The 57671-nt window shown below is 56.9% G+C and carries 38 protein-coding genes and 9 pseudogenes (1 of these 47 running past the window's edge); 22 read left to right on the top strand and 25 right to left on the bottom strand.

The annotated features are described in order from the left end of the window. Window positions 1–112: 112 nt before the first annotated feature. The 4 genes and pseudogenes from GGD63_RS35030 to GGD63_RS41040 form a co-directional block, all read right to left on the bottom strand. Window positions 113–355 (bottom strand): hypothetical protein, encoded by a 243-nt coding sequence (locus GGD63_RS35030; RefSeq protein ID WP_312013474.1) that lies wholly within the window; start codon window positions 353–355, stop codon window positions 113–115. A 164-nt stretch (window positions 356–519) separates the two neighbouring features. Then, window positions 520–824: pseudogene (locus GGD63_RS35035) on the bottom strand (Dabb family protein). Window positions 825–982: 158 nt separating this feature from the next. Continuing rightward, entirely contained in the window at window positions 983–1258 is a 276-nt protein-coding gene (locus GGD63_RS41035; RefSeq protein ID WP_409334112.1) for a hypothetical protein, read from the bottom strand. Window positions 1259–1299: 41 nt separating this feature from the next. Beyond that, window positions 1300–1590, bottom strand: coding sequence for a GntR family transcriptional regulator (locus GGD63_RS41040; RefSeq protein WP_409334113.1), 291 nt, complete (start codon window positions 1588–1590; stop codon window positions 1300–1302). A gap of 199 nt (window positions 1591–1789) precedes the next feature. Between GGD63_RS41040 and GGD63_RS35045 the strand changes: the two genes are divergently transcribed. From GGD63_RS35045 to GGD63_RS35065, 6 genes are all read left to right on the top strand, one after another. Continuing rightward, window positions 1790–2047 carry a hypothetical protein gene (locus tag GGD63_RS35045; RefSeq protein WP_183249118.1) on the top strand — a complete coding sequence of 86 codons (258 nt, stop codon included), beginning with the start codon at window positions 1790–1792 and terminating at the stop codon, window positions 2045–2047. Between the two features lie 149 nt (window positions 2048–2196). Further along, window positions 2197–2610: an aspartate 1-decarboxylase gene (gene panD / locus GGD63_RS35050; RefSeq protein WP_183249199.1), complete on the top strand. Its 414-nt coding sequence runs from the start codon at window positions 2197–2199 to the stop codon at window positions 2608–2610. Between the two features lie 23 nt (window positions 2611–2633). Continuing rightward, the gene (locus GGD63_RS35055) at window positions 2634–3788 is read left to right on the top strand and encodes an 8-amino-7-oxononanoate synthase (protein ID WP_183249121.1); all 1155 of its coding nucleotides are present in this window, start codon (window positions 2634–2636) and stop codon (window positions 3786–3788) included. Beyond that, window positions 3785–4417 (top strand): dethiobiotin synthase, encoded by a 633-nt coding sequence (gene bioD / locus GGD63_RS35060; RefSeq protein WP_183249122.1) that lies wholly within the window; start codon window positions 3785–3787, stop codon window positions 4415–4417. The genes GGD63_RS35055 and bioD overlap by 4 nt, the downstream gene beginning before the upstream one ends. Before the next feature lie 839 nt (window positions 4418–5256). Continuing rightward, window positions 5257–5382 carry a hypothetical protein gene (locus tag GGD63_RS40680; RefSeq protein ID WP_283812018.1) on the top strand — a complete coding sequence of 42 codons (126 nt, stop codon included), beginning with the start codon at window positions 5257–5259 and terminating at the stop codon, window positions 5380–5382. Window positions 5383–6348: 966 nt separating this feature from the next. Continuing rightward, on the top strand, window positions 6349–7221 hold the full coding sequence (locus tag GGD63_RS35065; RefSeq protein WP_183249124.1) for a CmcJ/NvfI family oxidoreductase: 873 nt from the start codon (window positions 6349–6351) through the stop codon (window positions 7219–7221). 848 nt (window positions 7222–8069) lie between these two features. Here the strand turns inward: GGD63_RS35065 and GGD63_RS35070 are convergent. Then, window positions 8070–8209 (bottom strand): annotated as a pseudogene (locus tag GGD63_RS35070) (transposase); the annotation flags it as partial. A 1742-nt stretch (window positions 8210–9951) separates the two neighbouring features. Then, a pseudogene (locus tag GGD63_RS35075) lies at window positions 9952–10230 on the bottom strand (IS3 family transposase); the annotation flags it as partial. A 241-nt stretch (window positions 10231–10471) separates the two neighbouring features. On the opposite strand from GGD63_RS35075, the pseudogene GGD63_RS35080 reads away from it, so the two are divergent. After that, a pseudogene (locus GGD63_RS35080) lies at window positions 10472–11656 on the top strand (IS30 family transposase). 7 nt (window positions 11657–11663) lie between these two features. On the opposite strand, the pseudogene GGD63_RS35085 reads toward GGD63_RS35080, so the two are convergent. The 3 pseudogenes from GGD63_RS35085 to GGD63_RS35095 form a co-directional block, all read right to left on the bottom strand. Then, window positions 11664–12275, bottom strand: a pseudogene (locus tag GGD63_RS35085) (IS3 family transposase); the annotation flags it as partial. Between the two features lie 28 nt (window positions 12276–12303). Next, window positions 12304–12608, bottom strand: a pseudogene (locus tag GGD63_RS35090) (IS110 family transposase); the annotation flags it as partial. A 7-nt stretch (window positions 12609–12615) separates the two neighbouring features. Continuing rightward, window positions 12616–12741: pseudogene (locus GGD63_RS35095) on the bottom strand (transposase); the annotation flags it as partial. A 428-nt stretch (window positions 12742–13169) separates the two neighbouring features. On the opposite strand from GGD63_RS35095, the gene GGD63_RS35100 reads away from it, so the two are divergent. The 4 genes from GGD63_RS35100 to GGD63_RS40405 all read left to right on the top strand — a co-directional run bounded on the left by GGD63_RS35100 (window position 13170) and on the right by GGD63_RS40405 (window position 15818). Next, the gene (locus tag GGD63_RS35100; RefSeq protein ID WP_312013475.1) at window positions 13170–14135 is read left to right on the top strand and encodes a nitronate monooxygenase; all 966 of its coding nucleotides are present in this window, start codon (window positions 13170–13172) and stop codon (window positions 14133–14135) included. Window positions 14136–14431: 296 nt separating this feature from the next. Next, on the top strand, window positions 14432–14812 hold the full coding sequence (locus GGD63_RS40395; protein ID WP_246785782.1) for a transposase DNA-binding-containing protein: 381 nt from the start codon (window positions 14432–14434) through the stop codon (window positions 14810–14812). Then, window positions 14740–15228 carry a hypothetical protein gene (locus GGD63_RS40400; RefSeq protein ID WP_246785795.1) on the top strand — a complete coding sequence of 163 codons (489 nt, stop codon included), beginning with the start codon at window positions 14740–14742 and terminating at the stop codon, window positions 15226–15228. Before GGD63_RS40395 ends, GGD63_RS40400 begins: the two co-directional genes overlap by 73 nt. A 326-nt stretch (window positions 15229–15554) precedes the next feature. Further along, entirely contained in the window at window positions 15555–15818 is a 264-nt protein-coding gene (locus tag GGD63_RS40405; protein WP_246785783.1) for a hypothetical protein, read from the top strand. 1216 nt (window positions 15819–17034) lie between these two features. On the opposite strand, the pseudogene GGD63_RS35110 reads toward GGD63_RS40405, so the two are convergent. Both GGD63_RS35110 and GGD63_RS35115 read right to left on the bottom strand, forming a co-directional pair. Continuing rightward, window positions 17035–17124, bottom strand: a pseudogene (locus GGD63_RS35110) (IS5/IS1182 family transposase); the annotation flags it as partial. Between the two features lie 226 nt (window positions 17125–17350). Then, window positions 17351–18523, bottom strand: a complete 1173-nt coding sequence (locus GGD63_RS35115) for an acyl-CoA dehydrogenase family protein (RefSeq protein ID WP_183249128.1) — start codon at window positions 18521–18523, stop codon at window positions 17351–17353. A 1757-nt stretch (window positions 18524–20280) separates the two neighbouring features. Here GGD63_RS35115 and GGD63_RS35120 point away from each other — a divergent pair. The 4 genes from GGD63_RS35120 to GGD63_RS35135 all read left to right on the top strand — a co-directional run bounded on the left by GGD63_RS35120 (window position 20281) and on the right by GGD63_RS35135 (window position 25347). After that, window positions 20281–21159 carry a CoA ester lyase gene (locus GGD63_RS35120; RefSeq protein WP_183249130.1) on the top strand — a complete coding sequence of 293 codons (879 nt, stop codon included), beginning with the start codon at window positions 20281–20283 and terminating at the stop codon, window positions 21157–21159. A gap of 1009 nt (window positions 21160–22168) precedes the next feature. Next, window positions 22169–23062 (top strand): 3-keto-5-aminohexanoate cleavage protein, encoded by an 894-nt coding sequence (locus GGD63_RS35125; protein ID WP_183249133.1) that lies wholly within the window; start codon window positions 22169–22171, stop codon window positions 23060–23062. Between the two features lie 25 nt (window positions 23063–23087). After that, the gene (locus GGD63_RS35130; RefSeq protein ID WP_246785792.1) at window positions 23088–24080 is read left to right on the top strand and encodes a 3-hydroxyacyl-CoA dehydrogenase NAD-binding domain-containing protein; all 993 of its coding nucleotides are present in this window, start codon (window positions 23088–23090) and stop codon (window positions 24078–24080) included. A 481-nt stretch (window positions 24081–24561) separates the two neighbouring features. Beyond that, window positions 24562–25347, top strand: coding sequence for an SDR family NAD(P)-dependent oxidoreductase (locus GGD63_RS35135; protein WP_183249135.1), 786 nt, complete (start codon window positions 24562–24564; stop codon window positions 25345–25347). Window positions 25348–25752: 405 nt separating this feature from the next. Here the strand turns inward: GGD63_RS35135 and GGD63_RS35140 are convergent. The 3 genes and pseudogenes from GGD63_RS35140 to GGD63_RS35150 form a co-directional block, all read right to left on the bottom strand. Further along, a pseudogene (locus GGD63_RS35140) lies at window positions 25753–25896 on the bottom strand (transposase domain-containing protein); the annotation flags it as partial. Between the two features lie 1495 nt (window positions 25897–27391). Continuing rightward, complete coding sequence (locus GGD63_RS35145) at window positions 27392–28897, bottom strand: CoA-binding protein (protein WP_246785784.1); 1506 nt, start codon at window positions 28895–28897, stop codon at window positions 27392–27394. A 1399-nt stretch (window positions 28898–30296) separates the two neighbouring features. Next, a complete protein-coding gene (locus GGD63_RS35150) occupies window positions 30297–31916 on the bottom strand; it encodes a class I adenylate-forming enzyme family protein (protein ID WP_246785785.1) in 1620 nt (539 codons plus the stop codon). 1872 nt (window positions 31917–33788) lie between these two features. Between GGD63_RS35150 and ectB the strand changes: the two genes are divergently transcribed. Next, window positions 33789–35108: a diaminobutyrate--2-oxoglutarate transaminase gene (gene ectB, locus GGD63_RS35155; protein ID WP_246785786.1), complete on the top strand. Its 1320-nt coding sequence runs from the start codon at window positions 33789–33791 to the stop codon at window positions 35106–35108. Window positions 35109–36135: 1027 nt separating this feature from the next. Beyond that, window positions 36136–36867 (top strand): hypothetical protein, encoded by a 732-nt coding sequence (locus GGD63_RS35160; protein WP_183249139.1) that lies wholly within the window; start codon window positions 36136–36138, stop codon window positions 36865–36867. 811 nt (window positions 36868–37678) lie between these two features. Here GGD63_RS35160 and GGD63_RS35165 read toward each other — a convergent pair. Continuing rightward, on the bottom strand, window positions 37679–38866 hold the full coding sequence (locus GGD63_RS35165; protein ID WP_183249142.1) for a pyridoxal phosphate-dependent aminotransferase: 1188 nt from the start codon (window positions 38864–38866) through the stop codon (window positions 37679–37681). A 1789-nt stretch (window positions 38867–40655) separates the two neighbouring features. On the opposite strand from GGD63_RS35165, the gene GGD63_RS35170 reads away from it, so the two are divergent. Further along, window positions 40656–41711 (top strand): KamA family radical SAM protein, encoded by a 1056-nt coding sequence (locus tag GGD63_RS35170; protein ID WP_183249206.1) that lies wholly within the window; start codon window positions 40656–40658, stop codon window positions 41709–41711. Window positions 41712–42775: 1064 nt separating this feature from the next. Here GGD63_RS35170 and GGD63_RS40875 read toward each other — a convergent pair. From GGD63_RS40875 to aepX, 4 genes are all read right to left on the bottom strand, one after another. Beyond that, on the bottom strand, window positions 42776–43117 hold the full coding sequence (locus tag GGD63_RS40875; protein ID WP_312013477.1) for a hypothetical protein: 342 nt from the start codon (window positions 43115–43117) through the stop codon (window positions 42776–42778). Window positions 43118–43163: 46 nt separating this feature from the next. Next, the gene (locus tag GGD63_RS40880) at window positions 43164–43289 is read right to left on the bottom strand and encodes a LysR family transcriptional regulator (protein ID WP_312013480.1); all 126 of its coding nucleotides are present in this window, start codon (window positions 43287–43289) and stop codon (window positions 43164–43166) included. A 496-nt stretch (window positions 43290–43785) separates the two neighbouring features. Continuing rightward, on the bottom strand, window positions 43786–44019 hold the full coding sequence (locus GGD63_RS35180; protein WP_183249144.1) for a hypothetical protein: 234 nt from the start codon (window positions 44017–44019) through the stop codon (window positions 43786–43788). 514 nt (window positions 44020–44533) lie between these two features. After that, entirely contained in the window at window positions 44534–45460 is a 927-nt protein-coding gene (gene aepX / locus GGD63_RS35185) for a phosphoenolpyruvate mutase (RefSeq protein WP_183249152.1), read from the bottom strand. Window positions 45461–45870: 410 nt separating this feature from the next. On the opposite strand from aepX, the gene GGD63_RS35190 reads away from it, so the two are divergent. Both GGD63_RS35190 and GGD63_RS35195 read left to right on the top strand, forming a co-directional pair. Beyond that, window positions 45871–46122 (top strand): helix-turn-helix transcriptional regulator, encoded by a 252-nt coding sequence (locus tag GGD63_RS35190; protein WP_246785788.1) that lies wholly within the window; start codon window positions 45871–45873, stop codon window positions 46120–46122. A gap of 781 nt (window positions 46123–46903) precedes the next feature. Beyond that, window positions 46904–47110 carry a cold-shock protein gene (locus tag GGD63_RS35195; RefSeq protein ID WP_312013478.1) on the top strand — a complete coding sequence of 69 codons (207 nt, stop codon included), beginning with the start codon at window positions 46904–46906 and terminating at the stop codon, window positions 47108–47110. A gap of 680 nt (window positions 47111–47790) precedes the next feature. Here GGD63_RS35195 and GGD63_RS35200 read toward each other — a convergent pair. From GGD63_RS35200 to GGD63_RS35225, 6 genes are all read right to left on the bottom strand, one after another. Continuing rightward, on the bottom strand, window positions 47791–47967 hold the full coding sequence (locus GGD63_RS35200; RefSeq protein ID WP_183249154.1) for a hypothetical protein: 177 nt from the start codon (window positions 47965–47967) through the stop codon (window positions 47791–47793). A gap of 264 nt (window positions 47968–48231) precedes the next feature. Next, window positions 48232–49725, bottom strand: coding sequence for an RNA polymerase factor sigma-54 (rpoN, locus tag GGD63_RS35205; RefSeq protein WP_246785789.1), 1494 nt, complete (start codon window positions 49723–49725; stop codon window positions 48232–48234). Window positions 49726–49766: 41 nt separating this feature from the next. Beyond that, on the bottom strand, window positions 49767–50006 hold the full coding sequence (locus GGD63_RS35210) for a hypothetical protein (protein ID WP_183249156.1): 240 nt from the start codon (window positions 50004–50006) through the stop codon (window positions 49767–49769). A 137-nt stretch (window positions 50007–50143) separates the two neighbouring features. Then, on the bottom strand, window positions 50144–51586 hold the full coding sequence (gene phnY, locus GGD63_RS35215; protein ID WP_183249157.1) for a phosphonoacetaldehyde dehydrogenase: 1443 nt from the start codon (window positions 51584–51586) through the stop codon (window positions 50144–50146). Window positions 51587–51785: 199 nt separating this feature from the next. Further along, the gene (aepY, locus tag GGD63_RS35220; protein WP_183249159.1) at window positions 51786–52928 is read right to left on the bottom strand and encodes a phosphonopyruvate decarboxylase; all 1143 of its coding nucleotides are present in this window, start codon (window positions 52926–52928) and stop codon (window positions 51786–51788) included. Window positions 52929–52992: 64 nt separating this feature from the next. Continuing rightward, complete coding sequence (locus GGD63_RS35225) at window positions 52993–54081, bottom strand: methyltransferase (protein WP_183249161.1); 1089 nt, start codon at window positions 54079–54081, stop codon at window positions 52993–52995. A 911-nt stretch (window positions 54082–54992) separates the two neighbouring features. Between GGD63_RS35225 and GGD63_RS35230 the strand changes: the two genes are divergently transcribed. Together GGD63_RS35230 and GGD63_RS35235 are read left to right on the top strand one after the other, a co-directional pair. Continuing rightward, on the top strand, window positions 54993–57440 hold the full coding sequence (locus GGD63_RS35230; protein WP_183249163.1) for a CaiB/BaiF CoA-transferase family protein: 2448 nt from the start codon (window positions 54993–54995) through the stop codon (window positions 57438–57440). Between the two features lie 229 nt (window positions 57441–57669). Beyond that, window positions 57670–57671, top strand: a 2-nt sliver of a protein-coding gene (locus GGD63_RS35235) for an alkaline phosphatase family protein (RefSeq protein ID WP_183249164.1). Its footprint extends 1492 nt past the window's final position; just 2 of its 1494 coding nucleotides fall inside the window; the start codon is cut by the window's right edge — 2 of its three bases fall inside, at window positions 57670–57671; the stop codon falls past the right edge of the window.

The raw sequence follows: 57671 nt of genomic DNA on the forward strand, positions 1-57671 counted from the left end.
GCCCTCGAAATCGTCATAGCGCTTCTCCTAGGATTACCCCTAGGACCTGCAGCGATTGCGTTCGTCAGACAAGGCGGCCTTTGGCGGAGGGATACCCCGAAACGGCCGAGGATCAGGATGATCCTCTTGCGGATTTTGGCGAGAAGGCTGCGAAGTGCTTCCCACGGATCACCCTCAAAGGCTCCCGGCTGGTCTTTGCTAGTCCGTCCGCGACCAAATAGGTGCTGAGTGGGTCGCAAGCCAGATATGAATAGCGTCCGAGTGAATCGTGCCTTGCCGAACTATCAAGGAGCGTGAGTTGCGGCCGATGCGCGAGACATTGCATTGCTGCGACGGGCTCAATGCGGAAGTACATTGCAATCAGTGACCAACGGCTCGCATGCTGGGAGTGGCGCTCCTATTGTGATTCCCACGCCAAGGGCAGCAATGCGTGTTTAGCGCCCGCAAGTTCTCGAGTCCGGTTGCGATATTGACCCGGAAGGACCGGGTACGCCGGCAAGTCGGCCTATCATTGTCGTTTTAAGCAAAGCGTGCATCCATTGCTATGTCGTAGTCAGCTGCGAAACGCAGTTCGCGGAACGGGCGTACTCGCTTGATCGAGTCCTGATATAGAGATGCGCCTTGTAAGCGGCGAACCCCGCCTCGTTTTCGAACTCACCGTAAACCACAATGTCGATATCGTTTCCAAACTGGTCGTCCTTGCGGTTGCGAGCAACCTCGAGCCGGCGCGCATGTGGAATTGTGGTGAGAACCGTAAGGCCCGCGATTATTTGATTGATATGGATCTTGTTCTTGGCAGTGAAGAAGACGATGTGACGAATAATGTATAAGCCTAGATTGATGTCGGAAGTAATCGTGCCCTATCGTGGGGATGCGTCTGCTACAAGCTCTACAGTCTCTTTCCTCGTCGCGCGGGGAGGTGATCTGCCGATCTCGCGATATCCGACGCTCTGGAACGGAACTCGCTAGAGCTCATTTCTAGTCAGTATGCTAAAAGCGCAACGCGCTCGATGCTTTGAATATGGCGCGTGAGCAGTTGGCAGGCTTGATCGATGTTGCGCGCTCGCAGCGCTTGTAGAATGAGGCGGTCGTCCAGATTGAAGTGTGTCGTCAGCCGGCCCTCCGCGCCATCGCGAACATCAAACGAGAAGTTGCGAACTCTAGTGGCGAGCAGGCGAGACATCGCGCAGGGCACATGGTGAAACGCGCGGTTGCCTAGGTCAAACTCCGCGAGTTTTTGGGCTTTGTCTCCCTCCATCCGGGCAAGCTCGATTTTTGCTAGATCGGCCGGTGTGAGCTTTAGCGCCGCAAGCGTAACGCGATCACTTCGAGAGCGGCGCGCATCTCGGCGATCTCCTTCACTGTTTTGGTATCGAGTGGAGCAACCCGCACGCCACGACGAGGCGAAGCAACGACAAGATGTTGGGCCTCCAGGTATCGAAAAGCCTCGCGTACGGGAACGTGGCTAGAATTGAACTCCCGGGCCACGGGATCCTGCCGGAGTGGGACATCCGGCTGCAGTGCAGCCGCTGACAATTCGCTCAGCCATTGTTTCTGCAATGCGCCCGCAATCGTCCTACTCTCGCTCATCAGATTATCTATACAAGCTGTGCGCGTGATTATAACAGGAAGGGCCCTCATCGCGCAGTATTTCCCCGAACTCAGGCCGATTTCGCCCCCTTCAGTCGTCGGTCGGCTTCTACATTGGCTCGGAGCAACGGCAGGGTGACAGCAGGGCTGCAAGCCGCTCGATCATAGATATTTTGCGAAACTTATGTATGATCAGGCCATGGACAAGAAAAAAGACATAGGGTGGCGACAGGCGAGGGCCGGGTCAGTTTGCATGGTTCTGATCGCGCCCAGGCACGAGGTTTTAATTTGCCATATTGCTGTGCTGATGTGCCAGGCGCAAGGCGCGCGTCTCGATAGCATCGATCCAGGGCGCTTTGAAATCGCAGGCCTGCTTAGCATCGCATCCGCAACGATTGTGGGGCTGCTTGCAGAGTGCGTGGAGCTGCTAGTGTGGTTTTCGGCCAGCACGGAGTGAATCTTCATTGGTGGCGCGCTATTGACCGCAAGGAGCCCGGAGCGAGACGCCAGCACGGATTGGCTCGACCGGCTTGGCATTAAATCCGGGCGAGCCTCCTGTAAGTAGAGCGGCGAGTTCGCCTTGCATAACCAGACCTCCAGTTGACAATGCAGATTACGTTGATGAAGGGCAAAATACATCGCGCCTCGGTGACCGAGGCTGATCTGCACTATGAGAGCGCGATCTGGATTGATGGCGCATTGTTGGACGCGACGGGTTTCCTTGTCCATGAGCGCGTCGAGATCTTCAATACTGACACGGGAGCGGACTCTGCCACCTACGTGGTCGAGGCGCCCCGGGGATCGGGCACTATAGACCTGAACGGTGCGGCTGCGCGCCGCGCGCTGCCCGGGGATAGAATCATGGTCGTTGCCTACGCCTCCTTGGAGGCGGCAGAAGCTAAAACCTTCAGGCCGCGGATCGTGGTTGTTGACCGACAAAGCCGCATCTTGCGGGTTGAGGGCCGAGAGGCCGGTGCTCCAGCAAATGCGTCTAGCGCGCCGGAGTTCTGTCGCACCTGATGGGTGCTTCTGCGAGGGACACAATGAATTCTATGCGTCAAGCCGAGGGTTCTCGCTATGTCGAAGATTTGCAAGCTCTAGAAAGAGATGGCCGACTGCGCGGCCTCAAGCCTCGCGCGGGAATCGACTTCGTGTCGAACGATTATTTGGGGCTCGCAAGCGCGCCGCGAATAAAGAATGCCGTCTGGGACGCGATTGATGCCGGTACGCCAATAGGAGCTGGTGGTTCGCGGCTCCTACGTGGCAACTGCGAGGAGCACGAACGGCTTGAAGCTGAAGCCGCTCAGTTTTTCGGGGCTGAGAAGGCGCTTTTCTTCAGCAGCGGTTATGTCGCAAATTTCTCTGTTCTGACGACGCTGCCACAGCGAGGTGACCTACTTGTTCTCGATTCCCTAGTGCACGCCAGCATCCATGAAGGCGCGCGGGCTGGCCGAGCCGATTTCCGGATAAGTGCGCATAACGATCCCCAGTCTGTCGAAAGTACAATCCGTGATTGGCGCGCCCAGGGCGGAATGGGGCGCATCTGGATAGTGGTCGAAAGCATCTACAGTATGGATGGCGATTTGGCGCCGCTGCAAGAGCTCAGCTTGATCGCGGCCAAGCACGATGCGTTTCTTTTTGTGGACGAGGCGCATGCCACCGGGGTTTATGGCGAGCAGGGACGAGGGCTCTCCGCTTGCTTGGAAGGACACGAAAATCTGGTGGTCGTTCATACCTGCGGCAAAGCGCTGGGCTCCGCTGGAGCACTGGTTACAGCCTCTACCGCGGTACGCGACTTCATGGTCAATCGATGCCGGCCGTTCATCTTTGCCACCGCGGCCTCGCCATTGATTGCGGTTGCCGTCCGGGAGGCGCTGTTGATCCTGCAGGAGGAACCCGAGCGTCAGCAGCGTCTAGCGAGCCTCGTCGCCCTCACGCATCGGGAGATGAAGATGCGCGGTCTGCGATGTCCGTCCAAATCGCAGATCGTACCGTACATCGTAGGTGACAATTCGGATACGATGCGGCTTGCGGCTGCCCTGCAGGCGCGGGGCTTCGATATTCGCGGGATCCGGCCGCCAACCGTGCCGGCGGGAACGGCTCGCCTCCGCGTATCGCTGACGCTCAACGTGAGTGAGGATGACGTATGCGCGATGCTGGATGCCCTCGCTGACGAGACGAGAGGCCGGTCGCGATGACGCTGCGTATCGTGGTGACCGGGACAGGTACCGGAGTCGGGAAAACTGTGTTTTCTGCCGGACTTGCCGCTCTCCTCGGTGCGAATTACTGGAAACCGATCCAGGCCGGACTTGAAGGTGAGAGTGATACCGAGACCGCAGCACGGCTGGGAAGTCTCCCGCGCGATCGGACCTTGCCGGAGCGTTACCGCCTTCGAACAGCCGCTTCGCCCCATCAATCCGCTGAGATTGACGGTGTTCGCATTGATGCGGCTTCAATCGATGTGCCAGATACGGCGGAGCGGCCGCTTGTGATCGAGGGCGCCGGCGGGCTGATGGTGCCGCTGGGGGGGGATGCACTCTACATCGATGTTTTCGAAAGGTGGCGGCTTCCGGTCGTGCTTTGCGCAACGACGGCGCTAGGTACCATCAATCACTCGCTTCTCTCGATAGAGGCGCTCCGAAGGCGTCGGATTGACATTCTCGGGATTGCATTCATCGGCGAGCGAAACTCTGCGAGCCAAAGTGCGATTCGCGAAATCGGACGCGTGCGTTGGCTGGGGCGATTGCCTTGGCTTTCTCCTCTTACAGCAGGCACGCTGCAGTCAGCGTTCGAAGCGTCTTTCCATGCTGATGATTTCAGACGTTGATGCCAAACTCAAATTTCCCATCGGTTCAGGCAGCGCGCGGTTCAGGATGAGATAACGAAGATCCTAGGTGGGGATGCTGCCTGTCTCTGCAGCGCGGATAACCGACGGATCAAAGATGCGATTTCGTCCTGGTCAGTTGGGACCCGCGGTCATTGCCATCCAGATACTGAGCATCATTCGGGATCAAGCCGGATCTCGATCAGGCCATCTTATGCCGGGAATGCCGCAATCCAGGTACGGAGCTTGGACAGACGCTTGCAACTCCTGCCCATGCTTTCGATTAGGTGTTATTTTCTGGCGCTTGCGGGCGATCACGCCGTCAAACACGATCCGCAGGTCCTCAAAATCAAATCCAGTGAAATGCCTCACCATGAAGCAGGATTGTCACAAGTGCGCAATCTTAGTGTCGCATTAGATTCTATTCGCTGTGCCAGAGATGGCGGCTGCAACAGCGACGGAGGATCTGATGGCGGCCCGCGCACTTGCAGCCTTGATAGGATGATGTTAGTGCCGAACTACCGTCGCTGACTGCGCGGAAGGCGGTCAGCGCCTGCGCCGTCTTTGGCATCGTCAGCGACTGAAGTTCGGTTAGCTCATCATCGCTCAATATCAGGGGCGCAAGTCGCTGGGCTGACATCAGATCCTCCGTCGCTGTTGCAGCCGCCATCTCTGGCGCGGCGACGCGAATCTTCTGCGGATCTACGATTGCGAACTTGTGACTCAGGACCCTAGAAAAGGCACGGCATCACATCGCTGTTCGCCGCCCTCAACATCGCGACCGGACGGGTCGTTGCAAATGCTACGGACGGCACAGTGCCGCCAAGTTTCGCAAGTTCCTCGTGATCGAGACCGCCATGCCGCGTGAACTCGTCGCCGCTGAGGGCGGCAACACTGCGATAGCCACAGCGTCTACTCTTCCTATTGGTGAGGAGCGCGATGAAGCGCTCGACCTGATTGAGCCATGACGAGCTGGTCGGATCAGACGCACATGCTAACGCGGCGTTCGAGCCAGCCATCGCCAGATCAGCGGGGTCTTATGCGTGTCGTAGTTATCCATGACGAGTGGACGACACCACCAGTTCAACGGCTTGGCGCTTGTAGTCTTCCGTGAACGACCGACGTTGACGCACTTCCACTCGACACCTCCGGGCTCTCGGAGCCTACTACAGGTGTCCATTCATTGGGAGGAGGTTCACTCGATCGGGAAGACACTCTGTGTCGCTTCTCAAGAAGGTAACGTTACAAGTGTACCGAAATTCCCAAAGCTGCTAGGAGCGCTGCATGAAGAACGCTTCATCTACTCGTTGGTCCAGGCTTCAACAACCTTTCAAGTGACATCTGCGCCAGTTATGTAACGAGAAGCGACTCGTGATGGCGATCTGTTGCGGGACATTAGCGGCGTTGCCGCGGGCCGGGCGAGGTAATAGTGCCGTAACGGCGACAGCCGTGCGGCGGCTGGGCTGTACATCCCAAAGCCGACGGCGGTAAGCGACTTCTCGGTGCGCCGGTATCAGAGGGCGGATCGTCCGAAGCGCATTGTCGCGGTGTTGAACGCTCCTTCTTTCCAGTCGGGGCAATTTTTATATGGCACTAAATTGGCGGACTGCTAGAGCGTGGGAGATGCCGGCTGCCATGCCCATTCCCTTGATGTGTCGTTTCATCGCGCTCAGCGAAAACGAGATCAATTTCGTGGCATCAAGCGACAGGAAGCGCTCTCATAAAAATGCCCTTCTCATGGTGTCGGCGATGAATGATCGAGCAAACGTAAAGCGACAGAAATCTTACGCTTCCCACCAGAATCGGCAGGAAGAGTCGCTTTCTTTTTTGTTGTACTCTTCAGCGGCCGTCGGCTCTTGAGCGTAGCCCCGAAAGTTATACGTGACGACGAACCCGATTGGCGAGACACCTAATAGCCTCCAGAAAGACCAGCCATGGAAACTCCGAAACAAGCATTATCGACAGCGAATGTGAACCGTGATCACTTGGACCATGTGCAAAGTCAAATTGTCTTTGCCCGACGCACATCCGACGAACGAGCTCCCGAAGTTGTTTTGTCGGGACTTGACATGGCTGCCAATCCGGTGAGGCATTGCGTCCTGCCGCCCATGGTGCGCCACAACGTTACTATTCGTAACGCGCGGCCGATCACGCACGAGCTATCACTAGATCGAGAAGGCTTTACGCTAATTCAGCGCAAAGTATCTTGTGTAAGCGAGCGTGATCCAAATGTTTTGCAAGACAGATACCTGAAAGAAATGGTTCCGTTCATCCAGAGTTACTTCAACGCGTCGTGGGTTGTGGCACGCCGGAAATCGATCCTTGTTCGTGGTGCCAGCGGGCGGTCAAGGTCGGACGGCGAACCGATTGTATGGGCTCATCTTGATTTCACGCCGGTTGCTGGCCCTATGCTGGCCGCCCTTGTGGACCAATCGGAGGGCGTTCCGACAAGACCCTATTCTCGATTGATAATCGCTCAAACGTGGCATGCTCTCTCGCCGCCTCCGCAAGATTTCCCCTTAGCGTTCTGCGACGGCGCCTCCGTTCGTGATACCGATAGCGTTGTCGTAAACTACCGTTTCTTTGATACCACAACTAAGCTGTCGGTCATGCATTTCAATCCAGCGCAGCGTTGGTATTACTTTCCAGACATGGCCGCGGACGAGTTCATTCTATTCAAGGGATATGATTCCGAGGTGTCTTGCAACGCAAAGGCAGCTCACGCGGCGTTCGACAATCGTCGCGCCTATCCCAATGCGAAGCCTCGAGAGAGTATCGAGGGTCGCTTCTTCGTGTACTACGCCTGAGCGGTCGAGATCGTTTCTGCCTTTCGATCGCTCTCCAAGCCCGTGTTAGCTGTCGCGGGTGATGGTACAGCTGCTTGTGTGCATCTGTCGATGAAGGAGTCTCGCCGTGTACCGCGTTGCAGGCCTTGCTGGCCGACCTTCACTACACGAAGACAATCCGGGACGGATTTTATAGCGAAGCAATTTTCATCCACTTACTGTGTCCTTCCAGGTCCGGACATTTTAGGTGGTTTGCGAGCGGAGTATAGACGGTGTTGTCCGGCAGGACCGTTCCCTCACAGGCACAGTGCGCTGCCACTCGGCAACACTGGAGAACGCAGTTCGGACCTAAGTAGGGTCCTGTTCAGCAGCAAAAACGGCTCCCGGGGCAAGATCGGCATGCTCGCGTTTGCGGGCGCTCAGTGCTAGAAATGCGGTTGAGGCATCGCGGTCAGAATGCGTGCGGCATCCGAAACTGTTCCGGTTTGGAAGTTGGATCAACCAATCGTCCGCAGCTTATCAGCTCGTAAACGAGGACGGTCACCGTGGGGGCAAGCTGAGCCGGAATTGTTTCTTGGGATCGTGCCGTACCATGCAAAAGAGCAGCGGAGGCGGCAAGGGGTCTTCGCGCCACGCGTAAGCAGTAGATCACAGGAGGCGCCTACTTTGCGGAGTGTTCTACTGTCGCGGGCTTTTCAAGTTTTATAAGTGTACGGCCCTTGTCGATCACGCGAAGAACTCGCACAGCAATCTAATTCTGCGTCGGTAGAAGGCTCTGTCACGGCGAAACCAGTGTTCGGCGCGCGCTTCAGGGTATAGAGTGATCCAAAAAATCTCCATTTTCCCTTTATTGGTCGAAGAGTCCGAACTCCGGTCGATCGCTCCCAGGCGCCAAGCCGAAGCAGAGCTGGCGGGGACTCTCGAAGCGGTTCACGTCACGAACGTCGACGGCGAATGTTGCCGCGGCGATCAGATCGATTCCTCGCAACGTCTCGAGGGCACGTACGAGAGCGGGGTAAAACACCCCGCCAACTCGGTTACGCCCTGGGACGGCTGCCCCATGCAGGCGCCGCAGTTCTTGACGGCCGAGATTGCCGACGAGCACAGTTCAGACTCGGCAGTGTCGATTCGAGGATCGGAAATGACGTTGGTGCGCAGCCAGCCGGAATGATCTTGCCATTTCGGAATGGAGTGAGGTGATCGCGGCCGTAGACTGTATTTGGTCAGCTGTCTTCAGAATGCATAACAAAAATTCGTGGCTACCTTGAGTGATGAGCTCGCAAATCCTCCCTACCTAGCCCGATCGGATAAGGCATTTACGTCGTGATGTCCGGCGAGATGATAGCAATGAATGCTGTAATACATCTTGAACTAGGGACCGCTCCTGCGACATCGAATAGGTTGGGGCGTAATCAGTCGGCTCAAGCGAACCGTGAGTGAACCCGATTTGTCACGCGTGGAGTTTGGCCCTTGTGATCTGGCTTACGGCGTCGCCGGCCCCGCCAGTGCTACAGTCGGCGTTAGCGTCCAGCGGATCAACGCCGCCCGAGGGTAAACACCATCTGCGAGAGTTGGGCGAAGCGCTTGCGGGCAAACTCGAAGGGAGCGAAGCTCGCCTGCAATAGCGGATTCAGCGGATGTTGGGACGCCAGACGTTGAGCCGAGATCTCGATAACCAGATCGGCGCAGTCGCGCTTAGCAATGATCGGCTCTAATACAATGCGCCTTGCTCATAAGAGAACGACGCGACGCCCAGGCCACTCGGTTTCGCCAAATCCGTAAATCTGTGGCGGTTGAACAGTACGAAATGACGTGGCGTGTGGTAGCCGATCCAAGAACAATGCCGAGCCGCGCATCAAGCGCGTCGAAGTGTGGCGCTCTGGATCAGCACGCGGCCGTGACCTGTAAGGAGTCCTTCGATATGGCGCAACATGAGCGCACCGACGAGTACATGCTCAATCAGACCGAGCGCTAGGACCAAATCAAAGCGTCGATCGGTTTCGAACTGCTCGGTCCGACCGAGATGACAGGCATGTCCGCGTGCGACCGCCTGAGCTTGTGCGCCCTCGTCAAGGTCGAGACATTGCGTGAGGCTCACACTTGGTGAACAGGACTGGGCCTGGTCGAGCACCCAACCGCCGCCCCGCCGATATCTTGAACGCTAAGTCGGATCGCCGGGGATGGAAGCCAGCAGTTTCAATAGACGCCGATTGAGCGATCGAGATCGCTGGCGCGATACGACATCCGTTTTTGTCGGAGCGTAGGCAAATAATTCTTCGGATAGATCTCTCCGAGATGATCCCACATCGTCGGGACGATGAACCACATTGCACCTCTGGCATTTGTAGAAAGAGTAGGTGCGGTCGGACGTATAGTACTCGACGTCGTTGGCATTCGCGTACCAGCTTGCGTCGGTGCAGCCTTTGATCGGGCACGCCTGTGACGGGCTGTCCTTCGTGATCAGCGTCCGCGACCGGTCATCGTCGATTTTAGCCCCCAGCCTGGCAAGCCTCCAGCTCAAAGTCTTCGTGCACGATCCAAAAAAATGTGCAGCGATTTTCTAGAGCTTCGAACTGATGCAAGCCCTATGATCTCCTAAGCACTGGTAGAGTCCATTACTCGAGGAGCGCAATGGAACTTTGTGCTACCTAGGATGACTTTGTACCCTGATGGTGCATTCTTTATCGTACGATTAAGCATGCAGTTTGGGGCAAGTTTACCTGAGCTGCTACCGGTTTGATGGACAGCGAGTTAAGCTAATCCCATCTTGCGCTCGAACTCAACCAGGCTGAGACAGCCGATGTTGGAGCGCCTGCGGATCGTATTGTAGAATCGTTCGATGTAGTCGAACACATCGGCTCGCGCTTGGTCTCTGGGCCTGTAGGTTTTGCCTTCCGTCCGTTCGGTCTTGAGCGAGGAGAAGAAGCTTTCCATCGCCGCGTTGTCCCAGACATTGCCGGAACCGCCCATGCTGCAGACAATGCCGTGGTCGGCCATTAAACGCTGGAACTGCTCGCTGGTGTACTGGGCGGATTCAAACGGTCGTCGCAACATCCTGAAGTTGGAGGTTGCGATGAAAGTTGTAATTCGACGTTCGGCGCGGTCAGGATGAGCGCCATTGCCATCGCAAGGCCGGCCGTCTGTGGCCGGAGGCGATGAACAGAATAGATTTTGGAAGGCGATTGCCACGGGGCAGGGCAGCGAAGATGCTGCGTTTGAGGTCGGCGTATCGCTACCTGTCGGAAGCAGATTGTTCCGAAAGGCTGGCGGCATGCCACCAGCGATTTTCAGATCTTCGGTCAAGCTTCTCTCCGGGCGCTACCTTTCATTGGCTGAACGCGAGGAAATCGCGCTTCTAAAGGTGCAGGGCCATTCCATACGGGAGATTGGGTGCCGCTTAGGACGGGCTGCTTCGACGGTCTCCCGTGAATTGCGGCGGAACACGGCCACCCGCGGCGGCGGGTTGGATTATCGGGCCACGACTGCCCAATGGCATGCAGACCGATCTGCCCGCCGGCCCAAGCCGACTAAGCTTGCGCCCAACGCAGCCTTGCGCACTTATGTGGAGGAGAGACTTGCCGGCAGTGTTGTAGTGCCGAGCGGAGCTTGTATTGCTGGCCCCACCGTTCGGTGGAACGGCCGCCGGCATGGCCGACGAAAGGATCGACGATGGATCAAGGCATGGAGCGCCGAGCAGGTTGCCCGACGCTTGCCGATCGCCTTCCTGGGCGACAAGACAATGCGCATCAGCCACGAAGCCATCTATCAGGCTCTCTTCGTTCGGGGCCGCGGTGTACTACGCAGCGAACTGACGGCCTGCTCGCGAGCCGGACGCGTGTTGCGCACACCCAGGGGGCGCGTACGTAGGCGGGGCAAGGGCTTTGTCTCGCCGGAGCTCATGACCCGCTGAAGCGGCCGATCGAGCCGTGTCGGGCCGTTACCTCATCCTCGCTCGTGGCAGCTCGGGCGATCGGCACGTTGGTCGAACGCACGACGCGCTTCAAATGCTATTGCACTTCCCCGATTAGAGGGGCATGGCGAAGCTCCGCGCAAGAAGAGCGGACCTGCGCTTGCGGGACACGGGGCGGAACCCGTGCGTGACGCGATCTCGCGCACCATCATCACTTTGCCCGAAGAACTACGTCGCACGCTGACTTGGGATCAAGGAGCCGAAATGGCTCAGCACGACCGCCTCAAGATCGACGCGGGCGTCCAAGTCTTCTGCGACCCGCAAAGCCCTTGGCAGCGCGGCACTAACGAGAACGCCAATGGGTTGCTGCGGCAGTACTTTCCGAAAGGCACAGACTTGGGCATCCAAGGCACCGACGAGATATCCGCTGTAGCAGCGGCCCTCAACGCCCGACCGAGAAAGACACTGGGCTGGAAAACGCCGGCAGAAGCGCTTGACGAGTTACTGTCATCAGTGAAAACAATTGCTGTTGCGACGACCGTTTGAATCCGTCCTGACTGTCCTGATCGGAGTGGTGCAACAGCGCGTCCGGCTTGCCGCGTCGCCAGACTGCCATCAGCAGGTCATTGGTCAGCAACTGAGCTGTCATGGCGGCGCTCATCGACCAGCCCACCACCCGGCGTGAAAACAGGTGCGATACTGCTGCGACATAGAGCCAGCCCTCGGCCGTCCAGAGATACGTAAAATCGGCAATCCACTTCTGGTTCGGCCGCTCTGCGGCGAACTGCCGACCAAGGAGACTCGCCGGCACGATCTCGAGCTGCAGATCGCCGCTGTCCTTCGGCAAGCGACGGCTTCGCGGCCGTGCCCGCAAGCCTTGCAGCCGCATCAGCCGTTCGATTTGATGGAGGCCACAGTCCGCCCCATCGAAGAGCAGATCACGCCACACCCAGCGCGCACAATAGGTGCGATCACTCGCCATGAAGCTGGCCTTCACCTTGCCGCCGAGCTCTTCGTCGCTGCGGCATCTGGCGCTAGGTGAGCGATTCAGCCAGGCATGGAAGCCCGACCGCGACACCCCCAGCGCATCGCATAGCCATGCCACCGGCCAGATCGGCAGGTGCTTCGCGATGAAGACGAGCTTCATGTCGCTTCCTTCGCGTAGGCGACCTTCCTAAGAAACAGCCACTTGGCCCGAGTGACTTGGCACGTCGCCTCAGATTGGCGACGACACGGCTGCGATATTGTTCCTCGTAGCAATCAGCACCCGGATCTTTTTAGGTCATGCCGTGCCTCAGCGTATTGTAGAACAGGACCGCTATTTTGCGAGCGGTTGCCGTCACCGCCTTTGCGTTACCGGCGCGCAAAGCCGTCGATAGAATGCACCAAGCGCCGTATCGCTCCGCCCAACCGTCGTGGCTGCAAGCCGCAGCAGTGCCGCTGCTCGACTGGACGATCGTCGCGTGCGCGAAGACAGTATCTTGCCACCGGAGATCTTCTTTCACCCATTTGCGCAGGACGTTCTCATGGACATCCAGGTCGCGCCCGGCCTGCGCCACCGACATCCTACGCTCCCTAACGAGCTTGATCGCCTCGATCTTGAGCTCGCGACGGAACTTCCGTCTCTTCATCGCCCACCTCCGGATTCATCAATCACCTAATCTCGGTATACATCAAACCGGCGGAGCTGGCGAGTGACTTACAGTCTACTGTCCAGTCAACCCCCAGCATTAATAGTTGAGCTGATGACAACAGCATGCCACGGATTGGCTAGTAACCGTCAAGTTGATCAAAACTTCCTCCGAGTATGCGATGCAAATCGATAATCTAGCCTTTCCAGCGGCTAGGAACAAAGTCGTTTTTCGTCGGCTAGCGTTGCGCGGCGATCGCTCTGAAGCCGTTTGCGTCGAACTCGTCGTATTGCTTACGCGTTCGACGCGTAGCGAGCCTACATCTGCTGGATCAACGTGGCAAATGTCGTCATTGTCGATTCCAACTTAATGCAGCGGCTTGAATGACGTTTGCTGCAAACCAAGATCTAGCTAAAAGGAGCATAGCCGTGGCTGCGATTTCCGAGACCAGCAGGTTGCCGGATGCCCTTTCTTCCAGGCTCGCGTTACCCCTCATCATCGCGCCAATGGGCGATGTCTCTGGTGTGGAACTAGTTACTACCGTTTGCAAATCAGGAGTTATTGGCGCGTTTCCCACAACCAACGCCCGATCGGTCCAGGAACTTGATCATTGGCTAATCCGGATTGAGCAAGATCTCGCTAACCAGGATCAGCCAGTTGCGCCGCATTGCCCAACGCTTATGATGCGTCATCCGCGCTTCAAAGAGGACCTTGCCTGTCTCGTGCACCACAAGGCGGAGCTGGTTATCACTAGCGTCGGATCGCCGGCTCTTGCAATCGAATCCCTGCACAGAACTGGTTGCCTTGTATTGGCGGATGTCGCCTCGCTGCACCATGCGGAAAGAGCCATTGAAGCCGGTGCGGACGGGTTGATATTGCTCGCCGCTGGCGCCGGAGGCCACACCGGTTGGGCCAATCCATTCGCTTTTGTTCGCTCGGTCCGCAACATATTCGATGGTCCAATCATAATTGCGGGCGGTATCACAGACGGCATTTCGCTCGCGGCAGCGCGCGTCCTTGGATGCGATCTCGCTTGCATGGGGACTCGCTTCATCGCCACGTGGGAGAGTATGGCAAGTGAGACCTATCGTCGGATGCTGGTCGATAGCACGCTCGATGACATCGTCTTGACCAGTGCATTTTGGGGCCTCAATGCAAATGTGCTGCGGAGCTCAATCGTTGCGGCCGGTCTCGACCTCTCCCGGCTTGAGGAGTCAGTGTCCGAGACGCGCACGAAGCAGAAAAGTGCCAGGAATGACCGCTGGACAAATATCTGGTGTGCTGGTCACTCAGTTTCAGGCGTGCGCTCGGTCATCGGCGCAGCCGATCTTGTGAAGGAACTCGCTGCACAATACGAGGCGGCGTTGGCGAACCTCGTTTGCGCTCGTAGGTGATTAGGATAACGGTACCAGTCGGAATAAGTTTGGTGAGCGTCATCAACCGATGCAGATCGGACGAAGCAACGCGGCTAGTATTCCCAGAATAAGTTCATAGGCGCGCGGTCCTCCCGATCCTTGATTTGGTAGAGGTCGAGTAGCTTGTGACGATATCGCAGTATAGCGTTAACCATCCGGTGAGGCTTTCAATTACCTATAACTTTGACCATTCGGACGGATCCGCTGGTCGGCGAAATCTGGAGTAGATCACTCGCGATTCCTTGCTGAGCACCTGATTCGCGAGGGGGTGCTCTATGGGGCTGAGATTAAGAGATCGATCTGCAACAGTCCGTTTGCGATCCTTGGAAGGTGAATGTTGGATTGATCGAGGGAGTGGTGGATGCGAGTTTAGGGACGCGCGGCTCGGCGACAGATTCCGAAAACTGCTCGCGCAGATTGGGAGCACCATAAGACAAAGCATTCCGCTCGTCTGCCAGAATTGGGCGAATACCAAGGCAGCCTATCGCTTCTTCTCTAATGAGCGGGTCCGCGAAGTGGACATTCTGGCCGGCCACTTCCAATCGACACGTGATCGTGCGCCGCCGCTGAAGGTCTCGTTCTTATGCTGCACGACACAACCGAGTTCAGCTATCAACGCGGGAAGTCAGAAGCGATCGGCATCACCAAGAGTATAAACAGTGGACGGGATAAGGCGGGCCGGCCCAGATCGCATACTCCTGATGCATTCGAGCCTTGCGGTTACAATCGAAGGGCGGCCGTTAAGTTCTGGACAAGGAAAAAATTCAAGGGGACGGCAGCGCTTAAGAAGAAGGTCAATCCGACCCGGATTCCCATCGAGAAAAAGGAAAGCGTCCGGTGGTTGGAAAATCTCAAGAAGTCTACGCAACTCTTGGATCATCCGGGACGATGCATGCATATCGGTGATCGCGAGAGGGACATCTACGAGCTCTTCTGCGCAGCACACGAGGTCGGAACTCATTTCCTGATCAGGGCCTGCGGCGACCGCTTGGCTGTAGATGGGGGTCACACGATCGCCGGCGAAATGGACGAGGTCGCCGTCAAAGGCCCATCGCATCGAAGTCAGAGATAGTAACAGCGATCCCGACCAGGCCGTCTTGAACTTAGGTATCGCAAAATTTGCGTCCTGCCGCTGCTCGGAAAGCAGAAGTGCTATCCCGCTCTGACCCTGACGATGAGGGGGACACCGAAAAACAAAAAGAAGATCAATTGGAATCTGATCACCGACCTGCCTGTTGGTTTTCGCACCGACGCCATTTAGGAGCTCGAATGGTATGCTTTGAGATGGAAGATTGAGGTGTTCCCCAATATCCTCAAATCGGGCTGCACGGCTGAGGAGTCGAAGCTCAGGACCGCCCAGCGTCCGACCAATCTGATCTCGCTCTTTTGCATCCTGAGTTGCTGGGTCTTCTGGACGACGGTGCTACCGTTCCGCCCCGGACGCGCCGCCAACCCTCGTCGCTGACTGCGGCTGAAATCGGCGTGCTCGATCGGCTGGTCAACAACAAACCAAAAGCAAGAAAAACGCTCTCGCCCTATCTGATCAAGATCGCCCGGCTCGGCGGGTATCTCGCCCGCGCCAGCGATCCGCCGGGCAATACCGTCATGTGTCGCGGACTGTCACGCCTCACTGACATCGCGCTGGGCGCTATGGTCCAGTAGAATTTGTGGGTAATTGAAAGCCCCACCGGAGGCCTACAGCATAGCAGCGTGGGAATGCATTCGACCGACGAGCGCTCAGGTTGTCTAGTAGTTTAAGCATGAATGAATATCGGAAGGCAGCCAGCGGCGATCGAACGTCTGCACGCACGCGATCTCACTGCCTTGGCACGTGGTCTTAAGTTCTGGCTCACGGTCTGGCGGGCGGATGCCGCCGAAATAAGCTAAGGCCCGAACGTACGAGGTGATCCAATCTGGTGCTCTGGCTGAGGCTGGCGTCGACGAGGTGTAGTTCGAGGCGCCTTGCGTCGCGACAAAGATCTGCTCGTTGCGCACTTCGCCCGTGAGCTGTCAACTTGAACAGAATGTCGACGAACAGCTTCGCGCCGGCGACATGAACCTTGGCGTAGGATCGGCTTAAGCCGGCTGGCCCATCCCTTGCGGCGTTCGCAGAAACCACGAATAGCTGAAACTGGCGGAGTGCGAACCGCAATGCTCCTCCCACAACAACGTCAGAGTGACGTTCCTCCGCCGGAGCTCGCGATGCGGAGCGCCCGATCCGGCCGCGGACGCTCGTCGCTCGAATCGGATGGTGGCGAAAACAGCCGGTTCTCGAGCCGGGCGTCATCAAACTCCGGAGCGACGGCCAACTCAGGCCGGTCCGGCGCGTTCGCTTGAGTTATTTGTAGAATGAGCCGTGGGCCAGGCCGAGGTTGCGGGCAAGAGCGCGTTGCCACAAGCCCATGCTGTGGTGCAGGCACAAAACTTCGCGAATGTGACGCATGGATCGTCTCTCTGTTGGCATCTAAACCTCTGCGATTGGGCAAACGACCGAGCTACCTGGATGCAGACCGTCACCTAAACTACAATGATGCCTAGATTTTCATTGATATGCTTGCATCTGCTCCTGCAGTTGTTTGTCCATACGCCAAGTGGGTCATCGTTCAGCACGAGCTTGCGAAAGACAGAGCGCGGGCGAGCGCAACGCGCTGCTGATGGTCACTAGACTACGGACGGCAAGCCGGACCAGTCGAGCGCGCCCATCTGGTCCTGCCTCGGTCTCAAATTTGCTACAGCGGCGGATCCCGCGTTCGCAACGATGCGCCCTTCGCGCCCTTCACGAGGCGCTGCCTTACTCTCCTTCACTTTTGACTTGCGAAATGCCGGTCAAGCAGAGGGATTCTCTCTTTAACAAAAAACATCTATCGGTTGGCAGGGCCTATTTCATGAATCGGACCCGACGGAACTGCTTGAGCTTACTGAGGCAACATTCCACGAGATGGCGCCGGGCATAGAGATGCTTGTCGACTGAAGGCCCTGCAAGGCCCCGCACACGTTACGAATACGTGTGCAAGTTCTTGAACGTTCCATCCAGAGCGAACTAAATTGAACCGGCCGCAGCAAAGCAGCGGGACTAAACACCCGGCCTCGGCGGGTCGCGTTCAGATTCTCCTGACGACTTTTGCTCTATAGGCTGTCTCTGCCTTTATGGCTGCGCCACGTAAGGTGTAAATAGTGCGTCGTTAGAATGCACGTCAGACTCCGATGCCGCCGAGTCTGGCATGACCCTTGAAAAGGTTTCGCGCGATGGTGCGTCGTTGGATCTCGTCAGTGCCATCTTGGATGCGGTACATTCTAAGTTCGCGGTACCACCGCTCGATCGGCAGCTCCTTGGTGTAGCCGATCCCGCCGTGGATCTGCATGACGCGATCAACGACCTTATCAGCGGTAATCGAACCCATTAGTTTCGCGATCGACGATGTGTGTCGCGCGTCGTGTCCGCTGTCCACCTGCCATGCAGCGAGCAGAGTAAGGTACTTCACCGCCTCGATTTCGACATGTGAGTCGGCAATCTGCCACTGGACGGCTTGGTATTGCGCGATGGGGTGTCCCATAGACACCCGTTTCTTCGAATGCTGGATCGCCATCTCGAGCAGGCGCTCCGATGAGCCCACGAGCAGCGAGGGGACTTCATACAGGCCGCTGCTAATCCATTTCATCGCTAACTGAAAGCCCCATCCCAGTTCGCCGACGATGTTGGAACTCGGTACACGGACGTCCTCGAAAACTAATGATGCTAAGCTCGCTTCGCCCATAGTGGCGATGGGTTGGGACCGCCAGCCCATCCCGCGGTCGACGAGAAAACAAGTGATGCCGCCCGACCCGCCCCTGCTCGGATCGGTGACGGCAAACACGATCACGAAGTCGGCCTCATTTCCGCCGGAGATGAAGGTCTTTTCACCATTGATGATCCAATGGTCACCGTCTCGGACGGCGCGCGTGCGAATTGCACTGGCGTCTGAGCCGGCGCCAGACTCCGTGATCGCGAAGCAGCTGGCCCGCTCACCGTTGATCGTCGGAATGAGATATTGTTGCTTCTGGCTGTCTGTGCCGGAAAACAGGATGTTGTCACCGTATCCACCGAATCGAAACGGGACGAAGGTGCGCCCCCTTTCGATACAAGCGAGCGAGTTCATGATTGCGCCCAGTCCCGCACCGCCGTACTCTTTCGGAGTGGTGAAGCCCCAAAGGCCCGCGCTCTTCGCTTTCAGCTGTAGGTCTCGCAGCTGTCCCCGTTCGAGGCCGGGACGACCCTCGCGCTCGTTGCGGAGAACTTGCGTCTCGAGAGGAATGATTTCTTTATCGATGAACGAGCGAACAGAGTCCCGGAAAATGCGCTGTTCGTCGCTAAGTGAAAAATCGAGCATGGTTTAGTTCCTAGGCGGGTATGGTGAGTGCTCTGCGAGGAAACTGCGCGTCAATGCCAGAGGCTTCCTCGACATCATAATCTGCTGGTTCCGGAAGTGCCCGTGCTCTGCGAGCGGTCCTCCAACGCCACAATGTTCAGAGCCAAAGCGGTTATGCACGATGCTTGAGCTGAGTCCATTGCGCGCGAATCTCCAAATGGATGGCTCGTGCCACCGGGTTACGTTGAGTACAGCTCTGGACGTTCTCGCACCCAGGGGTCTTGCGCTCTCGAGTGTCGTTACGAACGCGCGAGCATTCGGCGCGACCAGTCGGTAGTCAGGCAGTGGTCCAACTACAGGAGATCGGTCTGTGACCATCGGTTGGCGCCCGATCGAGCAGCTGCATGTTGAATTCAAAGGTAACCCGATCATCATCACGAGCATGCGGGTTTAAGCAAGCCATCTGATAACAAGGCGTTGTTACCACCGCTTAGGTAGCATCTTGATCACTTCCACCGTCGGGTTCGGTCGAATTTCCGACCAAAGCGGCACCAGGCACAACGGATGGATCGGCATCTGAAGGGTACGAGTTGTCGACCGCAAGGTTCTTCCTATTGAGGCCCGCGTGCCACTTCTTGCCCGCGAGGCCAAGTTTGATCGACTGCGCGACGACGCCTGTCGCCTGCCGCACACCACAAACTGCGTCGAGTTCGGAGGCAGATATTGTTCCAGTTTATGGATCGGATTAGTCTTCGAGCACCTGGATCCAGAGACAAGATTCGTTCCGCAGACGAGTTGAAATCGAGTCAAGATCGGGCGCAGAACCAATGTAATGACCTCTGCGCCTCGCCCAGCTACGGTCATGAGATGATCGTCGAGGTCGCGGCACGAATTCAAATGCCTGCCGAATGGCGCCAAGCAGACCGTTGCTGTTGTCCTGAGCAATGACGCGCCCGGTCTTGAGCCGTCCACGGACCCCGTGAGACCAACTGCGTGGGCTGCATCGAGATACGTATCGGTGATCAGACAATGTTCGATTGGGCGAGCAGCATCCGAGGAATCGGCCCGCTGTTGCATTTCTTTCTCCACACTGGTCCGCCGCAGATGTGCAACCGGCACATCGACGGTCGAGGCTTTGCGACATTTGGCTGCAGATCTTAGGCAGCGCGGTCAGTCCAAGCGATTTAGCTCACTAATGCCCGCTTGGTCATCTACCAATTCAAATAGGGCTAGTTAATGCGTCCGCCGAGCTGAATTGATCGGAAGAGAGTGAACGAGGCCGCCGCCGCAATGTTTGAGGAGAGGTGGATGATGGTTGGTTTCTGTCTGAGAGGATATGAAGCTCCAGGCCACGCAGGTCGAAGCATTCATTCGTGCTTCCATGTATCTGCAAACAGAAGTCCGAAGCCCTCAAATGGAATAAGCCGGCCACCAGATTTTCATCGAACGCTTTCGCCACAAAAGTCGAGCACACTCTGCATCCAGCAAACCGTCCCGCTTTGAAGAAGGAGATCTCGATTACGGTAGCGCCGCAGAGCCTAGTATTCCGAACGAGGCGATTGTCTAATATAAATTAGATGCGTTCGGCCATGGGCTAGGGTAAGCCGTCAATGAGCATTGGGAGTTTGCAGCATGGTGTGGCCTCCTAATTCCGCGACATTTCCGGCGTTAGGCCCGATGTACGGCTGATTGTAAAGTCATCATGAGGCACATGTGCCCTTTCGATTGGGCGAGCGAGATGATATTGGTTAGCTCGTTGTCAGTTAGGAGCAAATGCCATGAGTCGTCTACGCCGCAGCGTGTTGTTTCTGCCGGGGTCCAATGCGCGTGCTCTTGAAAAAGGTGGCAACCTCAGGGCGGATGCGCTGGTGCTCGATCTGGAGGACTCCGTCGCCCTGGACGCTAAGCACAAGGCGCGCGAGGACGTTGCGGAGGCCGTCAAGGCCCGCAGTTACGGCGAGCGCGAGGTGCTGATCCGCATTAACTCCGTGGAAACGCCTTGGTGGCGCGAAGATATCGCCATGGCAGCGCAGGCGCGGCCTGATGGCATTCTGGTGCCAAAGCTCTCGAGCCTGGCGGAGCTCAATAGCATCGCGGACCAAATCGAGGCGAGTGGTGCAGAGGGCTCGCTCTCACTCTGGGTTATAATCGAGACCGCTTGGGCGGCCTGTCATGCGGACGAGCTTGCGACGGCCGCCACCAATTTCAAGACGAGACTCGCGGGCTTTATGTTCGGCCCGAACGACTTGTCGCGAGAGACGCGGATAAGAATGGTACCGGGACGCGCAACGATGATGCCCGCGATCATTCATTGCATTTTGGCTGCACGTGCGCACGGAATTGAAATCCTCGATGGCCCTTACAGCGACTTTTCCAATTCTGCGGGCTTCGCTGCTGAATGCCAGCAGGCGCGAGACCTTGGGTTTGACGGAAAGGCGCTGATTCATCCGAACCAGATAGACGAATGTAACGCCATCTTTACGCCTTCCGTGGAGGAACTGGCACAGGCGCGGCGCATCATTGAAGTCTTTGAATTGGCGGAGAACGCCTCTTGTGGGGCGATCCAGATAAATGGGCAAATGGTGGAGCGGTTACATGCCGAAATGGCCAAGCGAACAATCGCAGTCGCAGATGCCATCGCCGGCATGACAATGTGAAGCGGCGCGCCAGAGAACTACTATCGGGGGTTGGCTGCTTCCGTGCCTGCTGAGGCAGTCCTTGGCGTACGGAGCAATCCTACGCACTATGCTAGCCGCTTTAATGTCATCTAAGTGGAGGCATTTTAGAATGAGCACAGGCGCCGCATCGGTTGTGGGCTTGACTCGCTGCGTGAGTGAAAGTGCGATCACGCGCGTGGCATCGCCATCGAGATGATCGAACACGAGGGAGTGGCTTAAGCAGAGGCTGCCATTCATTACGTTGGCGTGGCATCGATAGTTGCTTCGGAATTATCATCCTAGAGAACGGATATGCAAATTCACCCTAGGCTTTCGTCCGGGGTGATTTACCTCCAGATTCGTCACCGTCCGTGTCGGAGGGATACTGACTCATGGTGATATCGCAATAGGGCATATAATCCCCGGGCGAACCTAGCCGCCATCATGGGAGGCGATCAGAAGTAATATTCAGCTGCCAAGCCCGTTGTATCATCCATGTCGGATAGATCACGTCGATGTCCAAGACTCGACAAAGCGCGCGGCGCATTTCCCTACATTGACGGTTAGACGTCGTCCCTCATTGAGTGAGCGCGTAACTCAAGCCGGGGTGGCAAGCCGTTGAACAATAGGATCGACCGCGGGACTTGCTTTTGAAAAATGCGGCCGTGAGATTGTCGCGCCCGCGAAAAACTGTTCGAGGTTGGGAGCTCTTTTGACTGCGGCTGTTAGCCGGGCCGAGAGTGGAACTACTAGACCTGGCTGCTTAGGCGGATGTGTTCTCCGAGGCAAAGCCGCGCGTGCGATTTTGCGACTGGCATGCCAATTGCTCCGCTGAGATTACCACAGCCAAGCCCGCGGCCTTATTCGCCGGATATTCAAATTGAAATGCAGGTATGGGGCCGGGCCAATGCGCTGATACTATCTCAGCCCCCAAAAGCCATAGATATCATTCGAACAGCTTTCGAGTGGACCGGGATACATGCAGCTTCAGCGAAAAGGGGAGATGAGAATGATCTCTGAGGTGTTCATCACCTGCGCTATCACAGGAACTGGAAGTTCAGTCGAGCGTAGCCCGCATGTACCGGTGACGCCGGAGCAGATCGCCAACTCGGCCATTGAGGCGACGCGTTCGGGTGCGGCGGCTGTACACATTCATGTACGTAATCCAGAGACCGGGAGGGGCTCGCGTGATCCGGCGTTGTTTCGTGACGTCGTCCGTCGCATTCGGGCGTCAGACGTGAACCCAGTGATCAACCTCACTGCGGGAATGGGCGGCGACATGGTGCTGGGCGGGGCGGAGTCTCCCCTGCCGTTGGACCCGGGGACCGATATGGTGGGCGCGCTGGAGCGTTTGGTCCACGTGGAGGAGCTGCGGCCCGAGATCTGCACGTTGGATTGTGGGTCGATGAACTTCGCTCCGCGCGACGAGTACATCATGGCCAACACTCCTGGGGCTCTGCGTGCGATGGCTGCGCGCGTGAAGCAACTCGGTGTTCGTCCTGAGCTCGAGGTGTTCGATGCCGGTCATCTGGTGATGGTGCACGATCTAATTGAAGCTGGGCTCATCGACGATCCGCCGCTGATCCAGCTGTGCATGGGGATTCGTTACGGCGCACCGGATGATCCGACCACGCTAATGGCGATGGTGCACCAGTTACCGCCGCGCGCTATCTACTCGGCTTTTTCGGTCGGACGAATGCAATTTCCATACGTGGCTTTGGCGCCGCTGGTGGGGGCGAACGTGCGGGTAGGGTTGGAGGACAATCTGTACCTATCCCGCGGGCGGCTAGCGACCAATGCCGAGCTCGTGGAGCGGGCGGTGCAGATTCTTGACCGGATCGGGGTACGGGTGATGAGCCCGGATGAGGTGCGTGAGAAGCTCACGCTCGCGGCTCATGGGTGAGGTTTCAAAGCTCATGCCTGTAAAGATGCCGAGGGCGGTTGGGTTGCTGGGAGGCGGAGTGATCGGTGGCGGCTGGGCCGCTCGATTTCTCCTCAACGGAGTGAACGTCCGTCTGTATGGTCCGTCGCCTAGTGCGGTCGAGCGCGTGCAGAAGATGCTCGCCAACGCGCGCCGGGCCTACCGGCGGCTGACCCCGTTGCAGCTGCCTCCTGAAGGGGCGCTGACCGTTGCGGAAACGGTTGCGGAAGCGGTGCATGGTGTCGAGCTGGTGCAGGAGTCCGCGCCCGAGCGCTTGGAGCTCAAGCAGGAGTTGCTTGCGGCGGCCGATCGGGGGACTCCGCCCGAGGTCCTGATCTGCTCCTCGACCTCCGGGTTGCGGCCATCGTTGCTACAAGCGCGGGTGAAACACCGCGATCGCCTGCTCGTCGCACACCCGTTCAACCCGGTATACCTTCTGCCGCTGGTTGAACTATGCGCTGGAGAGGGCAACGCATCTGCGTCGTCTTTGGCGCGGGCGGCAGAGATCTATCGCGCGGTGGGGATGCACCCCATCGTAGTGCGCAAAGAGATGGACGGGTTCGTCGCAAACCGGCTGCAGGAGGCGATGTGGCGCGAGGCGCTTTGGCTGGTGCACGACGATGTTGCGACCGTGCAGGAGGTTGACGATGCGATCCGGTACTCCTTCGGACTGCGCAGAGCGGTCGTAGGACCCTTCCGCGTTGGCGGTGGTGGAACTGGCATGCGTCAGTTCCTGGAGAAATGGGGACCCGGACTGAAGTGGCCATGGACGAAGCTCACCGACGTCCCCGAACTCACTGATGCATTCGTAGACAAACTCGTTAAGCAAACCGACGCACGAGGCGAGAACCCGACGGGACCGGAGCTTGAGCAGAAGCGCGACGACTGCCTCGTGGCCCTGCTGCAGGGATTGCGCTCACAGACCTATGGCGCCGGCGAGACGCTTGCGCGCTGGGAACGAGAGCTTCTCAACCGTGCTCCTCGGCTTAAGAATGCCTAATGCAGCTAAACGCCGGCGATCGCGCAGGCCCACAATCAAGTCTTCGGTGCTCGATAACAATGCTCCCGCACCCGCACACTACTCGACATAATGCGAGTCGTCGAAAATCATTAAATTTGAATCCTCTGTCTCGGCCTGACCAGAAAAAATACACTCAACCTCGATCAGTGTTGAGGTCGCATGCTATCGTGAGTAGTCGTCGATGTGGCATGATGGACAACCGGTCACATGAGCCTTCATTTGTCATTACGAGCGTGGCTCGTTGCATACGGACATGTCGGACGTCTCACGTCGAGAAGATCGGCCGCTAATGGGCTGTGTGTCCTCCGTAGGCAAGCCGTATGTGCATATCGGTGCACGGAGAGCTTGATGCAAGTCGAGGACTTGCGGCCTGAGATTTGCACGGTGGTTTCGCCTATTTGCGCTCGGATAGGATCTGCCGCTCGTAACGTAAGGCTTGAATGTTTGGAAAGAGGAATCGATGTCAAAGAATGAATTGTGCGCAATCGTTACCGGTTCAGCATCGGGACTAGGAGCGGCGACCGCGAGTCTTTTGGCTAAGGGCGGGGCGAGAGTTGTTGTTAACTATTCCAAAAGCCAAAAGCGAGCGGAAGTCACGGCCGAAACTTGCCGCATGGCCGGTGCTTCCGAGGTCTTCGTAGTGCAGGGCGACGTTTCTCGGGATGAAGATTGCAGAAAAATAGTGGCTGCTGCTGCGCCGTGGGGGCGGCTCGACGTGCTCGTCAACAATGCCGGAATCACGAGACATGTCCCGCATCACGATCTGGATGGCCTGGCGGCGGAAGATTTTCAACGCATTTATGCCGTCAATACTGTCGGCCCGTATCAGATGATCCGTGCGGCGCGCTCGCTCCTCGAGGCCAGCGCGAAATTGAGCGGACGGCCAGCCGCCGTGGTGAACGTCTCCTCGATTGCGGGCATCAATGGTGACGGCTCATCGGTCGCGTACATAGCGAGCAAGGCCGCTCTGAATGCCGTGACGGTGTCGCTTGCCCGAGCACTAGCACCCTCTATTCGCTTAAACTCCGTTTGTCCCGGCTATATAGATACGGCCTGGTTTACCAAGGCACGTGGCGAGGCAGGAGCCCGGCAGGTGCGCGATGCCGTGTTAGCGCACGTGCCGCTCAAGCTCGCGTCGACGGCCGAGGACATCGCACAGCTCGTCTGCTTCCTCGCAGGCCCGGCATCGATCAACATGACAGGCGAATGCGTGCGCATTGACGCGGGTTTGCATCTAATCTTGTGAGAAAAATTGGGAGGGCCGGCACGTAGATCACACATAGCATCGATAGTGTAGTCCCCGCTTTTCGCGTATTTCGAGATCGCGGCCTGAAACTATCCAGCTAAATTGATCGCTGGCCTGCCACTGCGTTTTATCCCGCGACCGGTTAGAGTTTCGGATGTTTGTGTCCATCCTCTGTTTAAACTTCGTGAGCGAGGAATAGTCTTCTCGGGCGTAGAAATGGATTCCATCCGGAATCGCGCTTAAGCCCTGCGGAGTCCGGAAACACAGCTTGGTCGACATCTCCTAAAATCAGGAAAGTGAAAGTGAGCGGAGAATGCACGCGTTCAAAGAGCTCCCTGCATCTTCAAGGTAGGCATTCGGCACGGGCCACGGGATAGCCAGGCCGCAGCGTCGTCAGCTCGCAGATCATGCTGCTTGCGCGGCAATCGCTAATCCCGGCGTCCAATTCCAGGGCAAAAGCTGATCGAGCCGATGAGCTGGGTGGGTGGCGATGCGAGCAGCGACGTCCGCGAGCCACGCCTGCGGGTCGACGCCGTTCATTTTCGCTGTTTATGCCGCATAATATCGTGCGGGGGTCGGGTCGTTTCCCCAGATTTCTGGCTGACCGGCCTTTGGTCGGTTCGGCATAGTTCATTATGTGCCTCCGCCGTCAAAGCGGAGAACAGGAAGATGGAAATTGAAGAGTGCTTCGGCGGAAGCCGGCTCACCGGCGTCTCAGAAGCGGGCCGCACGAGCGGCTCGTCGTGTCCTATGGCGCAATGTTAGCGCAACACGATCGCCTCCTATACGGGCCTGCTGTTCATGTTCGCACAGGCCGCGGCCCTGACGCTCACCGATTGGACGCAACGTTCATCGGCGCGTTCCTAACCGATCTCGACGTAAAGCGCGGCGCCAACGCGAAGACGCGTAACCGGCGCCTGACCGCGATCCGATCCTCCTTGAGGTTCGTGTTCTTTGAGTAGCCGGCACACAGTGCCCTGATCCAGCGCGTGCTCGCCATACCGAGCAAGCGCCACGATAGGCGACAGGTGCAATTCCTGACGCGGCCCGAGATCTAGGTGGTTCTCGCCGCGCCCGACCCGACGACGTGGCTTGGCCGCCTCAATTACATCTTGCTACTGGTCGCGGACGGGCTTACGCCTCTCAGAGCTGATTGGCCTTGACCGGAGTGCCGTCCACCTCCGGTGCGATGCGTCGGTAAAGGGCAAAAAGCAGCGGACCACTCCGCTGACCACACTCGCTACGTGTCACGCTCCAGGCGTGCCTCAAGGAACCATTGCGGGAGGAAGCAACAGCGTTGTTCCTAAACGTGCACGGGGCCGGCTCAGTGCCGACAGCATCCATCCCCGTTGGTAAAGTATGTTCGTATCACTCACGAGAGTTGCCCGTCTTTGAAGGCCAAGAGCGTGTCACCGCACGTGCTGAGGCACAGCGCTGCGATGGAACTGCAGCAGGCCGGCCTCCACCTCCGAGACGGCCGAGCGCGGGTGGGACGGATCGGGATCACCCTTGCTGGGGCCGGCGATCTGCGCCATACCAGCGCGGGGGCAATTCCGGGATTTCCATCGTTCGCGCGTGGCTCGGTCATGAATCCGTCGAGCCGGCGCAGACGAATCTGCACGCCCACCTCGCCGTTAAGGAAGCTGCCCTGGTGAAGCTCAAACCGTACGAGCGCGGCAAGCGAACCCGCTTCCAACAGAACGATCGCCTGCTCGCCGTTCTGGAGGCGCTCTAAACGACCAGTCTGTGTCGAATGGAATGGGGCTGCCCTGTACGCGATGGACGGTCACCACCGTGACAATGGCGCGCCATACTGGACCCATTCGGCATAGTTTGGCTGGCGGCCAAAAACGCCAAAGCTCAATGACATATCCGCAAGCGTTGTTGGCGGACGTCTTGGCCCGCATCGCCAGCACCCCGCAAGCTCGGCTCAATTAGCTGCTGCCTTGGGAATGGAAGAACAGTCCTGTTCAGTCTGCGGCTTGGTGGGCCACCGCCCTGCGCGATCATCCCGCGGCGCTCACCAGACGGTTACGGCAGTTCTCTATGTTGACGCATGCCACTCGATCACTTTGTCCATCGCTCGAATCGAGATCGCTGTGCCTTGCAAGAGCGGGCGACCCGCGAACATAGGCGGGCTTCCATCAAGTTGATGTCCGCCTGAGACTCCATTCATCTGCGAGACTGGGATGATAACGATTTCAGGATGTTGGATCGTCAGCTCCTTAAGAGCGAGTCCAACCGGTGATCCGTCATCAATGGTCATTGGCAGGTCTTTGCCCCAGAGAAGGATATCAAACTCTCCGCTCTCTCCTAGTACCCGCATGCAACTGTTCAGGCCTTCGGTATCGAAGGCACTCTGGGCGCTTAGATCAAGAGGATTGAAGCTGTTTGCAAATCTCGGAAGGATGTCGCGGAGTCGTTTGCGCAATGGCTCGGAGAACCTAGCAAGCTTCATGCCTCGTGCCGACAATATCAAGTCCGCCATGATATTTCCCATTCCACCTGAAAAGCTCACGAAGGCGATGCGATTACCCCGCGGTCTGCGGATCGCATTGAAGGCCACAACGGTTTCTATCAGGTCCTCGGTAGAATCGACCGTGATCACACCTAGTTCTTTCAGAAACCGGATGTCCCATTCATAGCAATTGGAAGCCTGCGTCGCTGTATGTCGGCTGATGCCCATTCGAACTTCGGGATGCGCACCGACGCGCAACATGATTATCGGCTTCCGTTGCTCGCGCGCCCGCGCGCAGGCAGCAGCGAAGAGTTCAACGTTCTTGATCCCTTCGGAATAACTGACAATAACTTCTGTTTGTGGATCGGCCGCGAGAAAATGGATTATCTCTGCGCTTGTTACGTTGATCTCGTTGCCGGTGGTCACGACTTTGCTGATGCCTACGCCCCTTCCAATCAGCGGATGTATCATCGCAACCATCTGCCCGCTTTGGAAGACGCCACTGACCCCTCCGGCAATGGTCCTTGGTATCCTGTTTTCCCCAACGGCGATGATCGGCCGATGCAGATTCATGACGCCGAAGGTATTGGGCCCCACAACGATTGTTGTCGCCGATTCGTTTGCCCAGCGGAGAATTTGCTGCTGCCTTGCGTGGCCTTCCAGAGAATCGAGTTCGGAAAAACCGCTTGAGATGATCTGTGCTACGCCCACCGCCTTTCGCTTACACTCCTCCAAAATGGGCAAAATGCTTTCGGCTCGAACGCATAACACGGCCAAATCGACATGGAACGGAACGTCTAATATGCACTTGTAACAGTTCACGTCATCGACCTTGCTGTAGTTGGAATTAACCGCAGCGACGTTTCCGTCGTATCCAGACGATACAATGTTGTTAAGGATATTCTTCGCAAGGCTCGGTTTCGGAGATGCGCCGACCACGGCAACCCCGCGCGGCTCGAAGAGGGGGCGAAAATTCAGTTCGTTGCTGGTCATCTCCACTTTGCTCCAATCAGGCGATAAGAAGATGTGAAATTGACTGGTTACATATTTCTTGTTGCTCTCGTCCTTCGTCTCGCCAAGGTTGGAGGGCAAGGACGCGCACGCTCTCCGATGCCGTGGGGAGGCGAGAGCAGCGATCAGCCCTCAGATCCTCGGACATGAGTAGCGTTGTGCGTGTCAGTGCGGCTAGCTCGTCGAGGAGTTAATTGTCGAGGCCGCGCGCGACATTGACGGTCGTCACCCTCATGTGTCTCTCCATTAGACAGAACGTGCGCTCACTGGTTCTTCCTCGCCCAACTCGTTGGCGGACAAACGTTTGAAGGGGAGTAAGTCGCGCGTTGTGAGCGTCTGAACGCATTCGCCCCTCTCTTCAATGGTGCCGCTTCCTAATAGCAACGCCCGTGCCAACGGCGTTAAGCTCACCAACCTTGTGATTTGCTTTCAAAGCACCGTTTTCGTGCCGCAAGCGGCGGTTTGGTGTTTCTAATCCGACAGACCCGTACCGTTGTCATCGACCAGACAAGAACCGGTGGACGGTCGTGCGTGAAAGCCATAGCGCCCGACGATGCTGGCGAAGCCGAGTCGAATGTGGGCATGCTGTGATGAAAGAGGGCCTCGTTGCCCTTGTTTCGACCCTCAAACGCCTGTTGGAATGACTTGGGCGGGCTAGTGGTGACGGGGCTCGGAGAAAGTGTACCGGTCGGAGAGTTGTCGCGTGTTTGGTGGGAGCGCCCTGCGTAGGCGATCTCTTGACGTCTAGAGATCGTACGGCGTCCCTCGAGAGAAAAAGAAAATCCGAGACCGAGGAAGAGGCAATCATATCGTTTTCCGGCGACGCGCTGTTGCCATTCGACTTAGCCCTGGGGGACGTTCAGGGCAGCAAGTGTTTGTATCGATATCTCCGGTCGCTGAGGACAGCTGTACCTCTATCGCCTTTGACTGCACCAGAAAATTTGCGTTCGTGACCGCTGGTGAAGAACGCGGGAGGACTCCCGGCCTCAGGCCTTGGTCAAATCTCTGATCTCGGCCAGCTCCTACAATAGCAATCTCGGTAGATGCAATTCCCCTTCCCGCCCTGCTTACAAGGGCCAGGAAGTCAGATCGGCATCTACTCTCAAGCCAGCTTTGCTGACCAATGGACAAGTCTAGCGTGCCGACGCTCCCCAACGCTTCGATTACGATCAAAAGAGCGCCAGAAGCTCATAGTGTCGACTTCATGAGCGCCCGCAATTGTGCTCGGGAGAGATCCGCGGAGGCGTACGAATCCGAAGGCGGAGTAAGAACTAACCTGAACTCGCACTTTTGCATTCTGAGTTGGTCGTCCTTAGGACTATGATGCTTAACGACAGGCCGCCAACCCTCGCGTTGACTGCGACTGAAATCGGCGTCGATCACCTCGCCAATGGTAAACCAAAAAGGCAAGATGCAAAATGCTCTAGCTCTCTCTGACTTGCTTCGCGCGCAAGCAAGAATTGGAACCGGAAAAAAGGCTTCAGCGCCAGCGCTTCTGCTCAGTATCGTAGGCGCCGGCAAATGGATCAGCCACTGCCATCAACTCGCGTTTGAGCACCTTGTTGCTTGCAGTGGTTCTGGGGAGTGCCGCGATAAAGGCGATGTATCGCGGCACTTTGAACACGGCAAGACGAGCACGAGCATGTTCAAGAATGCGCTCGACGGGGATATCACCTGGTGTGAAGCCTTCTTCCAGCTCCAGGTAGACCTTAACTTCCTCTCCGCGCTTGGCGTCGGGAACGGGCACAGCGGCCACATCTGCGATCTCAGGAATCTCGCGGATGATGTCCTCGACCTCGCGAGCAGCAATATTCTCGCTTGAGCGTCGGATCATATCTTTGATGCGTCCCACAAGCCAATAGAAGCCTAGCTCGTTGCGCCGCAGTAAGTCCCCTGTCTTGAACCATTCTCCTTCGAACGAGGTCGCATTCGCCTCTGGCCTATTCCAATAGCCCTTAAAGATTCCACGACCGCTCACCCACAGCTCGCCGACTTCGCCGACCGACGCGGGTGTGCCGTCATCATTCATCAGCCGCAGCTTCCGAAATGGGGCTCGAATGCCAACCGATCCGGAGTTGGCTAACTCGTCAAGGTCGTTCGGCATCTGTGTCCCAAACCCGATTTCCGTCATGCCGTAAGCATCCTGGGTCCGCACTCGAAACCGTTTCCGGAATTTGTTCACCGTCTCAGGACTCCAGCCCCAATTCAGGGTCTGCTTCAGGCATGTTGCCCCGTCGTCGCCCGCAGCTTCGGCCCTGCGCGCTACAAGCTCGGGAAACACGCACCAATCGATGCAATGCTCTTTGACCCAGCCGAGGAAGCGCGTCGAACTGAGTGACGGAGCTAGGTAGAATGTGCCGCCCTGTCGATAGGACTTCAGAAGATATCCTTGCGGATCGCCGTAGAAAAACGGCAGAACAGACAGATACCTCTGGTACGCTCGGCCGTCCCCGCACGCCCCCTGATACGAACTCACTCCCCAATAGTCATGTGTCAACATGCAACCCTTCGGAAAACCGCTTGTGCCCGAGGTATACTGAATGTTCAACAGGTCGTCGGGGAGGATATCCACCTGGACTGAAGAGTCGTCGACTCCCTTGAGCAGCTTATCCAGGGCAATGGCTCCCGGCGAAGGCTGGCCAACGAGGATTACTCGGTCTTTGGCGAGGTCTCGCGGCCAAGGTTCGAGTCTCAGGAACACCGGCCATGCGGACTCGTCGATGACGGCGAACTCGGCCTGCGTATCGCTGAGAACATATTCGATCTCCCTCGGGGTGTAGCGCATGTTGATCGGGACCATCACCGCACCGAGCTTGGCAATCGCAAACCAGAGGATGGGGAAATCGATGCGATTGGGTAACATCACTCCAATGCGATCGCGCTTTCGTACGCCCAATGCGTGCAACGCATGGGCGTATTTATTCGACAATCCGTTCATCTCGGAGTAGGTCGCGCGCTCGCCGCGCTCAAAGACCTCTATCGCGGTCCTCGAGCCGTGCATTGTCGCCCGCATCGAAACCAGTTGTCCGATTGTGATGGTCTCATATTCCGATTCCAAGGTAGCGATCTTGTGCAATCGATCTGCGATGCGCTCAAGCAAGATATCTTGTGATAAGCCTTTTGTGTCCGTCATTGGAAGCCAGGTTTTTGAAGATCAAAGACAAGCTGAAAGCAGGCGAAGCCCTTTCATCGCATAGCCTGCCGAGCTTGCCGATCACCAGAACGAGCGTACCGCGTAGCGGATGCCCCGGCACTCGGCACGCCGAGAGATTGAGGCGTCCTGAAAGGAGCTCGGCGGCTTGCATTCTTTGGTAAAGAAGTCCGTCCTTTGATGAACGTGCAACGGATCAATTGCCCTCGCTATTTTTTCACTTGCCTTCTCCTGATGACTTGCTCCTGATGAGCTGTGTCGCACAGCCATAAGTGGGACCGTAGATCATTAACGAGGATAGAGGTACTACCTGTTTTGGATTAGGAGCGTCGTATTTGACTACTGAATAGGAAGTGTTGGAAGGTGTCAGCATTCTAAGGCAGGTAGCGCGTTACAGCGGCGGCGGATCGGGGTGAACCTTGCGCCACATAATACGTCTACCAAAATGCTGCGTGTAAGGATGTAAGTATATGTGTGCCAGTCGGGCGTTGCATCTTACTCGGTTCGCGCGCGTGAGAGGGCCGGGAGGCAGGTAGACGTCCAACTAATCGCAGCCGAATCTTGCGTCGCCGCGAGAATGACTGCCACCGACAGCGAGCGCGAGAGCACAACACGTTGCGCTTCACTCGAGACGCGCGGGATAGTTGCTCGAGCGCTACTCCTCCGGCTGATCAGGCGTAACCGCGTTTGTCCAGCTCCTCGGTATCCCTCGCCTACCGCGCGATATGGGCCGATGTAAGCCGATCGGTCGAGACGGAACGGTAACAAATGCTATGCTTGATGTCGGGCAGCAAGCCTATTGTTGCGTCGAGCTGGTCGCTGGGAAACGTCGGAGCGGGATCGACGGGCAAGGAAGGACTGGATCAAGGTGAGCAGCTTCAGGTTAACGCGCCGGAATGACGTTACCGTTGGCTGCTCACGGTGCTGCGGCGCCAGATTGTGCAGAAGTAGCGGGCGAGGTGCAGAGCTTGGTGCCAATCCGAATTGCTGCCGAGAGAGGCGGCGCAACTGCGCGCGCATTGTTCGGCACAGGACCCCCTGCCTGCAGCCCCTGTGGTAAACTGAGATCGAGCTGAGTGAAATGCGCATCTGAATCGAGCCGGGCGTGGATTGGCGACGCGCTGACGGTGCACTCGACGCTTCTTGCTGCTGGCGGACGTTGCCGGTTCGAAAGTCGGTGCGCTGTCGGTCCTGGAGCGAAGCACTTACCATAAACCATTCAACAGGGCCGTCGTTGCGTTCCTCCGCGCATCGACAGAATGAAACGTCTGGCATAGACCGGCAGCGGCATGATGCTGATACGTGCGGTGCCGGCTGGCGTTTCACCAAGCTGTCGATCCGTAACGATCTGGCCTATCTCTGCGGCACAACGTGCGACGATGCTGACCGGCTTCGACTATAGACGCGTGCCTCGCATCGTCCTACGGGGCCCCACGTGCGGCGCGCGACTGAATCGTGCCCTAGCGATACTGCGGATCTTGCTGCCGGCGCGTACTTCGTGTGCCTGCCGCAACTGTACCGATGATGTGTTCGAAGATGCTGCCGCGCCTGATTGACAGCGGCATGGCCCGACGACACTCGTAAGCCACGCTGTTGACTCGAACGTCGCTAGCAACTGCCGCTGTACTGCGCGGGCAAATTCTAGCGCAAACTACCTACTTCGGTAGGTTCATTTTTCCGCGGTGTCAGATAACCAATGGAGCCGGCTTGGAGCGATCAGGCAAGCCAGCCCCGCGTGGGTCCGGGGTGTCGACAGCTTCCAATCGTGCAATTCGGGAAAGCGCTTTTGTTGAGAAACAACGTGACTTCTGAGGAGACAACATGTCCCGGGACGCTATCAACTCACGCACGATGGAGGCTCTCGACGTACTTGAATCAAACGTCCGCTCCTACTCACGTTCATTTCCAGCGATTTTCAACCGAGCGCGCGGCTCGATTATGTTGACGGAAAATGGGAGGAAAGTCATTGACTTCTTGTCGGGTGCCGGAGCGCTAAACTACGGGCACAACAATCACGCGATTAAAGCTGCTATTACTGAATATTTGGCTTCCGATGCCGTGATACATGGGCTTGACATGGCCACGCCTGCCAAGCTCGAATTTATGGAGACGTTCAGGTCTGTCATACTTCAAGAGCGAAGTATGCAGTACAAATTCCAATTCACTGGACCAACCGGAGCGAATGCCATCGAAGCAGCGCTAAAGCTCTCACGAAAAATTACGGGACGTCAAAACATTGTCTCGTTTACTAACGGGTATCACGGGATGAGCTTAGGAGCACTTGCTGGGAGTGGTAATCGGTTTTATCGCGCAGCCAGCGGCGTGTCTTTGTCCGGCGCAACATTTGTGCCCTATGATGGGTATCTTGGACCAACTCTTGATACGGCCGACTATCTTCGAAAGGTGCTGATGGACGAAAGCAGTGGCATCGATCGTCCTGCTGCCATTCTCGTTGAAACAGTGCAGGGCGAAGGTGGCATAAACGTCGCAGGCAGAAAATGGTTGCGATCAATTCAAGCAATCGCAAAAGATGTTGATGCTCTTTTCGTGGTCGATGACATACAGATGGGCTGCGGCCGCACAGGTGAGTTCTTTAGCTTCGAGTTCGCCGGTTTGTCGCCGGACATTATTGTGTTGTCGAAGTCGCTAAGCGGGTACGGTCTTCCGTTAGCAATGCTGCTGATCAAAGACGGGTTTGATGCATGGCGGCCAGGGGAACACATTGGGACGTTCAGAGGAAACAACCTTGCGCTGGTCGCCGGAACCGCAGCTATAAACCTTTATTGGCGCAGCGGATCGTTCTCAGACGAAATTCGGCGCATGGGAGAATTGGTCCGGGGCCGGCTCGAGACCATTGCATCCAAGCATGAGAACCGCTTTGCGGTTCGGGGGCGCGGAATGGCATTTGGTTTTGATTGCCATCTTGCTGAAATCGCTGAAGCAACCGCACGCAAGGCTTTTGATAAGGGATTAATGATTGAGCGATGCGGACCGGCCGATCAGGTCGTAAAAATGTTGCCTGCACTCACCATCGACACTGACACTTTGAACCGCGGCCTTGACTTATTCGAAGAAGCGTTGGCCGAAGCACTGGCGGAGTGTTCATCTGTTCGAGACCGCAGTCCTGGGGAGGCGGCCTAATTGCTTTGGCGTGCAGAAGTAAGAAACGAGGTTTCGGGCGCTCACGAGAGCAGGCGCGGGTCAACAGGCCACCGGACCGGATCCGTCATCGCAAAGTTGCGTGCCGGGGTCAGGCAGTTAGCCCTGAAAGCTGGCTCCAGAATTGGACAGGGCGATAAGTGGAGTTTCTGACTGACGGCGGGCAAGATTGACCCGCGAATCCGGAGAGACGATGAGCAGACGAACCCGTCGGCACCACGCGCCGGCTCTGTTACTTTAAGAAGGGCCTGATGTTGGCCAAATTGGATCGTTGCCAGGAACTGGGGCCGGCGTCCACAATAATACGTCGCTCGCCGGTCACCTCGATCGCAATCCGACGTTCGGTTGAATGTGCCGCCATGCTCCGCGACCGGACCGCCGGTGACGCCAGCCACAACCGCCCTGACAAATGGGTGCCTCGGGGTTTGTCCGATTCGCTGCGAAATTCCTTCGCCAGCAAAGAACGCGACAGGCCATATCGCCACGCCGGCAACGTGGTGCGGACAGAGCTTTCCAAAAAATCCGCGCCTTCTCCTCTTCAGGCGTCGCCGGGCCACCTAAAATACCTCAAGTCGATTCAACGCAATGATCGTATCCTGTCATGCGTAAAGTTCTCAACCATCTCGTTGGCTCGCCGAAATGTCTCTCCTCGGAGACTTACGGCGATGTCGACGGCCGACTCGGCAAATAAATTTGCGGTAAATCAACCGTGCATTGGAAGCTTCGTTGAAGCCTGAACAGGTCAGCGTGGCGCTTAAGAGCGGTCTTCTCGCCGGGGAAATCCATCGCAGCGAGATGTGCAATTGGCGACGATGGTCGCGCTACTCTCCCGGAGGGGAAGCGATTAAGTTGCCCTCGTCGTCGAGTCAGAGCAAACAGATCTCAAGAGTAACATTCCCCACCAGAACAGGTAGTTCATCAAACCTGTTTTGGATTCTAACTCAAAGTGTAAAAAGCGTCAGGTGCAGGTCAATACTCACCAGATTATTGCGAGAGGACGAGGTGCCCAATGAAAAGCCTAATTAATCCGTTGCACGTCTCACGCTATCTGCGAACATACGATGAAGATGCGGCGAAGAAAGGCATTAAGATCTCAATAGGGTTCGATTTTCATAAGTATGTATCAATTACGCGAGCAATTCCAACCAAAGCACGGACATATCCGATGTTCCGGCCAGATCGCTCGCCGCTCAAATTCGGGGACGGATATTGGATCGTAGGAGTGGACAAAAAAAACGAGGTGGCAGTTGTAGAGGCTGCTCGACTGTACGATCTTTCGCACAGCTGCTTTGCAGAGCATCTTGAATCGCTAAGGGCGTTTTACGCTGATCCGACCGCCCATGCACATCCTGGAGATCACTGCACATGCACTGCGCCAAGCGCCAAAGAAATACGAGGGAAAGTAGCCTATCATGGCGATCTTTGGGTACGAAGAGACTTTCGGGGGCGGGGTATGCCCAAGATCATGTCAGGAGTAGCGAGGGGCGTTTCTTTCGCGATGTGGGCGCCTGAATTCGTATGTGGACTCGTATCAAGCCAGCTCGTGGCCAAGGGGGTTGTCGCGCAATATGGATACGCGCACCAGGAACCCGGCGGATCGATATTGAAGCTCGTAGAGGAGGATATCTTGGACGACGATTGGATTCACTGGCTAACGGGCGAAGAGTTGAGGAGCCTTGTTAGTGGCAATGACAGAGATGATATGCTGGTACCTCCATTTGCTGGGGAAACCGAAGGGTAGGCAAGCGGCGTCGGGTAGGTCATGTTACCACATTTTGAGACGCGACGAGGCGTAAGCCTTGGACAGCATCGTCAACCATGTTGCGCGACGGATGTCAGACAAGCGGCGCTTGAGGACGTCAATCTCCGTTCATAAGTGCGTCGATTCGATACTTGGCAGGTCGTTGGCGCTAGGCTGAAGCGTTAGCGCGGCGCTAGGCGGATTGGTCGGCGTTCTTCACTTTCGGTGTCTGCAGCAGCGTTGCGATGGCTGCCTAGGTTCGTCCGCCGCCATCACCGCCAGCTAGAATACCGTTTTTCTCGCAATCGTTGGTGGCCTGGCATCGCGCCGTGTTCGCAGCCCGCCGCCAAGGCCTGAAAGCGCGCGAACGTCATTGAACCCTGTTTTGCGGCCACTTGGGCGAACGGGACGGAATCGCCGATATCACCAACCTCTCCCTTCAGAGCGCTGAATCAAGCTGTCGGGCTTCTTCAGCCGCGTTAAGCGATGACGCAATCACATAAGGTCGAACTCGTCTCGCCGGAAGTATCATCCTGTTAGCGCTCTGAGCTCATGCGACATCCTTGAATACCGAACCGGTCTATCATCGCTCAATTGAACGAGCCAGGTCCCAGCGTGACCTCATGAGGGCTTTCACGATCGGACCCGGCTCAATTCTGTCAGTCCAGCCCCGGCGGATGTTGCTGGCGACTCGCAATCTCCATAGAGGCTAGACCTGATGATATCGCCGCCGCGGCAGTGAACGACTGTGGGCTGGCAAACGCGATCAAGTCAGCCGGTGTAGTTGGCTGAGCTGCCTTGTTGCATGAGCTCAGCTCCACGTGTTTAGAATCTCAGTTAAGCGCCGCAAGCCCTCGCTCAATTGCGCGAGATCTATACCGTACGAGAGCCGAATGCCGGCGGGGTCGCCAAACACTGTGCCCGAAGCTGCTGAAACTCTTGCCTTCATCAGTAATGTGTTCGCGACATCATCAGCGTCAATTTCGCGGCCCTTGGCATTAGCCTTACGTCGCAATTCGGTAAGATCCAGATAAAAGTAGATTCCACCTTCCGCGGGAGGCCTGGGGACCAATGCGAGGTTCGAAAGAATTGACAATCCGAGTGCTCGCGCCGTTGCAACTTGGCGCTCCAACTGCATTTGAAAGTAAAGATCTCCCCGTTCTAGATAGTAGAGCAGTGCGTGCTGTGCAATGATATTTACGTTAGTCGTCATAATGCTTTGCAGGGCTTTAACTGCGCTAATGACGGTCTTAGGACCAGCGAGATATCCAATTCGCCAACCACTTAGCGCCAACGAACTGGAAAACGAGTTGACGATCAAAGTACGATCGCGCGCTTGCGGCGCCACAGATACAATTGGTTGGTGAGCATGCGGGGCATAGGTAAAGGCCTTGTAGGATTCATCGAAGATAATCCAGAGATCCCGTTCGATGGCGAGTTGAGCAATATCGGCAAGGGTGTCACGGTCATATACCGCACCGGTTGGATTATTCGGCGTATTAACAACGATCGCCTTAGTCTTTGATGTAATGGCCGTCGCGAGATCCGTAAGCTGCGGTACATAGTTATTGTGGCGTGTCTCTAACAAAATCGGCCGACCGCCAGCTAGAGCAACTTGAGTTGGAAAAGTAGTCCAATGCGGAGCTGGAATCAGCACTTCGTCGCCCGGATTCAAAATACTCATGGCCACGTTGAGGAGCGCGTGTCTGGCGCCATTCGTCACCGCGATCTCGTCTTCGGACCAGGGTTGAGCTGTTTCGGCGGAAACCTTGCGAGCAAGTGCGTGGCGCAACTTCCTCACCCCAATCGTGCCCGTGTAGCGGTTGAGGTTATGGTCTATGGCGGCGATAGCTCCGTCGCGCACGACGGGGCTTAGATCGCTACAGATTTCTTCGACGCTCAAGTCGATTATTTCCTCGCCCGTCGCGCGCAGCTGATCGGCTTTGCTCACAGCAGGAGCATCCAAGGAGTTAAAGAGGGTTGTCCGTTGCGCTAACATGAGTGCTCTCCTTTCGTTGAAAGTGCTCTCTGCAGGAGTCGCTGAAAAGTGAGAACAGGGGGTGGACCGCCGTTCTGCCCGCATCGTGGCCAGAGACATCATCGTAGGCCTTCATAGGGAAGCCCCGAGGGGGAGGCCTGATCGGCGGCGTCTGTAGGCGACGGTTTAGACATCGATCGAAACCGTCGGCGATGACTGCTGTAGCCGAAGCTGATGTTGCATGCCGAGTTCCTCGTGACTTTTGCATAACTTGTCAGCTGTTGCCACGCATTTCTCATCTGGATCAATTGCAAGATTTGGGAGTTGACGCGGCGCAAACGTTGGTCGTCGTTACCGTTTGTATTTCTGCCACGTGAGGACCGTCGATACATTTCAGCCTCTAGGAGCGCGCCGGGACGTATGACTTCTCGCATGTTTGTGCGGTCTAACGTTCAGCGTCGAGCCGAGACAATTGTCTTTCGCGCCTCGCGCTTGTGGACCGGACAAGCAGCGCTTTGCGTGAGCAGGGGCGGCGGCTCCCTCTTGACCGCCAGCCATGCATGCCTTTTGCTTGCAGCTCGCACATCAGAAGCGACTGGCCGCTGTCGGCACTAAGCCGACTATGTGCACATTCGGGAACTGGGAGTTTGCCTGGTGGCCAGTCGATTTCCATGACCGCGCCCGGAGGTGCCAGCGTGGTTAGTGACGCGCTCCGTCGAGGCTGATGGCCTAGCAAGCCCACGGCGTTCGGGGTCGCTATTATTGCGGCGCCCGAAGTCGCGACCTGGCCAACTCCTTCGCCTGCCTCCTCCCGACTTCCGCTCGTGTGCAATTACTTGATGCAACGATCGCACGTGATCGGGACGTCCATGCATGCAGCTGACCGTGATCGCTGACGGCTCACCGCAGCTCGGGCTTGAGGCGACGCGTGGTGTTTGGTTGCGCAGCTGAAGCGCAACTCGCGTCGACACGCGGGTGTTGCTATCGTCGTGACGGCGCCTCCCGATGCCGCAGGATGTGACCTAGTCGATAGCCGTGCGGTAGGACAGATCTCCTTGATCTCCGATTTGAGGATAGCTGGCCCGAACGACGGAATTGTAGCAGGCGGAGGCCTTCGAGCTACTGCGACGTGTACGCTTTGCGGATCGAGACACCCACCGCTAGTTTCGTCAACCTTGCATTCGGGCTAGTCAGAAGATTGCGTCTTTGCAGCGTCGACTTGTCATCGCGATCTGTACGTCAAGCGAATTCGGCAGCGAAAGCCCTCTCCAGGAATGATTCGGTTTGCCGACAGATCATGATCCAGCTAAGCAGCTTGGTTTCAAATATCGACCGGAGTGACGCATTCCTTCGCTCCCGATCGTTCTCATAAAGCTAAAATGATGTCATTGGCCGAGCAAAGACCGCCCCGAAGCACGCTCTCAGATGGCGCTCGTGGCCTGTTAGCTCTATCAAGCAACGGCAAGGTCGGATTAGTGACATCGTGCGCTGAAACGATCTTTTGTCCGATCAACAACATCCATACTCGAGGCTGGCAAACTGCACGACGACGGTCCCTCGACCGGCTGGGACGCTCAAATTCCCGTGCATTTCCCGTATGGAGCGCCACACCTTCTTGGCACGCAGATTGCTGATTGGGTTGAGAACTACATCCCGCACGATCTCACGCCTGCCCAAAGGAGCTCAGATGGAATCCTCTCCATTGACCCAAATCGAGGATACGGACTGTGCGCCGGGCCCATTGGCAGGCTCTGGCGATCGCCTGCCACAATCATGGCCTAAACACGATCCGCCGCTTCGCAGTGCGCTCATGAAATTCATAGATGGCGGCGCTCGCATGATCACAGAGAGCGATGTGCAAGCTCATGGCATCACACGTTATCATATCACAAAGTTCTACCGTGAGCACATCGCCAATAGCGGTTACTACGACCAGCTAAAGTACATTGTTGAGCCCTCAATCGAAGAGTTCGACAGTCCGGGGAGGTTGGATACGAGCGGCGAGCACGACAACACTGTTGTACCAGGGCTTCAGCACAAGTACGCCCAGACCGGCCTGCTGTTGGTAACTAACCGTTGCGCTTCTTATTGTCGTTTTTGCTTCCGCAAACGACTGGTGGGCAAAGAATCCGATGAAATCGTACCAGACGTCGCGAAGGCGGCCCAATATATTATCCGCCATCCTGAGATGACGAATGTGCTGTTGTCAGGAGGTGATCCGTTCGTTCTTAGCACAGCAAAGCTAGATGAAATCCTTACACACCTGCTCCCGATCCCGCATTTGGAGACCATTCGGATCGGCACAAAATTCTTCGCCTTCGAACCAAAACGATTCCGAGATCCTGCTCTACCTGCTTTCTTCCAGCGAATCCGCGATGCAGGCAAGACAGCCGTGCTTGTCACACATTTCGATCACATCGGTGAGATATCGGTTGAGGCTGAGCAGGTTATCCATACTTTGCGCACACAGGGGGTGCAGTTCCTCAATCAATCTGTCCTTCTCTCAAAGGTAAATGATAATCCCGAGATCTTGGCACGGACTTTTGCTAAGTGTCACCAAATAGGTGTCCGTCCGTACTATCTCTTCCAAGCAAGGCCCGTGAAGGGCGCGTCTCATTTTCAGATTCCGCTTCATCGCGGATTAGAGGTTGCGCGCGGCGTCAATCAGCGTCTTGCAGGCATCCAAAAGACATTCAAATACATCATGTCGCACTACACCGGAAAGATCGAGATCCTCGATATTGCAGACGATGGCCGCATTTATATGAGATACCATCAGAACAAGAGCGCGGACAAGATTGGAAAGATCTTTTCGAGGCCATATACCGAGACCGCTTGCTGGTTGGACGATCTACCGGAACGATGAATTGAAGTAGTCTTCCGTCGCGGAAAGTCGCTCGCTTGTGGACCCTGTGAGGCTTTAGGACGCATGGGACGGCTACTCATTGATTCGTTAAAAACAATGTGGTGTTTGCGCGGACACGACCAAGCTGCACCTATTGAGCCAAGGGGACCTATTTCTCAGTCGGGGGCCCACGAACATGGCGCGGCCCCCCGGGATAACCAGTATTAGTCTAGGCCGGTTCATCCCGATGCTAGGTCGCTGCGATCCGAACAGGCGCGAGAGCTTGGGTCTGAGAACCGGGACTTGTCTCGATCGTTGGAAGGATCAGGCGAGAAGCCTCTGGAGAACTTTGCAATCTTGCATACGCGAGCGTTATGATTCAGGCGGGCAGATCGGTGGTTACCAGCCTTGCCTGCGACCCACAAAAGCAGGCGACCGAATTGCCGTTCTGTTCGCGGGCGATCCAGATGCCACAACGGGGCCTCATGCGCCTTCGCCGCCGCGCATTCCTCCACAAGTGCAGAGGCAGGAGCGACAGTTCATGAGCTCTTGGGCGATCAATGGCACGCCTCCGTTCTGTGCAGCCAATTCTTCTGGCACGGCTCGACCGCGGATAGGATGAGATCTCTGCGTTCCGATCCATCACGCTGGCGTCTGGACAGCTGCAACAGAGAGGCGCTATTTTCGTAAGGGTTCGACGGCTCTGCTCGGATGTGTTTTCGAGTTGAGTGCTCTCGACTTGAATAGCGGGCGATGCATCGACATTTCGAGTTGTACTGGTCTGAGGGGCGCCTGCTAGGAGCAGGCAGCCTGCGCAAGTGCAGGCTTCTTGCAAAGACGAGCCACCCATCGGAAAAAAAGAGCGAGCGATCTCGGGATGCTCGCGTCGATCCACAGCATAGGCGCGATATTGCATGCCTCTTGGAGCGCGTGAGCCGGGGATGACTTGCAAAGCGTCCCCTCGCAGCAGATCACTGACGATGAGTTCCGGTGGGACAAGAAGGATTTTCCTGTCATGACGGCCGGCAGAATAAGATAGTTGTGATTATAGCGCACGCCCTCTCGTATGTCGTTTGAGGACAGGTTCATGGCCTCAGCCATGTGGGCAGGATGTCGGGACGCGATGTGATATTCAGTATCGGGGTTAAGCGAGCGATCGAGAGCTCTCTGCCCGCCACCAGATTTGGCGGCCCGACGCATACCAGCTCCTCATTGTAGATCTTCCAGCTGTCGGCGGGTTCGATGACGAACGGGTCGCTTGTGATCAGAAGATTGAAATCATCCGAAGATATCGGCGGCGAGAGCGAGCTCACGATGTCCACCCCGCCCGCTTCAGACGAGAACGCTTGCAGCTTTGGAATCAGATTAGAGAAAGCAAAAGTCGATAGTGATGTGCGAACGACAAATTGATTGGTGCCTGCGGCCAACCGCCTCCGGATTCTCCTGACTGTCTCGAGCGGTTCAGAGACTGCGTTAGCGAATAGCCTTCCGAACTCGGCGCAATTCACTGGGCCGCCCACGCCGCTCAATGAGATCCGCACCCAGATAGTCCTGCAGGACGGACAAACAGCGGCTGACCGAGCTCTGCGTCGTTCCCAGGCTGCTGGCAGCGCGGGTGACGCTGCTTCGCGTGCGACGGTCACAAAAGCGGGGATGGGATTTAAAGGAACTTCATGGCTTAAGCCGCCATTGTCTGCTCCGGCGCCAGAATGAACATTATTCGGCGTCCATGGCGGGATTGCCGCCTATCAAGGGTCGGCTGCGCACAAAATCCGCGTGGAGCGCGCATTGATACTTGTCGAGTACCGAACAAGATCTGCTTCAACAGCTCGGTGCTGTCGCGGGGGGTAGGGCATTTTGCGGCGTGACTGCTTCGGAGAGGTATGGCTATTGACGCCGGACGCCAAGCGGCCCGTCCGGTGCTTGCTTCAACTTGACAAATCTGCGCAGCGCCAATTCGCGGCCGAAGGGACGGCAGGCCGTCATACTTTTGTCCGCAGGTCCTCACTATCGTCAGCGTCGATGCCTTGTGCCTCGGGTGGGAGTGCCGTCATGGGGCAGTGGTCAACGCTTGAACCTACGCTCTTCACGTGATTTATCGTCTGGTCCGAATTTCGAGTTCGATCTCATGCGTCACCTCGATGATGCTCTCTGGATGGCGGCCATTCTCGACAAGAGCGTATTTCAAGGCTTGGGCGCGGCTGACAAAAAGACCACCAAAGGAGCCGCTTTGTTCCCGCGCAATCCAGTTACCGCGTCGGTTCCTGCCAATAAAGACAATCGGCGGTGCCGAGCCACGCGAAGGGGGCTCCAAGATCTGAGTCATCATGTATCACCCGTGACCTGGCGATTAGGTTCGCCAGTCGAGATGCCAATTTTCCATGACTGGTTGCCAGCTGCTGATCGAGATTGTGACGCTATCGTGCACGATGGCCCTCAAGGCGTTGGTGGCCTCAAATATCGTTCCTCTGCCGGCCGCCAATAAGTTGTGGCTCTGATCGCCAGCGCTAAGGAATAGAGCAGACCTGAACCGAGTTCTCCTACCAGTTCTGGAATCAAATGACCCCGAGCATAGGTCCCGTCGGGCGCTGAGACTCGCTGATTGTCATGAGCGCCATCGCTGTCGTTGCGATAACGAGGCCCGGCGCGAGGGCGATCCACCAGGCGGTCATTAAATAGTCTCTGCCGTATCCCACCAAATTGCCCAACCCGGACATCGGCGGCTGTATCTCCAACCCCAGAAAGCTCAGGGTGACACCGCAGCGGAACCGACGAGAGGCGAGGGGGCGCGTTGGGCAGGTCTTGAAGAAGCAAACTTTACGTGCCAGCCCTGCTGTCCCGGCCTACCGAGGCTGTAGATATCGCTTCTCGGATGCGGCCAGTTCGTCATATCTCATGAGATCGAATACCTCAGTGAGCGGTGCGATATGAGATTCAATGCTCGCAACGCTCTCTTGGGCTGCGATACTATCGCAGACACGCCGCATTGCAGCTGCTGCAGCTCGCATGGAATGATTGGCCCAAACGACCGTGGAGATGCGCGCATCGCGATAGGCGGAGACTGGCGTTCGGTAGTATGTCGTCGGAACGAGCACGACAGGAAGCCGGTTCGCCCACTCGGTGGCGAACGAAAGCACCTCGTCCGCGCTACTCTTTCGCGAGTGAATCAAGATAGCATCCGCCCCCGCGTCGGCATAAGCGTGGGCACGAACGATAGCTTCGTTCAGTCCGTGCCCGGCGATCAGCGCTTCGATCCTGGCTACGAGAATAAGAGTTTCGCCGACTACATCCTTTACAGCCCGCAGACGACCGGAGAACTCATCGATATCGGCGAGCGCATGCCGCTCTCCAATGAGCGAGTTCAGCTTCGGAAAGCAGCTGTCCTCAAGCGAGATGCCCGCCCCGCCAGCCTGACGAAGTTTGCGTGCGAGAAGGCGCGCATTGTTGAAATTGCCAAAGCCCCCATCCCCGTCAACGAGCACCGGTAGCTCAGTCGAATCCACGATGCGTTCGACGCTCTCGACGAGCTGGCTCCATGAAGCTTCGTTGGCGTCGCGAAAGCCCAGCGAGCTGGCAATCGACAAACCGGACGCCCAGAGCCCCTTGAATCCCGAGCGCTCGGCGATTCTGGCCGAAAGGCCATCATGCGCCTCCATCAGAAACGAGAGCTCACCATTCGAACAGACCTCGGCGCGAAGCCTTTCGACAGTCGATGGCCGCGTGTATTGGTGAGCTGCGGTGGGCCGAACGGCTTCTGGTTGACACTGCATGCACAAATCCTGGAAGCCGAGCTTCGTTTGGCGCAAACGTCGCTGTTCTTATCCTTTTGGATTGACATCGATCAATGACCAGCTTTGGTAGTTTATTTTGACGTAAAGGGCTTGCATGATTGCCAAGTATTGACGTGAAACGCAAAGTCGTCGTTAGGAATTCATGGGTGTTGATCCCGCTCTCTGGCGCGATGAACGCTTAGTGAAGGGGCGATATTTCACACACAGTTTGGTCTCGACCGCTACGATTGTCGTAATGAAGGTTGTGGCGTTTACGACATATGGCGAGAGCTCCTCGATAGGGCGGGCTTGAAATGGCAGCCTCACGAGAGTAGAGCCGCTAACTCCGAAGAACTTGCTCTGATTCGGCGGGATTTTGCCTGGGCGAGTGAATGGTATGGCATTTGCTGATGCCGTTCCTGATCACTCAAGCCCAGGAAAAAGTCATGGCCGATGTCGAAGAGAAAGTGGTTGTACTGTCGGAACGGGAAGTACAGTGTTTGCGATGGGTCGAGAAGGGGAAGTCATCCTGGTCGATCGGGGTCATCCTGAACGTCAGCGAGAACACCGTCAACTTCCATATCAAGAATGCGATGCGAAAGCTCGAAACGAGCACCCGGACCGAGTGTGTCGTCAAAGCGCGACGTCTGCGTCTTATTTAGGTCGCGGTTCGCGGTGGCGCTAATAAGGCCGTGGATTGCTGTGGCGAAATGCGAAGCAAATTGCGTCCTGCCAACTGTACTGCAATGAAAGAGGCGCTGATACTATAAACATGGCGTGCTTCCAGGTCGTCGCCCATCGTAATGGTGAGGCGTAACGCGGACGAGCGAGCCGATGTAGTGCCGCCGGCGTGTCACGCTCTTGAAAGCTCGACGGTGAGTCCGGCCCCAATCGTCTGTCTCCCTGTTGCGAGCCTACTGGGCTTATACGTGTCACAGGAAGGTCCGGTGATCATAGCGGCAGACGTCCTAAAGCTATGCCTAACCAAAGGCGGATTGGACGGCGTTGGGGGGCAGCAGTGACAGTCGGCCGACGCATTTCCAAAACGTGCTGCTGGTAGACGTTGCTCGAACTCTAGCGGTCTACATGCCTCACCAAAATCGGGTGATGCTCACGGAGCTTTGCCGGCTTGGTGAACGATCTTCGCGGGCCACTAATCCCCAGCTCGTCTTTTGGGTGATTAGAGCGGCGTATGCTATGCATGCAATTCTCCTGTGAATCGTTAGCCACAGCAACCGAAGGAGGCAAAAGCGTCATCAGGACCCTGAGGCCTGGAATTCGCGCCAGGGTCGTTTCTATAGTTCGCGCATTGAGCATAGTAGGCCATCCGACAAAAAAAGAGCGCGAGCCCTTCGCATCGAGCCCGCGGCGTTAGTTGTCGCTGCTCTTGATGATCGGAAGACTCTTCGCTAGATCACAAGCGTTCAGTATGGAGGTGCCGCAGTGGCAATGGGTATTGTGAAGTGGTTCAATCCGACAAAGGGTTATGGGTTTATCAGGCCCGAGGATGGAAGCCCCGATGTCTTCGTGCACCTTAGTGCCGTTGAAAAAGCTGGTTTCACCACCCTCGAAGAGGGAGCCCGCGTAAGTTATGAGCTCAAGACGGGGCGTACGGGCAAAATGTCAGCTGAGGATCTCCGGGTTGGCTGATACGAGCAACGTGATGATGCCCTAAACGAGAGCACGGCTTGTTGAGGATAATTGTGCAGTGGTGGTGACGTCTCGCTGACGTGGCCACCTCTTTTCCGCGCAAGGAACATAACTTCGGCGTGCTCCGCCGGAGCATTGCTATGATGAAGGAGGTGAAGCGCTGGTAACGCAGGAGCCATTAGCTTGTCGCGGGACAAAAGGGGTCTCTTAGCGCGGGCCAGTAGACGATCGTGGTTTTAGTGCAGCGATCTTTTTACCACGAGATCTGAGTTACAAGAACGCGCCAGTATAGCTCCGCACCGTGCTCTGTTGTGGGTCCGGCGCGTTTTCTCTGGCTGGATTGCCTGCTGAAGATGCTCCGTCAATCTATTTCTTGATAAGCACCACCTGAGACGGAGTGAGTTTTGGGAGCATTCGCTAATTGCTGATCAAGGGGCTCTTGCGACTTCTAGCCGGTCTCATGATCATTCCACGCGTGCTGGACCTTCATCAAAAGCGCTCTCTTAGATGGGTATGATTGTCCCGGTCTCACCACGTCTTTCGTATACAAGGACGGCACCGTTACCCCGGAAACCTTGCGAGAAGCTGACGGGCTTCGCCGCTGGCTCGGAAAAAGGCGAGGCACCAGTGCCGCTTCCGCTCCTGCCGTTTGCGGGCTACGATTGTTCTAGCGCAATTGTCTAGACCACTGTCGGCGGCTTTGCCAACCTGCTTGGGGCGAAACGTGCAAAGCGCACGAGAATGGTGCCAACTGCCTTCTGAGCTTTCTCGTCATCGACCTGCCGCGCAAAGTCTCTGAGGCGAAGAAGCCGCGTCCCATCGCGATCGGCGGTGTTGCCTCGAGCAACGTTGCTCATGATCTAATCCAAAGCCGCGCGTTGGTAGCAGCGGCCGCCGGGATTATCATCTAAACCTCCCCGAATTGCACCCTCCAAGAGCCCCCATCCGCCCTCCAGCTGCGCGCTAATAACGGATTTCATCTCGATGATGTGATCGAGCCGAGCCGGGGAAGGTCTCGTTCTCCAATATCGCAGCACTCCAGTCGTTGCTTATCGCTCCTGGCCAACGCAGTCCGAGGCGAGTAATAACGCCCGACGAAGTTCAAGGCCGCTTTTCGGTAGTTAGGACAAAGGGTCGCTTTCGGGCTCCCCAATCAACGGCTTGGGAGGACGGCGAGATATGGCCGATGCTCGGCTGTTGATTGTCACCCACTCTTTGTCGAGACGGCGCTGCACCGAGGAAGGAATGCGCATGGCTTCGCGGTACTTCGCGACCGTGCGGCGGGCAATATCAATCCCCGAAGCGCGCAACCGTTCCACGATCGTATCGTCGGAGAGGACCGCTGCGGGCTCCTCCGAATCGATCAGCTGCTTGATGTGGTGACGCACGGCTTCGGCCGAATGCGCCTCGCCGCCATCAGCCGAGGCGATTGACGCGGTGAAGAAATATTTCAACTCGAATGTACCGCGATTTGTCGCCATGTATTTGTTGGCGGTGACGCGTGAGACCGTGGATTCATGCATCTGAATGGCCTCGGCGACGTCCTTTAGATTCAGCGGGTTCAAATGCGCGACTCCATGGGTGAAGAATCCGTCCTGCTGGCGCACGATCTCGGTTGCAACTTTCAGGATAGTGCGCGCCCGCTGGTCGAGCGCGCGCACCAGCCACGACGCGTTCTGCAGTGCATCAGTGAAATATGACTTGTCGCCGTCCTTACCGATCTTCTTCGACAGCTCGGAATAGTAGGTCTGGTTGACCAGCACGCGCGGCAAGGTGTCGCTGTTGAGCTCGACATGCCAGCCGCCGTCCGGACCCGGGCGGACATAGACGTCGGGCACCATGGTCTGGAGCCGCGCCGAGCCGAACTTCATGCCGGGCTTGGGATTGAGCCGGCGGATCTCGCCGATCATGTCGGCGATGTCCTCATCGTCGACGCCGCAGAGCTTGCGCAGGCTCGCAATGTCGCGCTTGGCGAGGAGATCGAGATGCTCGACGAGCGCCTGCATCGCGGGATCGTAGCGGTCGAGCTCGCGGAGCTGGATCGCTAAGCATTCGCTCAAATTGCGCGCGCAGACGCCGGGCGGATCGAATTTTTGCAGCACGGCAAGAACATTCTCGACGTCCTCTTGCGTTGCCCCAAGCCGCTCGGTCGCCCCGCCGAGATCGGGCGGCAGATAGCCGGCTTCATCGACGAGGTCGATCAAATACTGCCCGATCATCCGCTGCGTGGGTGAGGTGACGGCGACCGAGAGCTGCTCGGCGAGAGAGCCTAACAATGTTGTCTCGGCCGCGACAAAAGCTTCAAGATTGTAGTCTTCGTCACCCGAGGAGGCGCCGCCCCATTCGGTGTGGGCAGTCGGCGCCGCGTCCTGGTCGTTGCGCGCGGCCGCCGCGGCCGGCTGTTCGGCGCTGACCTCACCGCCCCCGGTCAGGGATTCGACGCCAGCTGCCTCGCCACTGGCGCGCTCGAGCAGAGGATTGCGCTCGAGCTCCTCCTCCACGAACGCTGTGAGATCGAGATTGGACAATTGCAGCAGTTTGATCGCCTGCATCAACTGCGGCGACATGACCAACGATTGCGAATGCCGGTACTCTAATCTCTGCGCGAGCGACATGGAGGAAGAACCAATGCTGGACTTAGCTGAGGTTCCTTCATCTAGTCAGGAGCTGATCCACGCGCAAAAGCAGAGTCGAGGTGGAAGTTCTGGTGCGAACAACTGGAAGGGCGGAAGGTATGCAGGATGAATTCGTGGGTAATTGAAAGCATCTCGGGATGCTTGCGTCGTTCCAGCATGATGCGGATCGTCGCTTCTCCGAGCGCTGCGGGCGTGTCTGACGCGGAATGCGTTTGGCACTCGTCCTGCCGGCGCTTTACCTGGTCCGATTTCCGCTTCATCTTCGCTCTTGGTGGCTATCAGGAACCAGAAATCCTCGCTCCGTGAGGGTCTTCAACGCGTCCACTAGTGCTGGCGGCAACCGGGCTCTTGCCCTTTCCACGAATCGATTTTCGGAATGCTGTAGCCCGTTGAAGGCTTAGACCGGCCACGGGAGGGAGTACGTCTTCACCTGGGTGAAGCCGCGCATCGCCTCGAGAACACCCTCCTTATAGCCGAGCCCGGATTGCTTGATCCCGCCGAAGGGCGTCATTTCGGTCCGATAACCGGGGACTTCCCATACGTTCACGCTTCCTACGTCGAGACCATTGATCAATCTTGTGACATGATCAATCCGGTTAGAGCAAACACCCGCGGAAAGTCCAAACTTGGTCGCATTCGCAATTGATATGATTTGATCGATATCGTTCGGGCAACGGATGATCGGAAGCACGGGCCCGAATGTTTCTTCAACAACAAGTTCGGAGGTCGCCCGAACATGATCCAGAAGCGTAGGTGGATAAAATGCGCCGTGAGGCCGACTGCCGAGTAGCCGGACCGCACCATCATCAATCGCACCGGCAACACGTCGGGCGATAACTTGAGCGGCCTCTTGGCTGATCACGGTCCCGACGTCCACAAATGGATCGCTGGGGTCGCCGGTCATGAGCTGCCGCATGTAATGGAGCGCGCGATCTGCAAAATCGTCTGCGATAGTTCCGGCTACCAACGCCCGCTTGACGGCTGTGCATCGTTGACCCGAATTCTTGGTTGCACCTTGGACGGCCAAATACGCCGCACGTTCGGGATTAGCATCCCCAAGAACGATGATTGGGTCGTTCCCTCCGAGCTCGAGTATGAGCTTCCGGTACCCGGCCCGCTCGGCGATGTATCGCCCCACGCCAACGGACCCTGTAAATGTCACCAGCTCCGCATCCGGGTCGGTGAACATAGCATCTTGCAACGAGTCCGGAGTTCCCGTCAGGATTGAAAGCATCTCCTCTGGCAGTCCCTGCTCAAACAGTATCCTGCCAAGCGCCAGGGCGGTCAGTGGAGCGCGCTCGGATGGCTTTAGGACCACCCGGTTGTTTGTCGCGATGGCGGGAGCAAGTTTATGGCTGACAAGATTGAGAGGATGATTGAATGGAGTAATTGCTGAGATCACACCGACAAGAGGCCTGCGCATGGCAAAGATGCGTCGTTCGTGAGGAGTTGTGCCAATGTCACATGGATAAATCTCGCCCTCGCTCTGAATCAGTGCGTGGGCGGCAAACGACCAGACGTCGCAGGCGCGTTTGGTCTCATGCAGAGCGTCTTTCAGGCAGAGACCAGTCTCGGACGTAATTAGCCGCGCGAGCTGGTCTTGATCTCGTCTAATCGCGCTTGCGGTCCCAAGGAGAATATCCGTCCGTTCGCGTCGGGTCAGCTGGGGACGGGTTCGCGCCGCCGCCTGAAACGCCTTTCGTACATGGTCCGGTCGTGCCTGCGGCACTTTGCCCACAAGCGTCCCCGTGAAAGGATTCCTTACGTCGATCGTCAGGTCCGAATGGGAAGCCGAACCTGCTATGAGCATCGGATGATAGTCTTGATCGGTATCAGGCATGCGATAGCTCAACCAGGATGTGACTATGAGATTGCCGGAATGTGTCTCGTCTTCGCCGGGAATAGCTCCACTGGCGGCGAGCGGAGCCGTCGGAGCGGTTGTTTGATGGCAGGTCGCTTTGGAAAGGAGCGCCAATGTAGGCCAGGCGCAGGATGGCCAGAGTCGAATATGATAGCTTCCGGTGCATCACTATTTCCTTCTACCATGCTGTAGCCGGCTCGCTGCCGCGGTTGTGGAGCGCTCGCTGGAACGTGGTCTTGTTCTGAAGAGGCGAATATCGGGAGGTGACGCGAGGAAGCCGAGACGGATGCTTCTGATTGACCTTGCAAACTATGAAATGAGGGCCACTCGTCCTCAAGCATTGCTGCGTGACCTCTATGAGATGATCTGACCGTTTACAAAGGGCGGTGGTGCGATACCCGCAAGCTGAGGCAACGGCGTCGAGAGATGATGTTCGTGAGGTTGAGAGCTGGCCACCTGTTGAAACGTAGCCTTCGTTGTCTAGCACCACGTGGATCAGGTTGTTTGGGCTTGTGTAGCCAATGGTGGACAGAGTCCCCATGTGCATCAGTACGCTGCCGTCTCCATCCAGTGCCAGGACCGTTCTGGTAGGCGCCGTAAGCGCGAGTCCTGCAGCGACCGCGCTGCAATGTCCCAGCGAGCCCTGGATATAGAGATTCAGCGGACGATCCCGGACCCGGAACAGCTCACGAGAGATAAATCCGGACGTAGAGACAATGAGGGTATCTGAGTCGATCTGCTTGCAAATCGTCTCGATGACCTCCCCGACACTGAGGTCATAGCCGATCGTGCTCGGCGGTCGTTTTCCTGCGATCGAACTGGATAGCTGGCCACTCCGAAAGAGCAGCGCAAAAGACGCCCCTTTGCGAAATAATTCGTCGCTGCGCGCGATTGCGTGATCCAATCCGGAATCAGTTCCATCGAAGTCGCACCACTCGATAGAGAGCAAGTCTAGGAGGGCCGTTGTCTTGGCTCCCATCATCGTGTGTTGTGGCTCGTCCGCAGGCTCATCGGGATGACCGCGGACGGATAGGAGGAGCAGGACCGGTATTTCACTGACCATTAAGAGTGACGTCAACGGGTTGATGATATTTCCGAGGCCGGAGTTCTGAAGCGCCACCACTGCTCGGCGACCAGACAGCACCGCACCCGCGGCCAGGGCAACTGCACTGCCTTCATTGGCTGCAGGGATCGCCAAGAATCCAGGCTCACGAGCCGCTTCGTCGAACAGGTCCCCAAAGTGTGAACAGGGGACGCCGGAGAACAGACTGTACCCAGCCGTCCGGAGCTTCGACAACAGAACGTTGGTCTGGATCGGCATGTCGGACTCACGAAATTGATGAAGAGCAGCGCAGTACCAACTGCCTCTCAACCCGTCTTGAATTTTAGGTGGCCTTTCGTGCGACAACTAAGCTGCGGTTGCAGATAGATTTGTGGTAATCGATTTGCTTGAAGCCAGCGTCCTCAAGCATCGTGCGCATGTCCTCGAAGCTGTAACAGCAGCCCTCATACCCTGTCGTGAGCAGCACGGAATATTCTGCTTCAGCAGCCGGAGACGGATGGCCTCCACGGTCGTCCGGATGGCAGCTGAAAATCGCCAGGCGCCCGCCGGAACGAAGGGCGTCGTAAGACTTGTTCAGGAGAAGGCGGACCTTGTCTGATCCCCAATTATGAAGAACGTGCGAATAAAGATGGAGGGTTGCGTCCCTTGGCAGCGGGTTAACGAACATGTCTCCAGCTATGACTTGGGCGCGATCCGGGTAAAGATTTCGATCCGTGAGACATCTCCGCGCAAGCTGGTCAACGGGTGGCCGTTCCAAAATGGTCGCTGTGAGTGCGGGATAGCGCATTAGCAAATAGGCGGAATACACGCCCGATCCACCGCCCACGTCGAGGACAGAACTGTCGTTCGTGCAGTCAAGAAGAGCTGCAAGGTGTGGAGCAAAAACCCGCCCTCGCTCCTCCATCCCGCGTGTATTCAGGTCGGCGAACTCGTCGGTCTGCATCAGGGCGTCCCAGCTTTTTGTCACACCACGCTCAATGTGCCAGGTGTCGGCGCCGCCATCTCGCAAAATTTCGTAAAGCTCCCGAACGGAAGGCTTATACTTCATTGTAGCGATATACGATGCGACGCTATCCGGGGAGTTTCCACTCAGATACCGAACGGACGCGGCGGTTGCGTGCAGCCGGCCGGCTTCCTTGGTGATGAGGCCCCACGATTCGAAGAGGCGAAGCATGGTCCGCGTCGGACGCTCCCGAAGAGAGAAATGGACCCGAAGTTCCTCCTCCGTTACCGGATGACCATCAAGGTAGGTAAAAAGATCAAGCCATGAGACTGCCGCAATATAGAGATCCGCGGCATAGGAGCTGTCGCGCCACCTGATTATCTGCGCAATGTTGGGCGCACGGTCAGGGCCATCGGGCGAGCCTTTGGAAACTAAAGCGGCGCTAGATGATGCTGCAGATGATTGCATGATCGCATGTCCCTCTAGATGAAAGTGCATTCAGGAGCAGATGATGTCGCTCATCAGGCCGGCAAACCTCTCACCTCTGAGGAAGCTGGGGCAGCAACGAAAGACGCTGAAGGCGCGGTAACTCAGAGCGGACCGATCGACAGCCCGAGAGCTAGAAATATCTCCGGTGACATCTGAGGCCGCGCTCGGCCATTGCGCGTCCGAGTCACACTACGTTTCCATGAGGTAGAGAGCTCCTGTTGCATTCGACCGCTGACGGCACGCAATTGTAGCGCTCGTCCTAATCTGCAGTGACACATGTCCTTCCACTGGATCAATTGCGAGCGTTGGTAGTTGACTACGAGGAATGGAGCGAGGCGCCGCCACCAACGGAGAGTGTTGCGACATTCGCCTATTGGATCTTGTTCGGCAGATAGCCGAGCGCAAGCGGACGCTTTGTCTCATTCCGCACATTTTGTGATAATTGCGTCAATTCGCTTGATTGCGTCGAACGAGATGCAATGTCTATCTAGCCCTTGTCTTGCGTTATGAATTGCGCGCGCGACGTGATTGGTACGATTGTTGCTGCGTTGGCGTCACTTCCTCTACGAGAGCGAAGAGATCGCATATGGCCTTGTCTGCATCCAGGTGTTCCTACGTTCTGCACAAATTCGGCAATTCATTCCGCCGTGGACAGGCAAGCGCCGGCCACTCAATGACATTTTGCTTCTTCGAGCCGGATGTCGAGTGTCCTAGTCATTGTCGCTCGGGTCCACGTCATTTCCGCCGTGCTCAGGCTCGATTCCGCGTACCGGCTACAGAACGGGCCCTTGATCGCTATACCACGACGGCCGGGATACCCATGGCCTGCTAGGCGGCGGCACGCTTGCTCGTCGAGACGCGGATTCGGCGAGTGATATTTGGGGCATGGTATGGATAGCAAAAGGAAACAGTCTCCGGGGGTATTGTCACATCTGAGGGTGATCGAGATCGGCAGCTCGGACGCAAGCAGCTATTGCGCTCGATTGTTCGCAGATTTCGGGGCTGCCGTTCAGAAGATCGAGCCGCCGGGGGGAGATCTAATACGCCGTACTGCGCCACTCACTCCCAAGGGCCAAAGTGCGTGGTTCGCATTTCTCAATTTCAACAAATCGAGCACTATCCTCGATCCTGCGGACGCGGGCGCAATCGCCCGACTAACTGCACTGGTCGAGGGTTGCGATGTCTTGATCGATGGTCGGGATGTTGATTCGGCGAATTGCCCGCCCATTGATGTCGCTGCGATCCGTGACCGACACTCCGGCTTGATCCACGTTGCGGCGAGCTGGTTCGGGCGTGGAGGACCCTATACGGACTTTGCAGCGACAGATTCGACCGTCCGTGCACTTGCTGGCCTCATCAAGCTGGTTGGGCCGGCAGAGGGGCCACCTTCACACGCTCCAGATTTCCAGACGGGTATTCTTGCCGGCCTGTGGGCGTTTATTGCCGCGGCTTCTTCGGTGATTGCTCGAATGCGGGGCGAGCAGGGCCGGAGGTGGTCACTCAGTATCTTCGAATCGACCCTCGCTCTCAGCGAATACCTCATCTTTGAGGCATCGGCGCAAGGCGACGTCGTACGCCGTATTGGCATCAATCGCTTCTGGCCGGTCTTTCCGGCGGGTATTTACGAAACAAAAAGGGGATGGCTTGGCGTTACAGCCTTCACACCCGCTCAGTGGAGAGCGTTCTGCGATATGCTCGACCTTTCCGAACTTGGAGACAATCCGGATCTGCTCCTTGGCAAGGATCGTCTGCAAGACATTGAACAGATCGAACAACAATTCGCACCGAGACTGAAAACGCGTACATCGCAGCAGTGGGTTACCGAGGGGCGTAAACGTAAGATTCCTATCGTGCCAGTGCCCAAAATGTCTGAGCTTCTCTACGACGCTGAGATGAAAGAGCGCGGCGCGATCGTGCCTGTTGTCCTTGACGGAGAGCAGGGCCTGACCGCCGGCTCGATGCAACGCCTGACGTTAACTCCGCCGCGCCGAGGTGGTAAGGTTCCGGCTGCGGGCGGACAGCAAGCTATCGCGCACCTCCGGAGGCGTCTGCCTTCACCTTCAGCGGCCAGCGTTGATGCCGGACGGCCGCCCTTGGATGGGGTTCGCGTGATGGACTTCTCGATGGGGTGGTCAGGACCGTTGTGTACGCGCATCCTGGCGGATCTTGGTGCGGACGTCATCAAAATCGAGGCCATCCAACATCCCGATTGGTGGCGCGGCGTCGACCGACGCCCAGCTTTCATCGAAGATAAAATGTACGAGCGGGCGCCATGCTTCTGCATCATGAACCGCAACAAACGCGGCATTACACTCGACCTCACGCGGCCACGAGGTCTCGCTCTTGTTAAGGAACTTGTGTCGAAAGCCGATATTGTCGTCGATAATTATTCAGTAGATGTCCTGCCGAAGCTCGGACTAGGCTTTGATGTGCTCCGAGCGCTCAACCCTCGACTGGTTAAGCTGTCGCTGTCCGCGTTTGGCGTGGATAGTATTTATCGCGATTGTCGGGCTTACGGCTCGACTCTCGAACAGGGCTCGGGCTTGCCGACTGTGGTCGGAAAGTCCGACATGCCGCCCGTGATGAGCCATATTGCCTTCGGAGATGCTATCGGCGGCTTGAACGGCTGCGCCGCAATTCTGATCGCGCTGATTTGGGCCCGTGATGCCGGGCAAGGACAGCTTATTGATCTTGCCCAGATCGAATGCATGCTGCCATTTGCGGCGCCATGGTTCACTGTCCACTCGATTGACCGTATGCCGCCGAAAAGGTACGGCAATCGGCATCCGCAGTTCGTGCCTCACGGCTGCTTTCGATGCGCGGGCGAGGATAACTGGCTTATAGTAGCCGCCACCGACAATGAGATGTGGCAGAGGCTTGCCATTCTTATTGGTCGACCAGACTGGGCCATGAACGCATCGCTTAATTCTGCAGAAGCCCGCCGTAGCATTGAAGACGACATCGAGAACGCTATAGAAGCCTGGACGCGCGCCCGTGATGCAGATCAGGCGATGTTCGAATTGCAGTCGGTAAGGGTTGCGTCCGGCGTAGCTCGGCATCCAATCGACCTGCTCCAGGATCCCCATCTAAGGTCGCGGGCATTTCTGCAACAAGTCGAGCGCCCCTTCATAGGCGCGCATCTACAGCCATCGATGCCGATCCGCGAAGGGGCAGGACCTTATACGATTCGTGCGGCAGCGCCGACATTGGGGCAGCACAACAGCGAGATCCTGACTGGGCTTCTCGAGCTCTCCGATAGCGATGTTGCTGAACTCGCGAGAGAAGGCATCATCGGGACGACAATGCTTCGCGAGGGACGGAGTGTGTCTTCAGGATAACCGGCCCAGGTATTGTGTCTGAGAGCGGCTGTCGTGCGTGACGATAACGGCACGATCTCGCGTCCTGAGCGAAAGTCGTGACGGGACGACGAAAGGATCACATGGACGGCGCCAAAAGTATCGGTGGCATAGTCATACCCAGCGTGTGCCGATCTCTCACCGTGTGACGGCGCTTCAAGTGAGCAGCCGTGACGAGCCATGAAACATATAGCTAAGCGAGCATGCCACTAT

It is taken from the genome of Bradyrhizobium sp. cir1 (assembly GCF_014198245.1).
GTDB lineage: Bacteria > Pseudomonadota > Alphaproteobacteria > Rhizobiales > Xanthobacteraceae > Bradyrhizobium.

Coding starts and splice junctions, on each gene's coding strand:
- GGD63_RS35030 (WP_312013474.1), bottom strand. CDS start 355: ATGTACTTCCGCATTGAGCCCGTCGCAGCAATGCAATGTCTCGCGCAT.
- GGD63_RS41035 (WP_409334112.1), bottom strand. CDS start 1,258: ATGGAGGGAGACAAAGCCCAAAAACTCGCGGAGTTTGACCTAGGCAAC.
- GGD63_RS41040 (WP_409334113.1), bottom strand. CDS start 1,590: ATGAGCGAGAGTAGGACGATTGCGGGCGCATTGCAGAAACAATGGCTG.
- GGD63_RS35045 (WP_183249118.1), top strand. CDS start 1,790: ATGGACAAGAAAAAAGACATAGGGTGGCGACAGGCGAGGGCCGGGTCA.
- panD (WP_183249199.1), top strand. CDS start 2,197: ATGCAGATTACGTTGATGAAGGGCAAAATACATCGCGCCTCGGTGACC.
- GGD63_RS35055 (WP_183249121.1), top strand. CDS start 2,634: ATGAATTCTATGCGTCAAGCCGAGGGTTCTCGCTATGTCGAAGATTTG.
- bioD (WP_183249122.1), top strand. CDS start 3,785: ATGACGCTGCGTATCGTGGTGACCGGGACAGGTACCGGAGTCGGGAAA.
- GGD63_RS35065 (WP_183249124.1), top strand. CDS start 6,349: ATGGAAACTCCGAAACAAGCATTATCGACAGCGAATGTGAACCGTGAT.
- GGD63_RS40395 (WP_246785782.1), top strand. CDS start 14,432: ATGGGGCTGAGATTAAGAGATCGATCTGCAACAGTCCGTTTGCGATCC.
- GGD63_RS40400 (WP_246785795.1), top strand. CDS start 14,740: ATGCTGCACGACACAACCGAGTTCAGCTATCAACGCGGGAAGTCAGAA.
- GGD63_RS35115 (WP_183249128.1), bottom strand. CDS start 18,523: ATGCTCGATTTTTCACTTAGCGACGAACAGCGCATTTTCCGGGACTCT.
- GGD63_RS35120 (WP_183249130.1), top strand. CDS start 20,281: ATGAGTCGTCTACGCCGCAGCGTGTTGTTTCTGCCGGGGTCCAATGCG.
- GGD63_RS35125 (WP_183249133.1), top strand. CDS start 22,169: ATGATCTCTGAGGTGTTCATCACCTGCGCTATCACAGGAACTGGAAGT.
- GGD63_RS35130 (WP_246785792.1), top strand. CDS start 23,088: ATGCCGAGGGCGGTTGGGTTGCTGGGAGGCGGAGTGATCGGTGGCGGC.
- GGD63_RS35135 (WP_183249135.1), top strand. CDS start 24,562: ATGTCAAAGAATGAATTGTGCGCAATCGTTACCGGTTCAGCATCGGGA.
- ectB (WP_246785786.1), top strand. CDS start 33,789: ATGTCCCGGGACGCTATCAACTCACGCACGATGGAGGCTCTCGACGTA.
- GGD63_RS35160 (WP_183249139.1), top strand. CDS start 36,136: ATGAAAAGCCTAATTAATCCGTTGCACGTCTCACGCTATCTGCGAACA.
- GGD63_RS35165 (WP_183249142.1), bottom strand. CDS start 38,866: ATGTTAGCGCAACGGACAACCCTCTTTAACTCCTTGGATGCTCCTGCT.
- GGD63_RS35170 (WP_183249206.1), top strand. CDS start 40,656: ATGAAATTCATAGATGGCGGCGCTCGCATGATCACAGAGAGCGATGTG.
- GGD63_RS35180 (WP_183249144.1), bottom strand. CDS start 44,019: ATGATGACTCAGATCTTGGAGCCCCCTTCGCGTGGCTCGGCACCGCCG.
- aepX (WP_183249152.1), bottom strand. CDS start 45,460: ATGCAGTGTCAACCAGAAGCCGTTCGGCCCACCGCAGCTCACCAATAC.
- GGD63_RS35190 (WP_246785788.1), top strand. CDS start 45,871: ATGCCGTTCCTGATCACTCAAGCCCAGGAAAAAGTCATGGCCGATGTC.
- GGD63_RS35200 (WP_183249154.1), bottom strand. CDS start 47,967: ATGAGCAACGTTGCTCGAGGCAACACCGCCGATCGCGATGGGACGCGG.
- rpoN (WP_246785789.1), bottom strand. CDS start 49,725: ATGTCGCTCGCGCAGAGATTAGAGTACCGGCATTCGCAATCGTTGGTC.
- GGD63_RS35210 (WP_183249156.1), bottom strand. CDS start 50,006: ATGAAGCGGAAATCGGACCAGGTAAAGCGCCGGCAGGACGAGTGCCAA.
- phnY (WP_183249157.1), bottom strand. CDS start 51,586: ATGCCTGATACCGATCAAGACTATCATCCGATGCTCATAGCAGGTTCG.
- aepY (WP_183249159.1), bottom strand. CDS start 52,928: ATGCCGATCCAGACCAACGTTCTGTTGTCGAAGCTCCGGACGGCTGGG.
- GGD63_RS35225 (WP_183249161.1), bottom strand. CDS start 54,081: ATGCAATCATCTGCAGCATCATCTAGCGCCGCTTTAGTTTCCAAAGGC.
- GGD63_RS35230 (WP_183249163.1), top strand. CDS start 54,993: ATGGATAGCAAAAGGAAACAGTCTCCGGGGGTATTGTCACATCTGAGG.